Origin of the sequence: Streptomyces sp. ALB3 (assembly GCF_044385685.1) — a bacterium.
In the GTDB taxonomy this organism is placed as follows: domain Bacteria; phylum Actinomycetota; class Actinomycetes; order Streptomycetales; family Streptomycetaceae; genus Streptomyces.
Map to the genome: position 1 here is coordinate 57672 of NZ_JBISCE010000040.1, position 57384 is coordinate 115055.

Here is a 57384-nt window from a genome sequence, read left to right on the forward strand (position 1 = left end):
ACGGCCGCCGCCTCCAGGGACGTGGCACCGCTGGCCACGGCCATCGCGACGGCGGTCTGCAGTGCGCTGAGCCTCAGCGAGTCCAGCGCCACGGTGCCGGCGGCGTACGTGCGTCCCGTCTCGTCCCGCACGGCCGCGCCCTCGGGCACTCCGTTGCGGGCGCGGACGCTGCGCGCCAGTGTGACGATCTTGCGGTCCTCGGCGCCGGGGCCGGTGCTGTCGGTCATGTGCTGAGCATACGAACACGGCGGGCACCCGCCTGTCGACGGGGTCCCCCCGGTCATGGAACCGGGTACACCGAGCCGCGGCGGCCCTCGGGCGGGTCACGCGCACGCGGGGCTCCCTGTCCGAGTGCGTACGCCTGGTGGTCGCGGTCGCGGCTGCAACGTGATCATGACGGGCCGGGCGGCGGGCGCCGGTCCGCGGCGTGCCTGACGGCGCTCGCTTCCGCGGGCCGCTAGGGCCGGTCCAGGCGCAGCCGTTCCGCCTTGGGGAGCCCGGCCACCACCAGGTCGTAGCTGTCCTCCACGAGCTCCCGGACCATCCGGTCCGGCAGCCCGGACACCGTGACGGTGTTCCAGTGCCGCTTGTTCAGGTGCCAGCCGGGGACGATCGCGGCGTGCTCCTTGCGGAGCCGCAGCGCCTCGTCCGGGTCGCACTTGAGGCTGACCGTCAGGGGCCGTCCGTCGAGCGCGCTGAGGGCGAACATCTTCCCCAGGACCTTGAAGACCGAGGCCTCCGGCCCGAAGGGGAACTCCTCCGTGCTCGCGTCGAACTCCAGGCAGAACGCGCGCAGTTCCTGGGGAGTCATGCCGCTTCCGTCCCCTCCGGTTCCACCAGCACCGTGACGATCTTGTTCCTGCGTCCCGCCGGGGACTCCGCGGTGAGGCGGAGCTTGCGGCCGTCGGGGAGGTCGACGAGCGAGGAGGCTCCGGAGATCGGGACCCGCCCGAGCGCCTTCGCCAGCAGACCGCCGACCGTTTCCACGTCCTCGTCGTCGTAGGCGTCGAGGCCGAACAGCTCCCCGAGGTCGCCGATGTCGAGCCTGGCAGTCACCCGGAAGCAGCCGTTCTCCAGCTCCTCGACGGGCGGGAGTTCGCGGTCGTACTCGTCGGTGATCTCGCCGACGATCTCCTCGAGGATGTCCTCGATGGTGACGATGCCGGCGGTGCCGCCGTACTCGTCGATGACGACGGCGACGTGGCTGCGGTCCTGCTGCATCTCACGCAGCAGGTCACCGGCGTTCTTCGTGTCGGGGACGAACGCCGCGGGGCGCATCGCCGTGGACACCAGGTCCGCCTCCGCGTCCCGGTTGATGTGCGTCTTGCGCACCAGGTCCTTGAGGTACACGATCCCGACGATGTCGTCCTCGTTCTCCCCGGTGACCGGGATCCGCGAGAAGCCGGAGCGCAGCGCGAGGGTCAGCGCCTGACGGACCGTCTTGTAGCGCTCGATGCAGACCAGGTCGGTGCGGGGCACCATGACCTCGCGCACGAGGGTGTCGCCGAGCTCGAAGACCGAGTGCACCATGCGGCGCTCCTCGTCCTCGATGAGCGACTCCTGCTCGGCGAGGTCGACCATCGCACGCAGTTCCGCCTCGCTCGCGAAGGGGCCCTTGCGGAAGCCCTTGCCCGGGGTCAACGCGTTACCCAGGAGGATCAGCAACTGCGGGACCGGGCCCATGATCCTGGCCAGCGGCAGCAGCACGTACGCCGCGGCCGTCGCCGTGTTCAGCGGGTGCTGGCGTCCGATGGTGCGCGGCGAGACGCCGATGGCGACGTAGCTGACGAGGACCATCACACCCATGGCGACGGCCAGCGCCTCCCAGGTCTCCGGGAACTCCTTCAGGCAGGCGTACGTGACGAGCACGCCGGCCGACATCTCACAGGCAACCCGGACGAGCAGCGCGACGTTGAGGTAGCGGGTCGGGTCGGCGGCGACCTGCTCCAGCTTGGCGCTGCCGCGGCGCCCCGCGCGCACGGCCTCGGCCGCGCGGAAGCTCGACGTACGCGCGATGCCGGCCTCGGCACAGGCCGCGAGCCAGCCGACGACGATCAGCAGGACGGCGCCGGAGATGAGGGGGGCGCTCACGAGACGGTGGGGGCGGGGGACGGCCCGGTCAGCCCGTGCTCACCGCGCCAGCCGTCGACGATGGCCGCCTGGAGCCCGAACATCTCGGCCTTCTCGTCCGGCTCCTCGTGGTCGTAGCCGAGGAGGTGCAGCACTCCGTGGACCGTGAGCAACTGCAGCTCCTCGTCCATGGAGTGCTGGGTCTCCGCGTCCTCGCCCTGCTTCTTCGCGACCTCCGGACAGAGCACGATGTCACCGAGGAGCCCCTGCGGGGGCTCCTCGTCGTCCTTCGCCGGGGGACGGAGCTCGTCCATCGGGAAGGACATGACGTCCGTGGGGCCCGGGAGGTCCATCCACTGGATGTGGAGCTGCTCCATGGCGGCGGTGTCCACCACGATCACCGACAGCTCGGAGAGCGGGTGGATCCGCATCCGGGCGAGGGCGTAGCGGGCGATGTCGAGGATCGCCTGCTCGTCGACCTCGGTTCCGGACTCGTTGTTGACGTCGATCGACATGGTGCGCTGCGACTACTTCCCGTTGCGGCTGTTGCGGCCGTCTGCGTTGTCGTACTTCTCGTACGCGTCGACGATACGGCCGACGAGCTTGTGCCGGACGACATCCTGGGAGGTGAGCTTGGAGAAGTGCACGTCCTTGACGTCGTCCAGGATCTCCTGGACCTGGCGCAGGCCGCTCCTGGTGCCGTTCGGCAGGTCCACCTGGGTGACGTCGCCGGTGACGACGATCTTCGAGTCGAAGCCCAGGCGGGTGAGGAACATCTTCATCTGCTCGGCGCTGGTGTTCTGCGCCTCGTCGAGGATGATGAACGCGTCGTTCAGGGTCCGGCCGCGCATGTACGCCAGCGGCGCGACCTCGATCGTGCCCGCCGCCATCAGCCGGGGGATCGTGTCGGGGTCGAGCATGTCGTGCAGGGCGTCGTAGAGCGGCCGCAGGTAGGGGTCGATCTTGTCGAAGAGCGTGCCGGGCAGGAAGCCCAGCCGCTCCCCCGCCTCGACGGCCGGCCTGGTGAGGATGATGCGGCTGACCTGCTTGGACTGCAGCGCCTGCACCGCCTTGGCCATGGCGAGGTAGGTCTTGCCGGTGCCCGCCGGGCCGATGCCGAAGACGATGGTGTGCTTGTCGATCGCGTCGACGTACCGCTTCTGGTTGAGCGTCTTGGGGCGGATCGTGCGACCACGGCTGGAGAGGATGTTCTGGGTGAGCACCTCGGCGGGGGTCTCTGCGGCCTCCCCGTCGCCGTTGCCGTTCGCCCTGAGCATGGCGATCGAGCGTTCCACAGCGTCCTCCGTCATCGGCAGACCGGTGCGGAGCACCAGCACCATCTCGTCGAACAGGCGCTGGATCAGGGCGACGTCGGCCGCACTTCCAGTCGCGCTTATCTCGTTGCCCCGGACATGGATGTCGACGGCCGGGAACGCCGTTTCGATGACGCGCAGCAGCGAGTCGCCCGATCCGAGGAGCATCACCATCGGGTGTGCGGCCGGGATGCTGATGTGGGCGCGCGCCTGCGGCTGTGTAGGTGACTGAGTCATGGGCCGGCCCTCGGGCCTGCGCATACCTCCCGTTGCAGGGCCGTCGCTGCTCGACTGCCTCTGGACTACAAGCGTACGACTCCCCGCCGACAACGCCGAGAGGTTTTACCCGGTGATCATCCGCTCCTCACTGCCGGAAGCCGATGGTGGGGACGGCACGGCGCAGGGGCCAGGCCCTGCTCGTGGCGGGCAGGAGGTCCTCCAGGAAGGCGTAGCGCCCCAAGGCCACGGGGTCCTGGTCCGCGTACGTGCGGACCTGCTGCCACCAGCCGCCGATCTCCGCCCATCCGGGTGCGGACAGTGATCCCCCGAACTCCTGCACCGAGAGGGCCGCCGTCAGCCCGGCGAAGGCGAGGCGGTCGGCCAGCGGCCAGCCGGCCAGTGTCCCCGTGACGAACCCGGCGACGAAGACGTCGCCCGCCCCGGTGGGGTCCAGTGCCTCGACCTCGATGGCGGGCACCTCGGCTGCGGTCCCGGTCTCCCGGTCCACCGCGTAGGCACCCTCCGCGCCGAGGGTGACCACGGCGAGGGGCACCCGTTCGGCCAGGGCGTGGGCGGCCGCGCGCGGGCAGTCGGTGCGGGTGTAGCGCATGGCCTCCTCCGCGTTGGGCAGGAAGGCCAGGCAGTGCCCGAGGTCGGGCAGGGCGTCCAGGTCCCAGCGGCCGGTCTCGTCCCAGCCGACGTCGGCGAAGACCATGGCACCGTTCCGGGCCGCCGCGGCCACCCAGGGTTCGCTGCGGCCGGGGGTCAGCGAGGCGATGGCGGCGCGTGCGCGCGGCGGGCAGTGCGGGAAAGCGGGCCCGTGCCCCGGGGGCGCGGCGGGGGCCGGCGCCTCGTGGCCGTGCGAGACCATGGTGCGCTCCCCCTCGTACGCCATGGAGACGGTGACGGGTGAGTGCCAGCCGGGAACCGTGCGCGACATGGTCAGGTCGATGCCCTCGCCCTGCTGGAGGGCGTCCCAGCAGTACTCGCCGTAGTGGTCGTCACCGAACGCGGCGGCCAGCGAGGTGTGCAGGCCGAGGCGGGCGAGCGCGGTGGCCATGTTGGCGACGCCCCCGGGGCTCGAACCCATCCCCCGGGCCCACGACTCGGTCCCGCGCACCGGGGCGCTGTCCAGGCCGGTGAAGACGATGTCCAGGAAGACCGTGCCGGTCAGGAACACGTCGCAGGCCGGATCCTGCGGGACACGCAGCCCGAGCAGCGGGTCGATTCCTGGATCAGCTGTGCTCACCGTGCGCTCCCCGGCCGTGGCGGATCTGAACAGTAGGAGATCCGGCCAGTCTGCCGGATGCGCCCGCCCCTCCGCAGCGCCCACGCCGCCTGGTGCGCACTGACCCCGACCTGCATAAACATGCGTTGCTACCCGGCTCGGAGACGCATAAACCAAGCTGTGACCCAGATCACATCGAGCCGACTTTCCGTCTTCGGTTCGCGCTTGATACAAATTGGCCCGCGAGCACCGGTCGGTCGGGACGGTTGACGACGAGTGCCGCTTCTCCCGCTTCTTCTCGCTCCACCCTCCCCTGCCTTGCCCCGCTTTCCCCTCCCCTGCCTTACCCCCGCTCTGCCCTCCCCCGCCGTACCCGCTCCACCCTCCCCTGCCTTCTCCCGCCTCTTCTGGCATGTCCTCAGGAACGCCCATGTCCTCGCGCCCTCGCGCCGCGTGGCCCCTGGTCGCCGTGTTCACCGCCGGTTACCTCGCCGCCTATCTCCTCCCCACCATCGTCGGCCGCCTCGGCACCTATCTGGGGCTGAGCTCCGCCCAGGCCGGTCTGGTCGGCAGCGCCCTGCTGCTCAGTTCGGCCTCGGCCGGCTTCGCGCTTGCGGGTCGCGTCGAGAGATACGGGTCGCGGAGACCGGCACGTGCGGGGCTGCTGCTGGCGGCGGTCGGCTACGGCTGCGCGGCGGTGACCACCTCGGTGCCGCTGGTGGTCCTGGGCGTCGTGGTGGGCGGTTTCGGGTCCGGTACGGCGACCGCCGTCGCGGCGTCCGGCATCGCCGCGCAGCGCGATCCGCACCGGACCTCGTCGCTCGGGCTGCTCAGCGTCTCGGCGACGGCGGGTGCCCTCTACCTGACGATCCCTCACCTGGGTGGTGGCCACCGGCTGCCGTTCGCCTCCATCGCGGTGGTCGCGCTCCTGGTGTGGCCCGCCACCGCCCGGCTGGGCGGCGCCACGCCCGTCGCGGGGACGTCGCCGGTCCAGGGGCGGCTGCCGCACCGGCGGTCGGGGCTCGTACTGGCCGGCGGAATGCTCGTCTGGTCCATGGCGCAGAACGCCCTGTGGGGCGTGAGCAGCCGTATCGGCGCCGATCAGGTGGGCCTCTCCGAGGTGACCGTGGGAGCCGTGTTCGCCGCCGCGCTGGGCGCGGGACTGCTGGGCGTCATGGGTGCCGGCGTGCTGGGCGCCCGGCTCGGGCGCGCGGTGCCGATCGGCCTCGGCACCATGATCATCGCGGGGAGCATCGTGCTCAGCTCCTCGGCCGACGACCTGGGGTCGTTCGCGACCGGTGAGATCGCGTGGAACACCTTCTACCCGGTGGTCCTGTCGTACCTGATCGGTCTGGCGGCGTCCCTGGACGTGCGCGGCCGCTGGGCGGTTCTCGCGGGCTCGGCCTCGTCCGTCGGTACGGCCTGCGGCCCGCTCCTCGGCAGCGTGCTCTCCGCGCAGGCGGGCTACGCGGTGATGGGCCTCATCCTGGGGGCCGCCACGCTCCTTGTCGCGGCCCCGGTCACCGCCGTGGCGCTGCACACCGGCGGGCGCCCGCTGGTGCCCGGTTCCGTCCGCCGCAGGGGCGGCGCCCCGGCCGCACTCCTCGCCGCCACGACCAACAGCCTGTCCGGCGCGGTGCCCAAGCTGGGCGCGCCGGAGCAGGCCGTCGCGGAGATCAGCGTGCCCGCGCTGCGGCGCAGGCGGCTGGTGCGGAGCGCGTTCCGGACGGCCGGCCCGTCCGGCGGTGCCGTTCAGTCGAACGCGTACGCCTCGACCTCGCAGAGGTAGCGCGCCCTGCGCTCCTCGTCGTGGTCGAGGAAGGCCGCCTCGAAGGAGTTGCGGGCCAGCGTGCGCAGCTGCTCCCGGTCCAGGCCGAGCGCCTCGTGCACGGCGTGGAAGGTGTCTCCGACGTATCCGCCGAAGTAGGCGGGATCGTCGGAGTTCACCGTGCAGAGCAGGCCCGCGTCCATCATGGCCCGCAGCGGGTGCTGCTCCAGGACGTCGATCGCGCGGAGCCGTACGTTGGAGAGCGGGCAGAGCGTCAGCGGGATCCGCTCGGAGACCAGCCGGTCCACCAGCTCCGGGTCCTCCATGCAGCGCAGGCCGTGGTCGACGCGTTCGACTCCGAGGATGTCCAGGGCCTCCCGGATGTACTCCGGCGGGCCCTCCTCGCCGGCGTGGGCCACCTTGCGCAGGCCGAGGGCCGTGGCCGCCGCGTACACCTCGCGGAACTTCGCGGGCGGGTGGCCGACCTCCGCCGAGTCCAGGCCCACGGCGCTGATGCGGTGCAGGTGGGGCTTCGCGCTCTCCAGCGTCTCCAGCGCCGACTCGGCGGACTTGTCCCGCAGGAAGCACATGATCAGCTGGGTGGAGACGCCGTGCGTCTCCTCGCTGCGGTCCAGCGCCCTGCCGAGCCCTTCGATGACGGTGCCGATCGGCACGCCGCGGTCGGTGTGGGCCTGCGGGTCGAAGAAGATCTCCGCGTGCCGGACGCCCTGGGCGGCGGCGCGGGTGAGGTAGGCGTCGGCCAGTTCGGCGAAGTCCTCCTCGGTGCGCAGCACCGCCATGAGGGCGTAGTAGAGGTCGAGGAAGCTCTGCAGGTCCTCGAAGAGGTAGGCGGTGCGCAGCTCTTCGGTGTCCGCGTACGGCAGGTCCACGCCGTTGCGCGCGGCGAGCGCGAAGGCCAGCTCGGGTTCGAGGGTGCCTTCGATGTGGAGGTGGAGTTCGGCTTTGGGGAGGTGCACGGGGTTCTCGTTACGTGTGGCGGGTGGGTACCGGGACCCTGATCAGGTCCTGGGCGATGGTCAGTTCGCCTTCGAAGCCGGCTGCCCTGGCCTGGCGCTCGAAGACGTCGGGGTCGGTGTAGCGCTGGGAGAAGTGCGTCAGCACGAGGTGCCGTACGTCCGACTCCTTCGCCACCCGGGCCGCCTGGCCGGCGGTGAGGTGACCGTGGTCGGCGGCGAGTCCGCCGTCCTCGTCGAGGAACGTCGACTCGATGACCAGCATGTCGCATCGCTCGGCGAGGGCGAACGCGCCGTCGCACAGGCGGGTGTCCATGACGAACGCGAAGCGCTGTCCCCGGCGGGGCTCGGAGACCTCTTCCAGCGGGATGCCGCGCAGGACGCCCTCTCTCTGGATCCGTCCGACGTCGGGCCCCCCGATGCCGTGTTGGGCCAGCTTCGCGGGAAGCATGCGCACCCGGTCTGGCTCGGTGAGGCGGTACCCGTAGGACTCGACGGGGTGGGAGAGCCGACGGCCCTCGAGGGTGTACGAGGCGGTGGTGACGAGGACACCGTCGGCGGCGACCGGGGCCTCGGTCAGCTCGACCGACTCCCGGTAGGCGGTGGCGTACCGCAGCCGGTCGAAGAAACGCTGTCCGCTCGCCGGGTAGTGGGCGGTGACCGGGTGCGGGACCTGGTCGAGGTTGATCCGCTGGATCACGCCGGCCAGGCCCAGCGAGTGGTCGCCGTGGAAGTGCGTGACGCAGATCCGGTTGATGTCGTGCGCGGCGACGCCCGCCCGCAGCATCTGGCGCTGGGTCCCCTCGCCCGGGTCGAAGAGGATGCCCTCGCCGTCCCAGCGCAGCAGATAGCCGTTGTGATTGCGGTGACGGGTCGGCACCTGGCTGGCGGTGCCGAGGATCACGAGTTCTCGTACGGACACGGGTGGCGGCCTGCCTAGGGTCTTTCGTCCGGATCAGGCCGGGCTGGTCCGGGCCTGATTCAGGGAACGGCGGGGTCGTGCGTCGCACGGCGGAGGGGACACGGCCGGCGCAGCTCCCCCGTTCGCGCGGGGCCGGAACGCGGAGGACCGGTGCCGGCGGACGAGGGCGCCACCGGGGACGGCGCCAGAGGCCACGTACCGGCGTCACCCGTCGGGAGGGGCCCTATCCGGGGGGCCACTGCATCCCGCGCCCGCCCAGGACGTGGGCGTGCGCGTGGAACACGGTCTGTCCGGCGCCGGCACCGGTGTTGAGGACGATGCGGTAGCCGCTCCCGGTGAGCTTCTCGTCGGCGGCGACCAGCCCCGCCTCGCGCAGCACGTCGGCGGCTGTCTGCGGTTCGGCGGCGGCGAGCGCGGCGGCGTCCGGGTAGTGCGCCTTGGGGATGACCAGGACGTGGGTCGGGGCCTGGGGGTTTATGTCGCGGAAGGCGACGGTCGTCTCGCTCTCGCGGACGACGGTCGCCGGGATGTCGCCTGTAACGATCTTGCAGAACAGGCAGTCGGTCTGCGGCTCTCCCGCCATGGCCCGGCCTCCTCGGTCGTTCGCTCCTGTGATCCGTACACCGGCATGCTATCCGGCCGGGGCGCGGCGGACGGCTCTCAGCTCCAGCGCCCGGTGCGTCCCATCAGCAGGGCCGCCGCGGCCGTTCCCGCGGTCGAGGTGCGCAGCACGCTGGGGCCGAGCCGGTAAGGGGGCGCCCCCGCCCCGGCGAAGGCGGCCAGCTCCTGGGGCGACACCCCGCCCTCCGGACCCACGACCAGCACGATCGTGCCGTGGGTGGGGAGCTGGGCGGTGGCGAGCGGCTCGCTGCCGCTGTCGCGGTCCTCGTGCAGGACGCCCGCGAAGTCGGCCCCTGCCAGCAGGGCGGCGACCTGCCTGGTCGTCATGGCCTCGGCCACCTCGGGGAAACGCACCCGGCGCGACTGCTTTCCCGCCTCACGCGCCGTGCTGCGCCACTTGGCCAGGGACTTGAGCCCGCGGTCACCCTTCCACTGCGTGATGCAGCGGGCGGCCTGCCAGGGCACGATCACGTCGACGCCCGTCTCGGTCATCGTCTCCACGGCGAGCTCACCGCGGTCACCCTTGGGCAGGGCCTGGACGACGGTGATGCGGGGCGCGGGCGCCGGCTCCTCGTGAACGCCTGCGAGGCCGGTGACCACGAGCCGGTCCTTGCCCTCGGCCGCCCGTACGACGCCTTCCGCCCAGCGGCCCCGCCCGTCGGTCAGGACGACGTCCTCCCCCGGGTTCAGCCGCTTCACGGAGACGGCGTGCCGCCCTTCGGGACCCTCCAGGACGAACTCTGGTGCGTCGGGCAGCTGTTCCACGACGAAGACCGGTGCCGTCACCGGGCACTCCTCCCACTCACTGCCGCACGTGCGGCTTCCATTTCGGCGGCGAGCAGGCCCACGAGCTCCCCGGCGGGCATCTCGCGTGCCATCCGGTGGCCCTGGCCCGCCCAGAGGGCCATGCCCTGCGCGTCCCCCGCCAGGGCGGCGGCCCTGCGCAGCCCGCTGGTCAGGTGGTGCACCTGCGGGTAGGCGGCCGGGGCGTACGGGCCGTGCTCCCGTACGAACCGGTTGACCAGCCCGCGTGCGGGACGGCCGGAGAAGGCCCGGGTCAGGGCCGTCGTCACGAACAGCGGGTCGGTGAGGGCCTGCTTGTGCAGCGGGTGGGCTCCCGACTCGGGGCACGGCAGGAACGCCGTACCGAGCTGCGCCGCGTCGGCCCCGGCCGCCAGGACGGCCGTGATCTGCGAGCCCCGCATCAGGCCTCCGGCCGCGACGACCGGCAGGGACGAGGACTCGCGGACTTCGGCGATCAGTGTGAGCAGTCCGGTGCCGGTGAGGCCGCCCTGTGGGTCGTCGCGGTGGGTGGACTGGTGGCCGCCCGCCTCGCCGCCCTGGACGCAGAGGGCGGCGGCGCCCGCCCACTGGGCGTTCCGGGCCTCCTGGGGCGAGGTGACCGTGACGACGGTGAGCGTGCCGGCGGCGGCGAACGCGTCGAGCACCTCGCGGGTGGGACAGCCGAAGGTGAAGGAGACCAGCGGTACGGGGTCCTCCAGCAGGATCGCGACCTTGGCCTCGTAGCCGTCGTCGCCGCTGGAGTCCGGGTCTCCCAGGGGCGTCTCGTACCAGGAGGCCTCACCGGCGAGCTGGTCGCGGTAGAGATCGACCGCGCTGGGGTCGGCGACCGGCGGATGCGGCATGAAGAGGTTGACGCCGAAGGGCCGGCCGGTCAGCCTGCGGAGCTGCTTGACCTCGTTGTACATCCCGTCCGCCGTCTTGTAGCCGGCGGCGAGGAGGCCGAGTCCTCCGGCCTCGGCGACGGCGGCGACCAGCTCCGGGCGTGACACGCCGCCCGCCATGGGGGCCTGCACGACCGGGTACCGGAAGAGATCCGTCAGCGCCAAGGACATGACCGCATCGTGCCACGTCCGGCGGATCGTGCCGAATCAGCCCTTTCGGACGGCGGACCGGCCGCCACACGCACGGCACCGCCCGCCGGTGAGGAACCGGCGGGCGGTGCGGCGACGGGGATCAGCGGCCGTTGAAGGCGTCCTTCAGGCGGGAGAAGAGTCCCTGCTGGCCCGGCTGGAACTGGCCGGTGGGCCGCTCCTCGCCGCGCAGCTTCGACAGCTCCCGCAGGAGGCGCTCCTGCTCGGGGTCCATCTTCGTCGGGGTCATCACCTCGACGTGCACGATCAGGTCGCCGCGCCCGCCGCCGCGCAGGTGCGTGATGCCGCGCCCGTGCAGCGGGACCGACTGGCCGGACTGGGTGCCCGGCCTGATGTCGATCTCCTCCAGACCGTCGAGCGTCTCCAGCGGCACCTGGGTGCCGAGCGCCGCGGCGGTCATCGGGATGGTGACCGTGCAGTGCAGATCGTCGCCGCGCCGCTGGAACACGGCGTGGGAGAGCTCGTGGATCTCGACGTACAGATCGCCGGCGGGACCGCCGCCGGGGCCGACCTCGCCCTCGCCCGCCAGCTGGATCCGGGTGCCGTTGTCGACACCGGCGGGGATCTTCACGGTGAGGGTGCGCCGCGAGCGGATGCGGCCGTCACCGGCGCACTCGGGGCACGGGGTCGGTACGACCGTGCCGAAGCCCTGGCACTGCGGACAGGGCCGCGAGGTCATGACCTGGCCCAGGAAGGACCTGGTGACCTGGGAGACCTCACCGCGGCCGCGGCACATGTCACAGGTCTGCGCGGAGGTGCCGGGGGCGGCGCCCTCGCCACTGCAGGTCGTGCAGACGACCGCCGTGTCGACCTGGATGTCCTTGGTCGTACCGAAGGCGGCCTCGTTGAGGTCGATCTCCAGCCGGATCATGGCGTCCTGGCCGCGCCGGGTCCGCGAACGGGGCCCCCGCTGGGCCGCGTTGCCGAAGAACGCGTCCATGATGTCGCTGAAGTTGCCGAAGCCGCCGGCTCCGAACCCTCCCGCGCCACCGCCGCCGCCCGACTGGGACAGCGGGTCACCGCCGAGGTCGTAGACCTGCTTCTTCTGCGGGTCCGAGAGCACCTCGTAGGCGGCGTTGATCTCCTTGAACCGCTCCTGGGTCTTCGGATCCGGGTTGACATCCGGGTGCAGCTCGCGTGCGAGCCGACGGAATGCCTTCTTGATCTCGTCCTGAGATGCGTCGCGGCGCACGCCGAGTACGGCGTAGTAGTCCGTGGCCACTTACGACTCCGCCAGGATCTGTCCGACGTAACGTGCCACTGCGCGTACCGCTCCCATCGTTCCGGGGTAGTCCATGCGGGTCGGTCCGACCACGCCGAGTTTGGCGACTGCCTCGTCGCCCGAACCGTAGCCGACCGCGACGACGGACGTGGCGTTGAGGCCCTCATGGGCGTTCTCGTGCCCGATCCGTACGGTCATGCCCGAATCCGTTGCCTCACCGAGCAGCTTCAGCAGCACGACCTGCTCCTCCAATGCCTCCAGCACCGGCCGGATCATCACAGGGAAGTCGTGCCCGAAACGGGTGAGGTTGGAGGTGCCGCCGATGATCAGCCGCTCCTCCGTCTCTTCGACCAGTGTCTCGAGGAGGACGGAGAGCACCGTCGATACGGTTCCCCGGTCCTCGGTCTCGAAGGACTCCGGCAGGTCCTGCACCAGCTGCGGGACGTCCGCGAAGCGCCGCCCGACGACCCGGCTGTTGAGCCGGGCCCGCAGATCGGCCAGTGACGAGTCACCGAACGGTGCAGGACAGTCGATCATACGCTGTTCGACCCGGCCCGTGTCCGTGATCAGGACGAGCATCAGCCGGGCCGGAGCCAGCGACAGCAGCTCCACGTGCCGGACCGTCGACCGGGTCAGCGAGGGGTACTGGACGACGGCCACCTGCCTGGTCAGCTGCGCGAGCAGCCGGACCGTGCGGCCCACGACGTCGTCGAGGTCGACCGCGCCGTCGAGGAAGTTCTGGATGGCCCGGCGCTCCGGCGACGACAGGGGCTTGACGCCCGCGAGTCTGTCGACGAAGAGACGGTAGCCCTTGTCCGTCGGAATGCGTCCCGCACTCGTGTGCGGCTGGGCGATGAAGCCCTCGTCCTCCAGCACCGCCATGTCGTTGCGCACGGTGGCCGGGGAGACCCCGAGGCTGTGCCGCTCCGTGAGCGCCTTGGAGCCGACGGGCTCCTCGGTGCCGACGTAGTCCTGGACGATGGCACGCAGCACTTCGAGTCTGCGTTCGCTGAGCACCGCGCACACCTCCAGCTGTGGTTCTTCGGTTTCCGACTGGCACTCTGTGCGTTCGAGTGCCAGCATCCCCCCGGTCAGTGTACGGGGGCGAGGTGGGGCAGGGGCAAGGGCGACCGGCCACGCCCTCCCGGGACTGCGCAGGTCGTTGCCGATAGCGTCGTCGTATGGACGCCTCTTGGGAAGAGTTCGGCTGGGAGCGGTTGGGCAACGGTTCGGGGCGGCGACGCCTTCCCGTCTGGGACGCGACCGCCGCGCTGGTGGCGGGTACCGACGGTGTGCTGCTCTACGACACCGGTTCGTCGCTCCGGGAGGGCGCCGGGCTGCGGACCCAGGCCGAGGCACTGCTGGGCCGGAGGGTGACGCATATCGCACTGAGCCATCCGCACTTCGACCATGTCCTGGGCACGGCCGCGTTCTCCGGGGCGGAGGTCTACGGGGCGGTCGGCACGGCGGAGCTGCTGGGCCGGGGCGCCGAGGAGCTGCGCGCGGACGCGTTGCGGCACGGCATGAGCGAGGCGGACGCCACTGCGGCCACCGACGTGCTGGTGGCTCCGCGGCATCAGGTGAGCGGCGAGTGGACGCTCGACCTCGGCGGCGGGTTCCAGGTGCTGCTGGCCAACGTGGGCCCCGGTCACAGCGGCCACGACCTCGCCGTGCTGGTGCCGGGCTCCCCCGTCGTGGTGCTCTGCGGCGATCTGGTCGAGGAGTCCGGCGAACCGCAGGCGGGGCGGGACGCCGTCCCCTCGCGCTGGCCGGCGGCGCTGGACCGGCTGCTGGAGCTGGGCGGCGAGGACGCGCTGTACGTCCCGGGGCACGGGGCGGTGGTGGACGCGGCGTTCGTGCGGGCGCAGCGCGATCAGCTGGCGGCTCGCTTCGGCGTGTCGTGAACAGGCGCCCGTTTATCGTCGTGCCATGCGCAGCTACCAGCCGGATCTGACTCTGCCGTGGAAGAAGTCCGCCCCCGCCCCCGAGGTCCCCGCCGAGCCCGATCTGGTCGTCGAGGAGGCCGTCACCGGCTTCTGCGGGGCGGTGGTCCGGTGCGAGAAGACCGCCCAGGGGCCGACGGTCACACTGGAGGACCGCTTCGGCAAGCACCGGGTCTTCCCGATGGAACCGCGCGGCTTCCTGCTGGAGGGCAGGGTGGTCACCCTTGTGCGCCCGTCGGCCGGCGGACCCGCCCGGCCTTCCCGTACGGCCTCGGGCTCGGTGGCGGTCCCCGGTGCGCGGGCACGGGTGGCGCGCGCGGGCCGGATCTACGTGGAGGGGCGGCACGACGCCGAGCTCGTCGAGCGGGTCTGGGGTGACGACCTCCGCATCGAGGGCGTGGTGGTGGAGTACCTGGAGGGCGTCGACGACCTTCCGGCGATCGTGCGGGAGTTCGCGCCGGGCCCGGACGCCCGGCTCGGTGTCCTGGTCGACCACCTGGTGCCCGGTTCGAAGGAGTCCCGGATCGCCGCCCAGGTCACCGACGCGCACGTGCTGGTGGTGGGACACCCGTACATCGACGTCTGGGAGGCCGTGAAGCCGTCCTCCGTGGGCATTCCCGGATGGCCGGCGGTACCGCGCGGCCAGGACTGGAAGACGGGCGTCTGCCGTGCGCTGGGCTGGCCGGAGAACACGGGCGCCGCCTGGCAGCACATCCTGTCCAGGGTCGGCTCGTACAAGGACCTGGAGCCGCAGCTGCTGGGCCGGGTGGAGGAACTGATCGACTTCGTCACCCTCCCCTCCTGATGCCCCGGCCCCTCGAAGGGGATCCGGCGGAGTGGGCGTGGGAGTGCGGCGCCCGCGTGTGCGGGCAGGCCCTCAGTCCACCAGGTCGCGTACCACCGCGTCGGCCAGCAGCCGGCCCCGCAGGGTGAGGACCGCCCGGCCCTCACCGTACGGGCCGGGCTCCAGGAGCCCGTCACCCACCGCGCGGCCGGCCGCCGCGAGGCCGGCGGGGGCGAGCAGGGACAGCGGACAGCCCTCCACGAGGCGCAGCTCCAGCAGGATGCGCTCGACCCGCCGGTCCTCTTCGCCCAGCACCTCACGGCCCGCCCCGGGCGAGCGGCCCTCGGCGAGCGCCTGCGCGTAGGCCCCGGGGTGCTTGACGTTCCACCAGCGCACCCCGCCGACGTGGCTGTGGGCACCCGGCCCGGCGCCCCACCAGTCGGCCCCGCGCCAGTACAGCTCGTTGTGCAGGCAGCGGCCCTCGGGGGTGCGGGACCAGTTCGACACCTCGTACCAGGAGAAGCCCGCCGCCGCCATCGCCTCGTCCGCGATCAGATAGCGGTCGGCGTGCACGTCGTCGTCGGTCATGGGGACCTCGCCCCTGCGGATACGCCGGGCGAGCCGGGTCCCCTCCTCCACGATCAGCGCGTAGGCGGACACGTGGTCGGGGCCCGCGCCGATCGCCGCGTCCAGGGAGGCCCGCCAGTCGTCGTCGGACTCGCCGGGGGTCCCGTAGATCAGGTCGAGGTTGACGTGCTCGAAACCGGCCGCGCGGGCCTCGGCGACGCAGGCCTCGGGCCTGCCGGGGGTGTGGGTGCGGTCCAGGACCTTCAGGACGTGCTGCCGCGCGCTCTGCATGCCGAAGGAGACACGGTTGAAGCCGCCTTCCCGCAGGGCCGCCAGATACGCCGGTCCGACGGATTCCGGATTGGCCTCCGTGGAGATCTCGGCGTCCTCCGCCAGCCCGAACTCCTCACGGATCGCCGCGAGCATCCGGACGAGGTCCGCGGCGGGCAGCAGGGTCGGCGTACCGCCGCCGACGAACACCGTGCGGACCGGGCGGGGGTCGTCGCCGAGCACCTTGCGGGCCTGGCGGACCTCCTCGACCAGATGGGCCGCGTAGTTGTCCCTGGACGCCAGGGCGCCGCCGGATCCACGCAGCTCGGTCGCGGTGTAGGTGTTGAAGTCGCAGTAGCCGCAGCGGGTGGCGCAGTAGGGCACGTGCAGGTAGAAGCCGAGCGGCCGGCCGGCGGCGCCTTCCAGGGCATGGCGGGGCAGTGCCCCGTCGTCGGGCACGGGCTCACCATCGGGCAGTACGGAAGGCATACCGTCCATTGTCACTCGCCGGAGGAGCTGCCCCGCACATCCGCGTGCCCGTCGACCTGGATGACGAGCATGGCCAGGTCGTCGTCGGGCGGACGCTCGGCGAAGGCGTGGACGGCCCGCTTGATCCGGTCGGCGATCCCGGCCGCGGGAAGCCCCGCACAGCCGGCCAGGGCCCGCGCGAGGCCGTCGCCGTCGTCGAACATCTGCCTCCCCGAGCGCCGCTCCGTCACCCCGTCCGTGACACAGAGAAGGCTGTCGCCGGGTGCCAGGTCGAAGCTCTGGCTGCCGTAGGCCACATCGTCGACGACGCCGAGCAGCACCTGCGGCTCGGCGGCGGGGCGTACGGAGCCGTCGGGGCGCAGCAGCAGCGGAAGGGGATGGCCGGCGCTCGCCACGGTGCAGCGCACCCCGCCGCCCGGGAGCGGGACGAGGTCGCCGTACAGCAGGGACAGGAAGCGGGACTGGGAGCCGTCCTGCATCTGCTCACCGCCCTGGAGCTGCTGGCCGCCCGCCGCCGCGACCATGAGAGCGGCTGCCTCGGCCGCCTCCATGGCGTCGTCCAGGAGGAGCCGGTTGAGCCGGTCGAGGACCTCGCCGACCTGGAAGCCCTCGCGGGACAGCAGACGCAGCCAGGGACGGGCGAGGCCGGTGACGACGGCGGCTTCGGGGCCGCTGCCCTGGACGTCTCCGAGCACGAAGCACCAGCGGCCGCCGGGGCACGGGAAGAGGTCGTAGAAGTCGCCGCCGACCACCCCGTCGTCACCGGGCTCGTAGACGAGCGCGCTGGTGACCCCGGGGATGTCGGCGACCTTGCTGGGCAGCAGACCGCGCTGGAGGATGCGGCTGATCGTGGCCTGGCGGGTGTAGGCGCGTGCGGCGCCCACGGCGAGGCCGACCCGGCGTACGAAGTCCGCGAGGAGGGCGGCGACCGGGTCGGGGATGTGGTCGGTGCCCTCACGCCCCACCAGGACGGCGCCGAGCGTACGGCCGCCCGAGATGATGCGGTGGGCGAGTGCGGCGCCCGCCGCGTCCCCACGCGCCACCGTGGCGCCTCCGGGCCAGGGGATGGGCACGGGGCCGGTGCCGACGCTCCCGGGTAAGCGGAGTGGCTCCTTCTCCAGTGCGGGGCGCAGCAGCTCGGTCCGCGCCTCGTCGCGGTGCCACACCCCCGCGAGCCGGGGGACGGCAGCCGGGCCGCCACCCTCGCTCTCCAGCCATATCGCACACCAGTCGGCGAGCCGGGGCACCAGGAGCGGACCCGCTATCGAGGCCACCAGGTCCTCGTCGAGCTGGCCCGCGAGGAGGCCGGAGGCCTCCGCGAGGAAGGACAGCCCCCCGCGGCCGGCCCAGCCCGCGTCGTCGCGCGGGGCGTGCCCGGCCGCGGGGTCCTCACCGGGGAGCGGACCGTGCCTGCGGGGGGTGGTCCGGCCGGCCGCCGGGGCGTCAGGCAGCCCGTAGCGGTCGTCACCGGGAAGACGGGCCCACACGGTCTTGAGCCCGGTGCGGTAGGTGATGCCCCAGGACTCGGCGAGGGTGGCGACGAGCTGGAGCCCGCGGCCGTACTCGGCCGGGTCCGGACGCTCGGCATGGCCGTCGCGCACCGACCGGGCGGGATGGTGGTCGGTGATCTCCAGCACCAGCGCGGCCGGTGCGGGCCCCGCCGAGTCCTCCAGTCTGAGGAGCAGTTCGACCGTCGTGCCGGCGTGCACCACCGCGTTGGTGACCAGTTCGCTGGCCACGGTCAGTGCGTCGTCGGTGAGCCGTTCGCCGAACTCGCCGGTCGAGGGCAGTCCGAGACCGGTCCAGTCGGCGAGCGCCGCCCGGACGAACCGGCGGGCCGCGGCCGAGGCCTGCGGGATACCGGGGAGGCTCGTGCGGGCGACCGGACGCGCCTCGTCGCCCTCACCGGCGATGTCGGTGCCGGGACGCTGGACGACGTCCCGCTGCAGCGGAATGGGACCCACGGTGCGGCTCCTGACAGTCTCGCGAAACGCCGCTGACGTATCCCGACAGAGTGACAGACCGGGCGCGCCCATAAGCGTCGAGTCACGGAAGTCGCCGGAGCCGGGGACGAACGGAGCGGGACCGGCGTGCGCTCGCGCACCCACCGGTCCCGCTCCGACGTGCTCCTCGTCCATTACGCCTCGCGGGAGCCCGCGTACATGTCGTCGATGAGGTGCTTGTACTCGCGCTCGACGACGGGCCGCTTCAGCTTGAGGCTGGGGGTCAGCTCGCCGTGCTCGATGTCCAGGTCGCGCGGCAGCAGCCGGAACTTCTTGATGGTCTGCCAGCGCTGCAGGCCCTCGTTGAGCCGCTGCACGTAGCCCTGGATGAGCTCCACGGTCTGCGGCGACGCGACCACGTCGGCGTACGGCTTGCCGCCCAGCCCGTTCTCCTGCGCCCAGCCGAGGATGGTCGGCTCGTCGAGCGCGATGAGGGCGGTGCAGAAGTTGCGGTCCGCGCCGTGCACCAGGATGTTCGAGACGAACGGGCACACCGCCTTGAACTGCCCCTCGACCTCCGCGGGCGCGATGTACTTGCCGCCGGACGTCTTGATCAGGTCCTTCTTGCGGTCGGTGATGCGCAGATAACCGTCCTGGGAGAGCTCGCCGATGTCGCCGGTGTGGAACCAGCCGTCGGACTCCAGCACCTCGGCGGTCTTCTCGGGAAGCCGGTGGTAGCCCTCCATCAGGCCGGGGCCGCGCAGCAGGATCTCGCCGTCCTCCGCGATCCGGACCTCGGTGCCGGGGAGCGGCTTGCCGACGGTGCCGGTGCGGTAGGCCTCGCCCGGGTTGACGAAGGAGGCGGCACTGCTCTCCGTCAGTCCGTAGCCCTCCAGGATGTGGATGCCCGCCCCCGAGAAGAAGAGTCCGATGTCGGGTGCGAGGGCGGCGGAACCGGAGACGCAGGCACGGAGCCGCCCGCCGAAGGCCTCGCGGATCTTCGCGAAGACGAGGGTGTCGGCCACCTTGTGCTTGGCGCCGAGCGCGAACGGTACGGAGGCCTTGCCGGTGCGACGGAAGTTGTCCTGCGACACCGTGGCGTACTCGCGGGCGACGCCCGCCGCCCACTGGAAGATCTTGTACTTGGCGCCGCCGCCGGCCCGTGCCTTGGCCGCGACCCCGTTGTAGACCTTCTCGAAGATGCGGGGCACGGCCGCCATGTACGTCGGCTGGACCACCGGGAGGTTCTCGATGATCTTGTCGACACGGCCGTCGACGGCCGTGACGTGGCCGACCTCGATCTGGCCGGACGTGAGCACCTTGCCGAAGACGTGCGCGAGCGGCAGCCAGAGGTACTGGACGTCGCCCGCGGTGATCAGCCCGGTCGCCACGGTCGCCTTGGCCATGTACGACCAGTTGTCGTGGGGCAGCCGTACACCCTTGGGGCGGCCGGTGGTGCCCGACGTGTAGATGAGCGTCGCCAGCTGGTCCGGGGTGATGGCGGCGACCCGGTCGGTGACCGCGTCCGGGTTCTTCACCAGGTACTCGGCGCCCCGCGCCTCCAGGTCGGCCAGCGTGAGGACCCAGCCCTCGGGGTCGCCCTCCACGGGCTCGGCGCCGGCCGGGTCGATGACGACGACGTGCGCCAGCTCGGGCAGCCCGGCCCTGTTCTCCCGGGCCTTCGCCAGCTGGGCGGCGTCCTCCGCGATCAGGACACGGCTGTCGGAGTCGGCCAGGATGAAGGCGGACTCCTCGGTGTTGGTGGAGGGGTAGATCGTGGTGGTCGCCGCGCCCGCGCACATCACGCCCAGGTCGGCGAGGATCCACTCGACGCGGGTGGAGGAGGCGAGCGCGACACGCTCCTCCGGCTGGACCCCCAGCGCGATCAGACCGGCCGCGATGGCGTGGACCCGCTCGGCGGCCTGCGCCCAGGTGAGTGACTTCCAGTCGTCCGGGCCCTGCCCCGAGGCCGACGGCACCGGATAGCGGTACGCCTCCCCGTCCGGGGTGGCCGCCACGCGGTCGATGAAGAGAGTCGCCACGGAGGGCGGCCGGCTATCGATCAAGGTCTGTGTGTCGCTCACGACGTCCTCCGGGCCTGCGGCATTGCTACGACCGGTTCATGGGTGCTGCTGCTTGTATGTCCTGCTTCTCGTTCCCGCTCGGCCTGCTTGTTTAACTGGCGAGTAACTAACGGGTGGTGATCAGAGTAGAGCGCGCGGGACCGTCGCGTAAGGGGCAGCAGGCCGCCGCTTGATAACGAACCGGGCCCCTGTGCCGCGGACGTCCGCGGCACAGGGGCCCATGGGCTGCTCCCGGTCACGCCCGAGGGCGTACACCCGGGTGGTCCCGGGCCGGACGGGAGCCGGCGCTACTTCTTGCCCTTGCCCTCACCGGCGGACTCGTCGGTGGACAGCACGGAGATGAACGCGTCCTGCGGCACCTCCACGTTGCCGACCATCTTCATCCGCTTCTTGCCTTCCTTCTGCTTCTCCAGCAGCTTCCGCTTACGGGAGATGTCACCGCCGTAGCACTTGGCGAGCACGTCCTTGCGGATGGCGCGGACGGTCTCACGGGCGATGACCCGGGAGCCGATGGCCGCCTGGATCGGCACCTCGAAGTTCTGCCGGGGGATGAGCTTCTGCAGCTTGGCGACGAGCCGGACTCCGTACGCGTACGCCGCGTCCTTGTGGGTGACCGCGGAGAAGGCGTCGACCTTGTCGCCGTGCAGCAGGATGTCGACCTTGACGAGCTGGGCGGACTGCTCACCCGTGGGCTCGTAGTCGAGCGAGGCGTAACCGCGGGTCTTCGACTTCAGCTGGTCGAAGAAGTCGAAGACGATCTCGGCGAGCGGGAGGGTGTAGCGGATCTCCACCCGGTCCTCGGAGAGGTAGTCCATGCCGAGCAGGGTGCCCCGCCGGCTCTGGCAGAGCTCCATGATCGCGCCGATGAACTCGCTGGGCGCCAGGACCGTGGCCCTCACGACCGGCTCGTGCACCTTGTCGATCTTGCCCTCGGGGAACTCGCTCGGGTTGGTGACGGTGTGCTCGGTGCCGTCCTCCATCTCCACCCGGTAGACCACGTTGGGGGCGGTCGCGATCAGCTCCAGGCCGAACTCGCGTTCGAGGCGCTCGCGGATCACGTCGAGGTGCAGCAGACCGAGGAAGCCCACGCGGAAGCCGAAGCCGAGCGCGGCCGAGGTCTCCGGCTCGTAGACCAGGGCGGCGTCGTTGAGCTGGAGCTTGTCCAGGGCCTCGCGCAGGTTCGGGTAGTCGGAGCCGTCCAGGGGGTAGAGCCCGGAGAACACCATCGGCTTGGGGTCCTTGTAGCCGCCCAGCGCCTCGGTCGCCCCCTTGTGCAGGGAGGTGATGGTGTCACCGACCTTGGACTGCCGGACGTCCTTCACGCCGGTGATGATGTAGCCGACCTCGCCGACACCGATGCCGTCGGCCGGGGTCATCTCCGGGGAGGAGACACCGATCTCCAGCAGCTCGTGGGTGGCGCCGGTCGACATCATCCGGATGCGCTCACGCTTGTTGAGCTGGCCGTCGACGACCCTGACGTAGGTGACGACGCCGCGGTAGGGGTCGTAGACCGAGTCGAAGATCATCGCGCGGGCGGCGGAGTCCGCCTGGCCGACGGGGGCCGGCACGTCCCGGACCACGCGGTCGAGCAGGGCGTCCACCCCGACGCCGGTCTTGGCGGAGACCTTGAGGACGTCCTCGGGCTGGCAGCCGATGAGGTTGGCCAGCTCCTCGGAGAACTTCTCCGGCTGCGCGGCGGGCAGGTCGATCTTGTTGAGCACCGGGACGATGGTGAGGTCGTTCTCCATCGCCAGGTAGAGGTTGGCCAGCGTCTGGGCCTCGATGCCCTGAGCGGCGTCGACCAGGAGGATGGTGCCCTCGCACGCCGCCAGGGACCGGGAGACCTCGTAGGTGAAGTCCACGTGGCCCGGGGTGTCGATCATGTTGAGGACGTGGGTCGAGCCCTTGCCCTCTCCCTCGGTGGGCGCCCACGGCAGACGGACCGCCTGGGACTTGATGGTGATGCCGCGCTCGCGCTCGATGTCCATCCGGTCGAGGTACTGGGCGCGCATCTGCCGCTGGTCGACCACTCCCGTCAGCTGAAGCATCCGGTCGGCAAGAGTCGACTTGCCGTGGTCGATGTGCGCGATGATGCAGAAGTTGCGGATCAGCGCCGGGTCGGTACGGCTCGGCTCGGGCACGTTGGTAGGAGTCGCGGGCACGCAGGGTCCTGATTCTTGAGACGTCGGACGCCGTGTCTCGGGTCGATGTCGGGTCGGACGGATCGATACGTAGCCTCCATGCTCCCACGCCCGCGGGGCCGGGACCGGTTTGGGCCGGTCCGAGGGTGGCTGCTACCGTGGGCAGCTGTGCCTCGTGGCCCTCAGAAGCAGCGTGGCGCACATAGGAGATCCAACGAACCTGAAAAGGCTCTTTCGTGGCGAACATCAAGTCCCAGATCAAGCGGAACAAGACGAACGAGAAGGCGCGCCTGCGCAACAAGGCCGTCAAGTCCTCGCTCAAGACCTCGATCCGCAAGGCCCGTGAGGCTGCCGCTGCCGGTGACGTCGAGAAGGCCACTGTGGCCGTCCGTGACGCCTCCCGCCAGCTCGACAAGGCCGTCTCGAAGGGTGTCATCCACAAGAACGCCGCCGCCAACAAGAAGTCGGCGCTGGCGCTCAAGGTTGCCTCCCTCCAGGGCTGAACTACTGATGTGATCGCCGGAACGGACTCAGCGGGCCCTCTCTCCCGCTCCTGACCGGCACCCGCGCCGCACACCGAACCTGCGTTCGCCACGCGGGTGCGGCGCACCAGGCTTGAACCGAAGGCCCCGGCCGCGTCCTCCCCAGGACGCCGGCCGGGGCCTTCGTGCTGCGCCCGCTGCGAGCGTCGCCCCACGGGCGTCGGCTGCGGGGCGCGGGTGTGGGTACGGCGGGTGGCGGGCGTGGGGGGCGTGGGGGGCGGAGCCTGGGCGGCGGGGCGTCGCTCGGGCGCCATGCGGTGCGGGCTCCGGGGTGCGCTGCGCTACAGGGTTCCCGGTGCCGGGCCTGCCTGGTGCCGGGCCTGCCTGGGCCTACCTGCGGCCTGCCCTCCGGGGGCGGGCGCGGTGGTACCGGCCAGGTGCGAGCTCGGTGCCGCCGGCCCGAGTGCGATGCGGCTCCGTGCGGGTGCGATGCGGCTTCGTGCGGGCTCGGTGCCGCCCGGCCCGGTGGGGGCTTGGCGGTCGCAGGCGCCGCTGCGAGCCGGGGACGCAGCAGGCCGGGGGACGCAGAACGTCAGGGGCGCGGCAGGTCGCGTGGCGGGCGGGCGTGAGGCTCAGCGACCGCCGGAGCGCGCGGCGCGGGCGACGGCGACCACGGCTTTCTCGAGGGCGTACTCGGGGTCGTCCCCACCGCCCTTGACGCCCGCGTCGGCCGCCGCGACCGCGATCAGTGCGGTCGCCACTCCGTCAGGTGTCCATCCGCGCATCTGCTGACGGACCCGGTCGATCTTCCAGGGCGGCATGCCGAGCTCTCTGGCCAGGTCCGCCGGGCGCCCGCCCCGAGCCGATGAGAGCTTGCCGATCGCCCGGACTCCCTGCGCGAGGGCGCTGGTGATCAGAACGGGGGCGACGCCCGTGGACAGCGACCATCGCAGCGCCTCCAGCGCTTCCGCCGCCCGGCCCTCCACCGCACGGTCGGCGACGGTGAAGGAGGAAGCCTCCGCCCTGCCCGTGTAGTAGCGGCCGACGACCGCTTCGTCGATGGTGCCTTCGACATCTGCGGCCAGCTGGGACGCTGCGCTGGCCAGCTCCCTCAGATCAGAGCCGATCGAGTCCACGAGCGCCTGGCAGGCTTCCGGGGTCGCTGAGCGTCCGAGCGTCCGGAACTCCGACCGCACGAAGGACAGCCGCTCGGCCGGCTTGGTGGTCTTGGGGCACGCCACCTCACGCGCCCCGGCCTTGCGCACCGCGTCCAGCAGGCCCTTTCCCTTGGCCCCGCCCGCGTGCAGGAGCACGAGGGTGATCTCCTCGGCGGGCGCTCCCAGGTACGCCTTGACGTCCTTGACGGTGTCGGCGGAGAGGTCGTGCGCGTTCCGCACGATCACCACCTTGCGCTCGGCGAAGAGCGAAGGGCTGGTGAGCTCCGCCAGCGTGCCGGGCTGCAGCTGGTCCGAGGCGAGGTCGCGGACGTCCGTGTCGGCGTCGGACGCGCGGGCCGCGGCCACCACATGCTGCACGGCACGGTCCAGGAGCAGGTCCTCCTGGCCCACGGCAAGCGTGACGGGGGCGAGCGGATCGTCGGTGGGATTACGTCTGGTGGCCATCGCGGTCCAGCATCCCACGCCCCTGTGACAGCCCTGCGGCGCAGGCGTCGGCACACCGCGGTCAGGTCGTACCGGAGAATGTCCGGGTGAGCGATGTGAGACACGTACTGGTGCTGCCCGACCGCGATACCGCCGAGGAGGTCGCCGGGGAGCTGCCCGACCGGTTCGGCGTCACCGAGGAGCCGCAGCTCGTGCGGGACGCACTGGCCGGCGAGGACGACGCCGAGGACGCCCAGTGGCTGGTGGTGGTCGAGGACCCGGCCGCACGGCTGGACTCCGCGGCGCTGGACGCGTTCGCCGCGGAGTACGAGGGATGGCTGGAGGCGCCCTGACCGGAGGCGCCCGGACCGGAGGTGCCCGGACCGGAGGTGCGCCCTGACCCCGGAAGCGCACCCTGACCGGAGGCACCTCGGGGGTGCCACAGCCGTACGCCGGTTCCGGGCTCATGCGGGTAGCGGTGCACCGAGTGTGCACCGAGTGGCATCCCCCCTTCGGGATGATCTGGATGTCCGTCTCGGTCCTGATGCTCGGGCCGACCACGGCGATGCCGCGCGCCGGCATGGTCTGCCAGGTGAGCGTGAAGTCCTCACGGTGCAGGTCTGTGGTCGCCCGGCAGACGGCCGGGTCTCGCCTTGCAGGCTGTTACCCGGACCGAGGTGCTGGGTGTCCGGCGTGGCGGTCGGCTCACACCGTGCGGGGTGAGCGCGCCGGTGACCCCCCGGCGTGTGGCACCGCGATGGACGAAGCGCTCGCTGTAGCACTCGAGGGTCGGGCAGCTCTCGACGTCGAGGAAGCCGCCGGGGCGCAGACGGTCGTCGCGCATCCGGACGTTCGTGTCGATCGACGAGGCGTCGATGACCACGTGCATGTCGGTACGTCGGCGGTGCACAGGTCGCGGGTCCCTGCCGCGCAGGTCGCAGTCTCCTTCCGCACAGGTCCGGTTCCGCCCACGTCGGCCAGGCGCTCCCTGCGGTCGTCATCGGCGTCTGCCGTACCCGTCACGTGGTCAGGGCCGGCCGCTCCGTGGGCAGTCGGGTGAGCGTCAGACCGAAGTGGTCCCGGTAGGCGGCGAACACCTCGGCGTCGTCGTCCAACTCTGTCTCATCACGCTCACCTCGCTCGGTCGTGATCAGGGTCCGTCCCCGGAGCGTCACCCGGCCGTCCTCGGTTCTCCTGGAGCAGACGGGAGACCGGGCGAAGTGGGAGTCAGGTGATGTGCGGTGGTACCAGGAGCCGGCCCGGAAGTCCGCCAGCACACGTGGGCGCAGATCCAGACGGAACTGCCGCGAACCGTCGCGCAGCAGGTCCAGGTCTCCCTGTGGCGCCTCGCGGAAGCGGAACGTCCCGCAGGGATCGTCCTGTTCGGTGCCCGCGTCCAACACGAGCGGGCGCAGGGCGTGATCGCCGAATCCGACATCGGCGAGCCAGGGGCCCGTGCCGTCGTCGGTCTCCACCCGCAGTGCGACGTGGTCGAACGGGATGCCGAGGCGTCCGCCGTCGCCGAAGACCCTTGCCTGGAGCAGGGTGACGCGGAAGCCGAGTGCGCACAGCATCGCGGCGAAGGCGCCGTTGAGTTCGTAGCAGAAACCACCCCGCCGGTCCTTCACGATCTTGTTCACGAGCCTCTCCTCGTCCAGGACGATGTCCTCGCCGAGATGGATGGAGAGGTTCTCGAACGGCACGGCCGTCAGATGGCGGAACTGCAACTCGCGCAGTGCCGCAGCGTCGGCTTGGGCGGGACGGGCTGCCCCGATGCGTTCCAGATAGGCGTCCACCCAGGCGGGGACGGGCGCAGCCGACTGCCGCGATTCCTCGGTCATGCGTCAAGTCTGACCCGGTGCGCCGGGCGGCGCCACGGGCCTCTGGGCCTAGGACCGCCGACGGAGGCGGCAGGCACGGCCGGTGGCTAGCGTGTGGGCCATGACGGAGCGGGAACCGGCACGCGGCCCGGAGCAGCGCAAACAGGACGTATTCGATCGTCTGGAGAAGGACGAAGACGTATGGGTGGCCACTGCCTCCCCGGACGGCCTGCCATGCCTGGTGCCGTTGTCGTTCGTATGGGACCGGGGCACTCTGCTGCTGGCCACCCGGCGCACCAACCCGACGGCGGTCAATGTGTCTCCGTCGGGGAAGATGAGACTCACTCTCGGGCACACCCGCGATGTGGTGCTGATCGAGGGAACGGCCGAAGTCGTCGAAGGGACGGATCTCCCCGCCGAGTCGGGGGACGCCTTCGCGGCGAAGCTCCACTGGGACGTACGCGGACGGCGGGCATGGGTGTATCTGCGCATCACGCCGTACACCGTGAAGGCGTGGCGCGAGGTGAACGAGTTGGCCGGACGCGACCTGATGCTCGACGGCACCTGGCTGGTCTGACGGCGGGCGTCGCCTCGGTACCGGGGGCCACCATGACAGCGGGTGCCGGCCCGGCGGCGCCGACTGGCCTCGCAACGGGGACTGGCCGGGGAGCCGGTCCGGGACCGATGGCCAGACGGCAGGCGGAGGCGAGACCGACAAAGGCGGGCACAGGGGCGAGGCAGGTGGAGGCGGGCCCGGCGAAGTCGGGGCCGGGCTCGGCGAAGTCGGGCACGGGCTCGGCGAAGTCGGGCACGGGCTCGGCGAAGTCGGGCACGGGCTCGGCGAAGTCGGGCACGGGCTCGGCGAAGTCGGGCACGGGAACGGAGTGAGGCGCGGGAACCCAGCCGGGGACGGGGACGGGGACGGGGATGGAGTCGCCCCCGGGTACGGGGTCGCCGCCGGCCGGGAGAAGATCGGCGGCCGGAGACAGCAACGGGCGCGCCCCGGGTTCATGACCGGCCTGCCGCACGCAGCCCCGTGCCGGCACCCGCCACGGCGATCGCACCATGGACATCGGTGCGCAGGACCTTCGCTCCCGTCGCTTCCAGTGCATCGACCGTGCGGGCCGCCGGATGACCGTACGGGTTGTCACTACCGCAGCTGATCAGCGCGAACCTCGGGCGGGTGCTGCGAAGGAGCGCGGCGTCCTGGTGGGCGGAGCCGTGGTGCGCGACCTTGAGTACGTCCACCCGGGGCAGTGCCGGATGGCTGCGCAGCACCCCTCGCTGGGCAGGGGGTTCGAGATCGCCGAGAAGCAGCAGGGTGAGCGGGCCGGACCGGACGAGGAGGGTGACGCTGGAGTCGTTCGGCTCTTCGGTCACGTGGACCGGTGCCGAGCCCGGCGCGCCCGTCGTGGGCCACAGCACCTGCCAGTCGAGCGGGCCCGTTCGGCGTCGCTCCCCCGGGGTTGCCCGGATCATCGGGATACGTGCCGCCGCGGCCGTTCTTTTCACGAAGGCCGCCTGCTCCGGTGGTTCGTCGAGGCTCGTCGTCTGGATCGCACCGACCTCTCGGCCCCTCAGCACACCCGGCAGGCCGCGTACGTGATCGGCGTGGAAGTGGGTCAGCAGGAGAAGGGGCACACGAGTGATGCCGAGGTCGCGCAGACATCGGTCCGCCAGACGAGGCTCGGGGCCGGCGTCGACGACCACTCCCGTACCGTCCCCCGCGGCGAGGACCATGGCGTCTCCCTGTCCGACGTCGCACAGCGCGAAGGCCCAGCCCGGTGGAGGCCATCCCGTCACGAGCCGGGTGAGCGGTACGGGTCTCAGCACCGCGAGCACCAGCAGAAGTGCGGCCGCCGAACACACCCACGGGTGGCGGGCCAGGCGGCGGGCGGACAGCACCAGCAGGGCCGTGAGGAAGGCCAGGAGGGCCGCACCTCGCCAGCCGCCCGGCCAGTCGAGCTCCGCCCCCGGGAGCGCGGCCCCGGTACGGGCCACGGACGCGATCCATCCGACCGGCCAGCCGGCGGCCCCGGCCAGCGCTTCCGCCACCGGCATGGACACGGGTGCGACGGCGAGGGTGGCGAAGCCGAGGACCGTCGCGGGTGCCACCGCGAATTCGGCCAGCAGGTTGCAGGGGATCGCCACCAGGCTGACCCGGGACGCGAGGACCACGACCACGGGCGCGCAGACCGCCTGAGCGGCCCCCGCGGCGGCCAGCACCTCGGCGAGCCGCACCGGCACCCCGTGCCGTTGAAGGGCGGCGCTCCACCTCGGTGCGAGGGTCAGCAGCGCTCCTGTGGCGAGTACGGACAGCAGAAACCCGAAGCTTCGGGCCAGCCAGGGGTCGTACAGCACCAGCAGCAGGACGGCGGCGGCCAGAGCCGGGATCAGTGATCTGCGACGGCCCGTCCCGATGGCGAGGAGCGTGATCAAGCCGCAGGCAGCCGCACGCAGGACGCTCGGCTCCGGACGGCAGACGATCACGAAAGCGAGCGTTACCCCGCCACCGGTGAGGGCGGTCATGCGCAGCGAGATGCCCAGGCGGGGCGCCAGGCCGCGGCGTTCGCTGCGCAGCGCCGTACCCGGTGGGCCGATGAGGAGGAAGAGCAGGATCGACAGGTTGGCTCCCGACACGGCCAGCAGGTGGGTGAGGTCGGTGGCTTTGAAGGCGTCGTGCAGATCGGGCGGTACCCGCGAGGTGTCGCCGACCACCAGGCCCGGCAGGAGCGCCCGCGCATCCGCGTCGAGCCCGTCGGTGGCCTCTCTCAGGCCGGACCGCAGGCGCCCTGCGGCACGTTGGAGAACGGTGGGCTCCTCGGTGACCCGCGGTGGGTCGTCCGCGTCGGTGCGCAGGACGGCAGCGGCACGCTCCCCCTCATGACGCGGTGGTGCGAGCCGCCCGCCGATGCGGAGGCCTGTCGAGGGCAGGAGGCGCTGCCACTGCTCTGCCTCGTCCCCCGGAGCGACCATGAGGAGGACCGGAGTGCGGAGCTCGGTGACCGTACCGTCGTGGGCGGTCAGTTGGTCGATCTCCGCGTCCAGCAGAAGGGACACGGGTGTGCTGTGATCGCCCTGCACCCGTGGCCGGGTCTGCCGGGCGTCGGACGTGACGGTGACCTCCACGTCGACCCTCGCGTACGACTCCGCCAGTCCGGGAACAGGGCCGCTGCGGGAGTCCGCGCCATGGAACCCGGCCGCCGCCGCCCCGGCCGCCGCGCACAGCAGCACGCCGGCCACGGCGGTGACGCGTGTCCCCGATCGCCGGGGCGGCCCCGCTCCCCCTGGGACTCCGTCCACCTGCCCTGCGTGCCCTGAACGCCCTGCCGGTCTCACCGAACCCGGACGTCCCTCCTGACCGGCCGGCCCCCGGGCTACTGCTCGCGCCATGATGCGGGGTGCGGCGAGAAGGCAGAGGCCGGCACATGCGCAGAAGACGGCCACGGCCGTCACCCACCGGCCCGACGCTCCCAGCGCCAGGACGGCTGCCGCCCACGCCGCCAGAGCGGGCGGGACCAGCCGCAGATCAGCCGGAGCCTCCTGTCGCGGGTCGGCGGCCCCCAGCCGCCCCACGTGCACATGGACGCCGGGACCGTGCGCCGCGTCGCTGTCCGGACCGTTCATGGCGTGACCAGCGGCCGGAGGTCCGCGAACCGGCGGTCCCCGATGCCGTTGACCTCGCGGAGCTCGTCGACGGAGCGGTAACCGCCGTGCTCGGTCCGGTAGTCGACGATGTGCTGGGCGAGCACCGGCCCGACGCCCGGCAGGGTCTCGAGCTGCTCGACGGTGGCCGTGCCCAGGCTCACCGTCGCGGCCGGCCCGGTCTGTCCGGCCGTGGCACCGCCTGCTCCTGTTCCGCCCACGGGTGGCGGTGCGGCGGGCACGCCCACCGCCACCTGCTCGCCATCCGTCAGTACACGTGCGCGGTTGAGCCCGGTGGTGTCGGCGCCCGCGCGGACTCCGCCCGCTGCCCGCAGGGCATCCGCGACGCGGGAGCCGGCCGGCAGATGCTGGATTCCCGGTCGGCGCACCTTGCCGCTCACATCGACGACGATCTGACCGTGAGGGGAGGCACCGGTCCGTGGCCCTGTGGCCGGTACGGGGGCGGGGCCGCCGGGCAACTGAGCGCTCGACGCCCCCGGCCCGCCCGCCTGGGCCGCGGCCTCCGCGACCCGGTCGGGAGCACGCACCTCCTGGGGTCGGGCCGACCAGAAATGCGCTGCCGCGAGTACCGCCGCCCCGACCAGGACGACGGCGAGAGCGGCGAGAGCGCGTGTCTCCAGTCCGCAGCGCAGCTGCAACCACAGGGGCAAGCGGTCCCGGAGGGCGGGGCCGGCTTCCCGCCACCAGGCCGGCCGGTCGGCGGGTCCATGGGGCGCACCAGAGCCCGGTGGGAGTGGCGGCCCGTCCGGCGGGGCCGCTACGGAGCTCCTCCCGGGCTCCGTGCGCGGCGGCGGAGCCGCTGCCCAGGACGGAGCCGCCCGGGCGCGTCCTGGCTCGTCGGCCGGCATAGCCGCAGTGCCCGCAACCGCCTCGGTCGCAGTGGACACCATCACCGCAGTCACCGACCGGTCGGCAGCCATGAGCGCGTCCGCCCGGAGCCGGGATGCCGCCGCGATCTCGGCGTCCGGCCCTCGCGGGGTCCGGCGTCGGCGCCCGTGCCGGGCACCGGAGGCTGCCCCGGGGGATGTGCCGGCCGCTCCGCCGGGGCGGACACCGGCCCTGCGCCCGGCACGTTCCGTCGGGCGGTCCGTGCGGGGCATCCTGTGGGAGGGACGGTGTGCGGGATGAGGGACACGGTGTACGGGCGGACGTACCGGCGGATCCGGGGCTGCCCTCGCCGGCACCTCTCCCAGCCGGTGCGCGGGCGGATCCGGGGCTGCCCACGCCGGCGGATCGACCGCCCGGTGCGTGGGCTGATGGGTCCGTGGATCAAGGGACGGGTGCGTGGGCTGGTCCACCGACCCGTACGCAAGTGCGGTCGTGGTGTCGTCGGCCGTGCTCTGGCGGTCGGCGCCGGGGCTGGATGCGGGGAACGTCCGGAAGGTCATGGCCCAAGACGCTAGGCACTTCTCCCGGATTTCGCCGCACTGCCCGAATTACGGTGGATAAGTCATCAGTTGTGGATAACTTCATCATCCGCCGGAGTGGGTCAGCGGGGTGCGACCACCGCTGCGAGCAGCCCCGGCCCGGTATGCGCACCGATCACCGCCCCCACCTCGCTCACATGCAGATCGACAAGCCCCGGCACCCGCCTGCGCAGCCGCTCCGCCAGCCGTTCGGCCCTGTCAGGAGCGGCCAGGTGGTGGACGGCGAGGTCGACGGCACCCGTGCCTGCCCGTGCGGCGACGATCTCCTCCAGGCGTGCGATCGCCCTGGAGGCCGTCCGCACCTTCTCCAACATCTCGATACGCCCGTCGTCGAGTTGGAGCAGCGGTTTGACGGCCAGCGCCGACCCCAGCATCGCCTGGGCGGCACCGATGCGACCGCCTCGTCGCAGGTAGTCCAGCGTGTCCACGTAGAAGAACGCCGATGTACCCGCCGCCCGCTTCTGCGCCGCCGCCACCGCCTCGTCCAGGTCGCCACCCGCGTCGGCGACCTCGGCCGCGGCGAGCGCGCAGAAGCCCAGTGCCATGGCGACCATGCCGGTGTCGACCACGCGCACCGGCACAGGCGCGTCCTTGGCGGCGAGGACGGCGGCGTCGTACGTGCCCGAGAACTCGGCCGACAGGTGGAGGGAGACGATGCCGGTGGCCCCCGCGTCCGCCACCGCGCGGTACGCGGCGGCGAAGACTTCAGGGCCGGGCCGCGACGTGGTCACGGAGCGGCGCTTCTGCAGAGCAAGCGCCAGCGACCGGGCAGAGATCTCCGTGCCCTCCTCCAGGGCCTGGTCACCCAGGACGACGGTCAGCGGCACCGCGGTGATGCCGTGCCGTTCCATCGTCTGTGGCGGCAGGTAGGCCGTTGAATCGGTGACGATCGCGACATGGCGGGACATGAGCCGGAGGTTACCTTCCGGGGCGGGGGCACGGCAGCCCGGGACCGCCCTGCTGATGGATACCGGTCCGTCCCGGGTTCTGTCCTTGACACGTCTGAGGTGTCAGGCGCATCCGGAGCACGGCCGGACGGCGCACGCGACCGCTGGACCCGCCTGGCCGGGTCCGTGTCGCCGCTGCCGTCAGTTCGTGGTCTCCGGCCTTGCGGACTTCTGCCACGGATAATCCGTACGCAGCCGCGGGTCAGGAGGGGTGAGGGAGGGCGGCGTCTCCGCTTCCGCCGGTCCGCTCCAGCTGTGCCCGGCCGCCTGCTCCTGTGCCGCCCGCCCTGGCGCCGACGGCTCCTCGGTCGTCCAGTGCCGCAGGGCTCCGGCCTCCAGGTCGATCTGTGCGTTGAGCGCGGCCAGATCGTCGTCGGCGAACTGCCTGGCCCGGTCACGCGCCGCCCAGCGCAGCGACTCCGCCGAGTGTGTGATGCGCTCCGTACGCTCCTTCAGGCCCGGCAGCAGGGTGGCCACCGTCGCCCGGTCCGGCTCGCGTTCTAGCCGCTTGAGCTCGTTGTCGAGCTCGCGTCCGTGCGCGCTCAGACGCTCGAAGAGTCCCAGCGACTCGGAGAGGGACGCGTCGTCCGCCGCTCCGGCCTCCAGCGCTTCCTGGGTGGCCCTCATGGAGGTGCGCAGCGACAGCCGCAACTGCGCGAGCTCTCCCGGCACGCCCGGCTGTCCGTAGCTCTTGGCCCGCAGGGTGGTGTCCTCCACCGAGCGGCGCGCCTGTGTGATCGTCCGGTCCACTCCGCGCTTGGCCGCGCGCACCGTCTTCACACCGGCGTACACCCCGAGTGCCATGAACGCCACGAACAACAGCGTCAGGATCAGGATCACGGCTTCCATGAACGCCCCTCGGTTGTCGAAACGGCTGCCGGTGTGCGGTCGCCCTTCTACCGTAAACGGAACGGGCAGGTCGAGGGTTCCGCAGGAACCCTCGACCTGCCCGTAGGGGAAAGCCCTGGCACGTCCGCGAGGCCGGCCCGGAGCCACCGGGTGGACGCTCGGGGACCACCCGCGCCGTTACGCGGGGACGATGTTGACCAGCTTCGGCGCGCGCACGATGACCTTGCGGATACCGGCTCCGCCCAGTGCGGCCACGACGTTGTCGTCGGCCAGGGCCAGCGCTTCCAGTTCCTCGTCCGAGATCGACGGGGAGATCTCCAGGCGCGCCTTCACCTTGCCCTTGACCTGCACCACACAGGTCACGGTCTCGTCGACGACGTACGCCGGGTCGGCGACCGGGAAGTCGTGGTGCACGACCGAGTCGGTGTGACCCAGTCGACGCCACAGCTCCTCAGCCACGTGCGGCGCCAGCGGGGCGACCAGCAGCACCAGCCGCTCTGCGACGGACCGCGGCAGCGGCCCGCCCGCCTTCGTCAGGTGGTTGTTCAGCTCGGTGACCTTGGCGATGGCCGTGTTGAACCGCATGCCTGCCATGTCCTGGCCGACGCCGTCGATGGCCTTGTGCAGCGCACGCAGCATGTCCTCGGCCGGCTCGGTGTCCACGACCGTGACCTCGCCGGTCCCCTCGTCCACGATGTTGCGCCACAGCCGCTGCAACAGCCGGAACTGGCCGACCACGGCCCGGGTGTCCCACGGGCGCGAGACGTCCAGGGGGCCCATGGCCATCTCGTACAGCCGCAGGGTGTCCGCCCCGTACTCCCCACAGATCTCGTCGGGTGTCACGGCGTTCTTCAGGGACTTGCCCATTTTGCCCAGGACGCGGCTGACCTTCTCGCCGGCGTGGTAGTACGCCCCGTCGCGCTCCTCGACCTCGGCGGCCGGGACCGCGATGCCGCGGCTGTCCCGGTAGACGAAGGCCTGGATCATCCCCTGGTTGTACAGCTTGTGGAACGGCTCGGCGGACGAGATGTGCCCCAGGTCGTGCAGCACCTTCGACCAGAAGCGGGCGTACAGCAGGTGCAGAACCGCGTGCTCCGCGCCGCCGACGTACAGGTCGACACCACCGGTCGGCTGCCCCTCGCGCGGCCCCATCCAGTACTGCTCGATCGCCGGGTCGACCAGTCGCCGGTCGTTGTGCGGGTCCAGGTAGCGCAGCTCGTACCAGCAGGAACCCGCCCAGTTCGGCATGGTGTTGGTCTCGCGGCGGTACTTCCGCGGGCCGGCACCGTCTCCCAGGTCCAGGGTGACGTTGACCCAGTCGGCGTTCCGTGACAGCGGCGTCTCGGGCTGGGTGTCGGCGTCCTCCGGGTCGAAGGTGCGCGGCGAGTAGTCCTCGACCTCGGGCAGTTCCAGCGGCAGCATCGACTCGGGCAGCGGGTGGGCGATGCCTTCCTCGTCGTACACGATCGGGAAGGGCTCTCCCCAGTAGCGCTGGCGGCTGAACAGCCAGTCGCGCAGCCGGAAGTTGACAGTGCCTTCGCCGACCCCGCGCTCCTGCAGCCATTCGGTGATCCTCGCCTTGGCCTCCACGACGCCCAGGCCGTCCAACGAGATCTCCTCGTTGGCGGAGTTGACCAGTTTCGCGTCGTAGGAGGCGAAGGCGTCCTCCCAGGTGGAGGCGTCCGTGCCCCGGTCGTCCGACGGCTCGACGACACAGCGCATCGGCAGCTCGAAGGCGCGCGCGAAGGCGAAGTCGCGCGCGTCGTGCGCCGGTACGGCCATGATCGCGCCGGTGCCGTAGCCCATCAGGACGTAGTCCGCGATGAAGACGGGTACCTGCTCGCCACTGACCGGGTTGGTCGCGTAGGCACCGGTGAAGACGCCGGTCTTGTCCTTGGCCTCCGCCTGGCGTTCCACATCGGACTTGGCCGCGGCCTGCTTGCGGTACGCGGTGACGGCCTCGGCCGGGTTCGGGTGGCCGCCGGTCCACACCGGGTGGGTGCCCTCGGGCCAGGCCGCGGGGATGATCCGCTCGACCAGCTCGTGCTCGGGTGCCAGCACCATGTAGGTCGCACCGAACAGGGTGTCCTGACGGGTGGTGAAGACGGTGATGTCGCCGGCTCCGTCGACGGGGAAGTCGACGCGCGCGCCTTCGGACCGGCCGATCCAGTTGCGCTGCTGCAGTTTGATGGCCTCGGGCCAGTCCAGCCCGTCCAGGTCGTTCAGCAGCCGGTCCGCGTAGGCGGTGATACGCATGTTCCACTGGCGCAGCTTGGCCTTGAAGACCGGGAAGTTGCCGCGCTCGGAGCGTCCGTCTGCCGTCACCTCTTCGTTGGCCAGCACGGTGCCCAGCCCGGGTGACCAGTTGACGGGCGCGTCCGAGGCGTACGCCAGGCGGTACTGGCCCAGGACGTCGGCGCGGTCGGCGGCGTTCAGCGCGCTCCACTCACGGCCGCCGGGGACCGGACGCTCACCGCTCTCGAACTGGGCGACCAGTTCGGCGATCGGGCGGGCCCGGTCGGCCTCGGTGTCGTACCAGGAGTTGAAGATCTGCAGGAAGATCCACTGGGTCCACTTGTAGTAGTCCGCGTCGATCGTCGCGAACGAGCGGCGCTTGTCATGGCCCAGACCCAGCCGGCGCAGCTGGACCTTCATGTTCTCCATGTTGGCCTCGGTGGAGACCCGCGGGTGCGTGCCCGTCTGCACGGCGTACTGCTCGGCCGGCAGCCCGAACGCGTCGAAGCCCAGGGTGTGCAGGACGTTGTGCCCGGTCATGCGCTGATAGCGGGCGTAGACGTCGGTGGCGATGTAGCCCAGCGGGTGGCCGACGTGCAGACCGGCCCCGGAGGGGTACGGGAACATGTCCATGATGAACTTCTTGGGCCTGGCGGCCAGCTCCGGATCGCCCGCCAGATCACCGGTCGGGTTGGGGGCCTCGTACGTCCCCTCGGCGTCCCAGAAGTCCTGCCAGCGTGCCTCGATGTCGGCGGCCATCGCTGCCGTGTAGCGGTGCGGCGCGGCCACCTCGGCCGCGGTATTCGTCTCGCTCATGATCCTCAAAGCTCCATCGATCGTCATCTGCCGGCGCCCACGTCTACGGACACACGTCTACGGAAACGAAAAATCCCCTCGCACAGGAGGGGACGCCGCGCCGAGTCCGACCAGGCATTCTCACCGGTCGGGAGTGATCAGCGCGGCTCGCTAAGCAGAAGGCGTACGGCACGCATGGCGTCAGGGTACCGCACGGGCCCGGCCACCGGCCCGGCACTCACGCGCGGGGGGCAGCCGTACCGGCTCCCTCACCCCGGAGCCGACAGTCACGCTATCCGTGCGAAGCTTCCACACGACCCACACACTCCGGAGGTTACTCCGCGTACTGCCTCCTATCGGGGCAACACTTCAAACCGCGTACCGGCCGGTATCCGGCGACCTAGCATGCGGCAACGGGACCGCTTTGCCGAGCCGTTCGGAGTCGCCCCCCATGAAGCCTCATCGCAGGATCCGCTCCTCCCCCTCCCCCAGTCCCGGTCAAGGAATGAGCCGCCCGGTGCAGGGCGGACTGACCGTAGCGGCGCTGGTACTCATCCCTCTGCTCGCCGTCGCGGGGAGCGACGGCATGCGCGCCGCGTTCGACTTCACCACCGGCGTCCTGACGCTGGTCTCCCTCACCGCGGCTGTGGCCTGGGGTCTGCTGGCCACCGACCGGATGTTCCTCTCGACACGTCAGCGGCTCATCTGCCAGGGCATCCACCGGGCCGCCGCCGTCACCTCGCTCGGCTTCCTCCTGCTGCACGGCACCGTGAAGGTCGCCCTCGGACACGTCGGACTGCTCGGCGCCCTCATACCGTTCGGCACGGGCGTGAGTGGCACCGCGGGTCTCATCGGCTTCGGCTCCCTGGCCGGGTTGCTGATGATCACCGCGGCGGCGACCGGTGCCATGCGGAGCGCCTTCGCGACTCCGGGCAGGATCGCCGGCCGGTGGCGTGCGCTGCACGCGCTGGCCTATCCGGCGTGGTGCTCCGCACTGGTGCACGGACTGTACGCGGGCAGGCAGCCCGCTACCTGGGTCGTCGTGATGTACATGCTCTGCCTGACGGCAGTGGCCGCCGCACTCGCCCTGCGTCTGCTTCCCGGACCGGCGAAGCGGCTGCTCACCGAACTCGTCATCGGCCTGACCGGCCCCGTCGCCCCTCCGTCCGCATCCGACCCGGTCCTACGCGCCGCTCCACTCCCGGGCTCGGAACACGGGCCGCCGTCCGGCCGCGGCCTGCCACCCGACGCGCCGGGCTGGGGCGAGGACGACCGCGGGGCACGCGGCACCCCGGTCCGCCCCAGGACGCTCGCCGCCCCGGCTCCCGGAGCCGCCGCCTACGGACCGGGGGACGCGCTCCCGCAGTACGGGCAGGAGCAGTACGGGCAAGAACAGCACGGGCGGGAACCGTACGGGCACCAGCAGTACGGGCAGGGTCTGCATGATCATCAGCAGTACGAACCTCCTCCGCGCGGCTCCGAGCGCCTCACCCCCGGCCCCGTCCCCGCCCCGGCGCCGCCCACCGGCCCCCGGCCCGGCATCTCCGCGGCGTACCGGGCCGTCTCCCGGCCTCCCGGCCTCCCACCGGAGCGGGCGGACGACCGCTGGCCCGCACCGTCCCCCCCGCCCCCCGCACAGGCCCTCAGGCCCGCGTACGCCCCGCCTCCGGTCCCCACCCCGGAGACCGGTCAGCTGCCGGGCCCGCTCTATCCGCCCTCGGCGGGAGAGCCCTGGCACGCACCAGCAGGAGACCGTCCTTGAACGTCCCCCTCCCCGATGTGCCCGAGGTCCGCGTCGTCGGTCTCCCCCAGCTGACCACCGGCTTCGACCTGGTGGAACGCCTCGACCTTGCCATGCACCTGAAAGTGCACGGCCCGCTCGAACCCATGACCGGTGAGCGGCTGGCCGAACTGACGGAGTCCGTCTCGCTGCGTGGCCGGGGTGGCGCGGGTTTCCCCTTCGGGAAGAAGCTGCGCGCGGTCGCGAAGGCCTCCATACGGCGCGGAGTGCGGCCCGTCGTCGTGGTCAACGGCAGCGAGGGGGAGCCCGCCTGCCGCAAGGACACGGTGCTGCTCAACCGCGCCCCGCACCTCATCCTTGACGGCGCCCTGCTCGCGGCCGAGGCACTCGGCGCGCGCACGCTGGTCGTGGCCGTCACACGCAACTCCACGGAGATCTCCGTCCGTACCGCCCTGGCCGAACGCGGGCTGTCCGACCGGCGCGGGCAGCATCTGCGCGCCCGGGTGGTGCGTACCCCGGAGCGCATGGTCTCCGGAGAGGCCTCAGCGGTCATCCGGGCGGTGAACGGCGGCCCCGCCCTGCCGCCCGGCCGCCGCGAGCGCGCCGCGGAGTCCGGCGTGGCCGGCGCCCCGACCCTCCTCTCCAACGCGGAGACCTACGCACAGCTCGCGGTCGCCGCCCGGCTGGGTGCACACCGCTACGGGCACACCGGCCTGGCCGACGAGCCCGGCACGGTCCTGCTCACCGTGTCGGGCGCGGTGGCGCGCCCGATGGTGATCGAGGTGCCCACAGGGGTGCCTCTGCGCTACGTCCTGCAACTGGCCGGCGCGCCGCCCCTGCCCCAGGGAGTGCTCACCGGCGGCTACCACGGCAACTGGATCGATGCGATCGCCTCGCACGACGCCATGGTCTCCAGAGCCTCTCTGGCCGCGGCGGGCGGCGCGCTGGGTGCCGGCGCCATCCTGCCGATCGGGCCGGAGACCTGCCCGCTCGGGGAGTCGCTGAGGATCGCGAACTGGCTGGCCGCCGAGACCGCCGGCCAGTGCGGCCCCTGCAGGCTGGGGCTGCCCGCCGCCGCGGGCGGCCTCTCCGACGTACTGAACGGGGGTGGTCCCGCGGCCCTGGAGGCCCTCCGCGAGGTGACTCAGGCCGTCAAGGGGCGCGGGGCGTGCAAGCACCCCGACGGTTCCGCCCGGTTCCTGGCGTCCACGCTCTCCGCGTTCACGGACGACCTCGCCGCGCACGTGCTGGACGGCGGCTGCGGACGGGAGACCATGGGAGTTCTGCCGTTGCCCGCCCCCGGGTACGAGGAGCTTGAGGAGTCCGTCCCGAGCGGCGAGAAACTGACGGTGGACTGGACGCTCTGCCAGGGGCACGGTCTGTGCGCGGACATCGTCCCGGAGCTCATCAGGCTGGGACCCGACGGCTATCCGGCGCTCGCGGACGCCGCCGTTCCGATGCACCTGCGAGGCCGGGCACAGCGTGCTGTGCGGCGGTGTCCGGCCCTGGCTCTGCGCATCGAGCAGGCGCCGGCCGACCGGCCCGCGCTGCCGAGCGCCCAGCGCAGGGCCCTGGGCAGCGGACGCGGCTGACCCCCCTTCCCGGTGACGCGCGGAGACAGGCACGACGAGAAGCGGGCCATCCGATGTCGGATGACCCGCTTCTCTCCTGTGGAGCTAAGGAGAATTGAACTCCTGACCTCCTGCATGCCATGCAGGCGCTCTACCAACTGAGCTATAGCCCCGTGCTTTCACCGCCCGGTTCCCCTGGCGACATCGAGAACATTACACGGTCCCCCCGGCCCATCAAAAATCGTTTCCACCACGCCCGCACATTCCGGGTCGGCGACGCCCTGACCAGCGGTCGCTTCCACGACGAGCAGCGTGCCGGGAGGTCCTGGGTCAGGCGGTGGCGAAGGAGTAGAACCGCTTGAGGGTGCAGTGCTCCTCCAGGAGACGGCCGTAGATCGGCTCGCCTTCCAGCTCACGGTACGTCTCGATGGGGTCCCCTTTTATGATCAGTGCCCGCGCGCATTCCTCGCACCAGTACTGGAACTCCGCGTTCACGGGGTCCATGTCCCTCACGATGGGCGTACCACTGCCGCACCAGTCGCACTTCCGCCTGTGTGCACCCATCCGCTCAGCTCCGGGGGTGGCCGCAGGCCGTGCACGCGAAGGAGTGGTGTTCCGGCACACCGAGGAGGCGGAGCGCTACGGAATCGCGGGTGGCGGTGGAGCGGTCGGTCGCGGTGGGGGCAAGGGGCGGACCCGGGGCCCGTACGCGGCTCGCAGGCATCGCGCTCCCTCCCGATCGGTCCGTCGCCCCCTCCGGCGCTCCGATTCTGCCATGGCCCCGCAAGGGGGTCAGCCCGACGACCGCCCCGCTGCCCCGGCTTTGTCCTGAAGCACGGGCACCGGAGCAGCCGGCTCACCCGCGAAGCGGACACCGCGCTTCCCTGTCGGCCCTTGTCCCAGGCGGGCCAGGGCAGTTGAGGCACGAGCGGCGGCACCCACCGCGCCGGATCCGCACGACCGGCAAAAAAAGATCCCGCCCCCTGCCGGGGACGGGATCTTGACTGTGGAGCTAAGGAGAATTGAACTCCTGACCTCCTGCATGCCATGCAGGCGCTCTACCAACTGAGCTATAGCCCCGCTGTCCGCTGTGTTTCCCTGCGTTTCCGCGCTGCGAACAAGAAGAACTTTAGCCTGCGACAAGCCTGAAAGTGAAATCCGGCCCCTGCCGCCCGGAGAGGACCTCCGGGCGCCTGCTAGTCGTCGTCCCCGAGCACCGGCTCCGGGAGCGTCCCGGCGTTGTGTTCGAGCAGACGCCAGCCGCGCGCGCCTTCGCCCAGCACGGACCAGCAGCAGTTGGAGAGCCCGCCGAGCCCCTCCCAGTGGTGGGACTCGAGCCCGAGGAGACGGCCGATGGTCGTCCGGATCGTGCCGCCGTGGCTCGCGACGACGAGCGTGCCCGCGTCGGGAAGCTTGTCGGCATGTTCGAGGACCACGGGGGCGGCCCTGTCCGCGACCTCGGTCTCCAGCTCGCCCCCGCCCCTGCGGACCGGCTCACCGCGCTTCCACGCGGCGTACTGCTCGCCGTACTGCCCGACGATCTCCTCGTGGGTGAGGCCCTGCCAGGCGCCCGCGTACGTCTCGCGCAGTGCGGAGTCGTGTGCGACGTCGAGGCCGGTGACCACGGCGAGCTCATGAGCCGTGGCAGCCGCCCGCCGCAGGTCGGACGCGACGATCGCGTCCGGCTGCAGCGACGCGAGCAGCCGTGCGGCGCGGCGTGCCTGACCGACGCCGGTCTCGGTCAGCTCGATGTCCGTGGAGCCCTGGAAACGGCGCTCCAGATTCCATGCCGTCTGGCCGTGCCGCCAGAGGACGATCTTGCGGCCCCTGCCGCTGCTGCTGCCGTTCAGCTCTGGTCACCTTCCGTGCCGCCGTTGAGCTGGGCGTGCTCCTCGGCCTTGCCCCGGGTCCTGACCGCGTCCTCGGGGAGGGCGATCTCGGGGCAGTCCTTCCACAGGCGCTCGAGCGCGTAGAACACGCGCTCCTCGCTGTGCTGGACGTGGATCACGATGTCGACGTAGTCGAGAAGGATCCAGCGTGCGTCGCGGTCGCCTTCGCGGCGTACCGGCTTGGCACCGAGCTCCTTCTGCAGCCGCTCCTCGATCTCGTCGACGATCGACTTGACCTGGCGGTCGTTGGGAGCCGAGGCCAGCAGGAAGGCGTCGGTGATCGACAGCACGTCGCTGACGTCGTAGGCGATGATGTCGTGCGCGAGCCGGTCGGCCGCCGCCTGGGCGGCGGCGTTGATGAGCTCGATGGAGCGGTCCGTGGCGGTCACATGCAGGCTTTCGTCGGCGGTCAGATCAACCTCTAGGGTCTCACGGACCGCCGACAGCCCTTACGACGTCCGCTCGGCGATCTTGTAGTCCTCGCCGAGGGCGACGGACACGTCGGCGTTGGCGGCGGGCTCGCCCTTCTTCACCGAGTTCTCCGGCAGGCCCAGGGTCTTGGCGACCTCGACCGCCTTCGCCTTGTCCTCGGCCGCGCCGTAGACCACCTCGGACGACGCCACGGCGTCCGTCCTGCCACTGTCGACGAAGGCGTAGCCACCGTTGACGAGCTGGATCCTGGCGTACTCCGTGCCCTTCGTGTTCCCGGTGGCGTTCTTGATGCCGACACGTACGGCGGCACCCTGCTCCGGGGCCTTCACCTTGCCGCCCAGGACGTCCTTGACGACGCTCTCGGTGGCCTTCTCGGTCAGGGTCCCGTCGTCCTGGACCGGGAGCAGCTCCGTCTTGTAGTCGCCCACCTTGGCGTGTCCCGCGAGCTTCGCCAGGGAGGCGCCGAGGTCCTGTTCGGGCAGGGACGGGTCGAGGATCTGCGCGAGCGTCTCGATCGTCACGGTCGCGGCCTTCGGGTCCTCCGACAGCTTGCGCAGCACACTGCGCATCACCTGCCCGAAGCGGGTCAGCTGTTTCGCCTCCGGCTCACCCGGCCCCCGGTAGGTCGCGTACGCCACGGCCATGGGGCCGCTCAGCGTCTGCGCCTCGCCCTTGCTCACGAGCGGGGAGGCGCCCTTCTTGGAGTCCGGCACGTCCGTGTCGGTGTCCACCTCGATGTTGCCCACCAGTTCGACGAGGTTCTCGAGGTACGGGGTGTCGAGCCGCCAGGTGCCGCTGATCCTGGTGCCGAGCAGGGTGTCGATCGCCTCGCGGGTGCCGGTGGACCCGTCGTCGTCGACGGACTTGCCGAGCGTCGTGGTCGAGCCGTCGTCCGCGGCCACCGCGAGCGAGTTGGGGAGCAGGACGGTGGTGCCCTGCCCGGTGGTGACGTTGTCGACGAGCAGCGCCGTGGAGGTGCCGCCCTTCTTGGTGTTGTGCAGATGGACGACGATGACGTCCCGCTTCTGCGGGCCCGTCGCCGTGGTGCTCCGCCCGTCGTCGCCGGAGACTCCCGGGACCTTCCCCGCGAACCAGAGGTAGCCCGCTCCGCCGACGACCACGAGAGCCACGACGACGATCAGCGCGACCATCCGGTTGTGTCCGCGCCTGCGGGCCTCCTCGCGCCGCTCGCTGCGGCTCTCGGTGAATTTCAGCCAGTCGATGACGTCTTCGGAGTCCTCGTCGGGCTCCTCGATGAAGGAGAACTGCTCCGCGCCGTCGTCCCGGTCGCGGTCGCCACGACGCTGTCCGGGAACGGCGGCGCCGACTGCCGGCTCGGCGTCGCGACGCTGTTCCGGTACGGGCGGTGGCGGTGGCGCGCTCGCCGGAGCTACGGGCGTGGCCTGGGACGCGTTCCACTGCTGGGTGGAGTCGTCCGCGACGGGCTGCCGGCCCGTGTCGTAGCCGTACCCGCCGTAGCCGCCCTCGTCGTACCCGTACTCCTGCTGGGTCGGCTGCGCCTGCTGCTGGGCGTGCGGGGCGGCGTACGGGTCGTACTGCTGCTGCGATCCGGCATACGGGTCGTAGCCGTAATCCTGCTGCGGCTGCGGCGGCTGCTGGTACGGGTCGTACTGCTGCTGCTCCTGCTGCTGCCCCTGCTGCTGATAGACCGGCTGCCCGTACTCGTCGTAGCCGATGATCTGCGGCTGCTGCTGGTACGGGTCGTACGGGTCGTGTCGGTCGTTCACAGGTGCCCCTCTCCGTGGCTCATTCGCCGCGGTACAGCTGGCGCTTGTCGATGTAACGCACGACACCGTCCGGCACCAGATACCAGACCGGCTCCCCCTGCGCGACCCTGGCACGGCAGTCCGTGGACGAGATCGCCAGCGCGGGCACCTCCACGAGCGAGACGCCCCCCTTCGGCAGCCCGTCGTCCGTCAGCAGGTGCCCCGGCCGGGTCACGCCGATGAAGTGGGAGAGCGAGAACAGCTCCTCGGCGTCCCGCCAGGTCAGGATCTGGGAGAGGGCGTCGGCGCCGGTGATGAAGAAGAGGTCCGCGTCGCCGTGGACCGTGCGCAGGTCCCTCAGCGTGTCGATCGTGTACGTCGGTCCGCCCCGGTCGATGTCGCTGCGGCTGACCGAGAACTGCGGGTTGGACGCCGTCGCGATGACCGTCATCAGGTAGCGGTCCTCGGCCGGGGACACCTGCTTGTGGCTCTTCTGCCACGGCTGCCCGGTCGGGACGAAGATGACCTCGTCGAGGTGGAAATGGGCGGCCACTTCGCTGGCCGCCACCAGGTGTCCGTGATGGATCGGGTCAAAAGTCCCGCCCATCACGCCGAGTCGGCGCTTGCCGCGGCCGGTAGGCACTTCCTGCTCTCCCATGCGTGCAGACCCTACTGGCACAGCTGTTCGCCTCTGCCTCAGCGGTCTCGGTTGAAACGAGTGGTGATCCACAGCAGGAGCATCAGCGCGACGAACGCGCCGATGCCGGTGAGGTACGGGCTGAGGCTTTCGTGGTTACCACCCTGCTCGCCTTCGGAGGCGAGGGTGACCAGCTGGTGCGCGGTGCTCGAGAGGCTCATCTTCTGCAGGACCTATCCATCGGGAATGAGGAGGGAGACGTCGCGCACATCGTATGCGTGCGCCACGGGCACGCTCACGCCGACTCAGTCGTTGTTGTCGTCGTTGCGGTATCCACGCAGCAGGAACCAGGCGAGCAGGGCAGCTCCGACGAGTGCGACGAGCAGCACGACGCGCAGTGTGTCGCCCGGCCCCTGCTCCTCGGACACGGCGGCGAGCATGACGGCGGTATGCGGCATTCCGGGCGCTCCTCAAAGTTATCCACAGCCCCCCGCACACCGTAGCGCCAGCACATACGCTGGCTTTTGTCAGGGGGACGAGCACCGTCTCGTACGAACAGGGGGCATCCATGACCGACACCAGTCACGAGAGCGTGCCGAGCAGGCACCGCAAGCGATTCCCGGACATCTCCTCGCGGGCCTACGAACACCCGGCGGACCGCTCGGCCCTGGTGGCCCTGCGCAAGCTGAGCGGTTTCGACACCGTGTTCAAGGCGCTGAGCGGCCTGCTGCCCGAGCGCAGTCTGCGGCTGCTCTTCCTGTCGGACTCCGTCCGGGTGAGCGACGCCCAGTTCGCGCATCTCAACGACATGCTGCGGGACGCCTGTTACATCCTGGACCTGAAGAAGGTCCCGCCGATGTACGTCAACCAGGACCCGCAGCCCAACGCCATGTGCATCGGCCTGGACGAGCCGATCATCGTGGTGACCACCGGGCTGGTGGAGCTGCTCGACGAGGAGGAGATGCGGGCCGTCGTCGGCCACGAGGTGGGCCACGCCCTCTCGGGGCACGCGGTGTACCGCACGATATTGCTCTTCCTCACCAATCTCGCGCTCAAGGTGGCGTGGATCCCACTCGGCAATGTGGCGATCATGGCGATCGTTACCGCGCTGCGCGAGTGGTTCCGCAAGTCGGAGCTGTCCGCCGACCGGGCCGGTCTGCTCGTCGGGCAGGATCTGCGGGCGTCGATGCGCGGGCTGATGAAGATCGCCGGTGGCAATCATCTGCACGAGATGAACGTGGACGCGTTTCTCGCCCAGGCCGACGAGTACGAGAAGGGCGGCGACCTCCGCGACTCCGTACTCAAGATCCTCAACGTACTGCCCCGGACGCATCCGTTCACCACGGTCCGAGCGGCGGAGCTGAAGAAGTGGTCGGAGACCCGGGACTTCCAGCGCATCATGGACGGCCACTACCCCAAGCGTGACGGGGACAAGGACACGTCGGTGACGGACTCCTTCCGTGAGTCCGCGGCGCACTACGCCGACACCGTGCGCACCAGCAAGGACCCTCTGATGAAGCTCGTCGGTGACATCGCGGGGGGTGCGGGAGACCTGGGGGGCAAGCTCCGGGACAAGTTCACCGGTGCGGGGAGCGGAAGCGCGAGCGGTGGCGGCAGGGGCGGCGCACCGGCCTCGGACGCTACGGACGGCTCCGAGGGGACCTGGCGGCGCCCGGGGCCGGAGGAGGAGGGGGGCCCTGCGTCGGGGAGCTGATGGCTGCCAGCCTTCCGCAGACTCCCGCCGTAGGCACGCCCTTGGCATACGGGTCGGTGCCGGCCGGCCCCCCGGTGTCCGCCCGCTCGCCCGCGAGCAGCGGGCGCAGCGCTCCGGTCGTCTGCGCGGAGCACGACTGCGGGCCGGCCTGGACGTAGGCGCTGCGGACCTCCAGCCGGTGCAGTCGGATGTCTTCCCGGTCGAGCAGGTAGTGCAGGACGCGGCGCACGGTGAAGAGCGAGGCTCCGCCGGCCCGGTGGGGGCCGGACACGGCGGGCCTCAGCGCGTACGTGAAGGTGTGGTCGGACACCACCTCCAGGGTGTCCGTCCCCGCCTCCATGTAGGCGAGGGTGCCCTGCACCCGGATGTCGGGGTCTGCCAGTTCCACTTCGGCCGGGTCGAAGCGCACCAGCCAGCCGGTCGCGCTGTGCCGGCCGTCGTCGGCCGGTGAGTCCACGCTCCGGTCGAACTGCGCTGTCTGGTCCGGGTCGAGCAGGCGTCCGACCGGCCGGACGACCCCGCCCGTGAGTACGTCAGGGTCGAGCGAGGAGCCCACCAGGTAGTCCTTGACCGTTGACAGGGCGGTGGTCACGTCGCTGTCCGAGAAGTTGTCCGTCCGCCGGACCGACGGGAAGTTGATGCCTGAGGCGCCGGAGCGGTGCCCCGACGCGGGGCCGCGGGCGAGGAGCGACTCGGCGACCCCTCCTGGCACGGGGCCTTGGGGGGCGAGAGGGATCACCGTGGTCCGGAGCGGTTCGGCCCGCCGGCCGGCGGGTGTCGGGTAGGGGTTGCGGAAGCCGATGTAGACGGCGGTCGCGAACGCCAGCGCGATCAGCACCACGAGGGCGATACCGGCCCTGGAGCGGTGCCGACGGGTGCCGCGGCCGGGGAGGGAGCGTACGGCGCGCGCGTGCTCACCCATGCGCTCCTGGGCTGAGAATTCCTGTAGCCGGGCAGCTTGGATGAACGATTCGTCGAAGACGAGTGAGCGGTACTCGTCCTCCCCGCCCGAGGGGTTCTCGGACGGCCCTTCCGGCGGTTCTCGGCGGCCTGTCATGACTTCTCCCGATCTCCGCGCCACCGGCGGGGGCTGGCGCTGGGATCCGCCTCAGCCGCGGCGTCGGGCGGACCTGTCCGTCACGGGTTCGGTACGTGGACAAGTGGCTGGCCCTCCCTCCGGGGACGGGAGGAGGGGTCACAGGGTCGTACCTTCAGATTGGGTCGATCGACATCAAGGTAAACGCCTTGCAGGTAGGAGCGCAGGTGGAGCGCGGCCGGGAGAGCAGCCGGGAAGCAGTCACCAGGACCACGGCCCACCACCGTCTGTCACGGTTTTCCCGCTCTCCCCGCTCTCCCGGCGTTCCCCCGTGTCCCGGGCCGGTGTCCCCGGTTTTCGGCCTTCGGCCCTCGGCACGCGGTAGCCCGGCGGGAACCCGCCTCCCGTCGGCGCCTGCGCGGGCAGGTCGGCCTTCATGGGCACCGACGCCGGCACGCCTGGGCGCCCCCGGGGGCGCGGTACGTCCCGGCGTCCCGGGACCGGCTTCCCGCCCCCGGACTGGCTCTCCGGCCCCGGCGAACCGCGCTCGGAGGCGGGCAAGGCCGGGCGGAGCCGTACCTCAGGGCGGCTCCTTCCGCGCGCAACCACGCATCCGGCCGCTCACGTAGCGCACCACCGCGTGTCAGGCCGCGCGACCACCGTGACAGCGCACACCGGACCGTCACTGCGGGAAGGCGCCACCAGTCCGTGCAACCCGGGACGGGAACTGAGGACGCCGCTGGACAGGGGCACTCCGCCGACCGGGCCATGACCCCCAGCACGGCTCGGAGCACGAGCCTGCCCGTGCTCCGAGCGCGCCCGGCTCAGGGCGTACGCGGTTCAGTGCGAGGCTCGCGGTTCAGGGTGCGCCCGGCTCAAGGCGTGCGCGGGACCGCGGACACCGCGGGGCGGGAGTGGTCGACCGAGGCGGAGGGGCCCACGCCCGGCTTGTCGACGCCGCTGGTCACCGGCTGCGGTACCCGGTTCTGCCGATCACGTTCAGCGCCGCGATACACGGCGCTGAAAGCCAGCGCCACCATCCCGATCCCCATCAGCACGGCCAGCAGCCAGGCAACCGGACGGTGCCAGCGGGCCGAGCCCCGGTAAGGGCGCAGCGAGCCCCCATGGCGACCGTAGGGGCCGTCCTCGTCCTCGTAGGCGCCGTCGGGATCGTCAGCGTCGCCGAAGTCCCCGAAGGCCCTCTCGCGGCTGTACGCGCCGTCCGGACCGTAGCCGTCGTCGTAGTGGTCGTCGTCCAGGGCTCCGCCGCCCGAGCGCGCTCTGCTCGCTTCGGCTTCGGCGCGGGCCTGTGCGGCGGCCAGCAGACGCTCGACCGCCGTCGGCTCGTGGATCTCGGCGGACCGGACGAAGTCCTCGTCGAACACCACGGAGGCGAAGGTCTCGTCCGCGCCCCCGCGGTCGTCGTCGGGCTCCCCGCCGTCCGGGAACGGCCTGCCCCCCACGTCGTCCGGCACAGCTCCAGCGTAGCCGCGGCGGGGCGTTTTGGGCAGGGAGCGCACACATTCACCGGCCCGCCGCGGGTCTGCCGGCTAACGGATGTGACCGTCGCCGGTGACGATGTACTTGGTCGACGTCAGCTCCGGCAGGCCCATCGGCCCACGGGCGTGCAGCTTCTGGGTGGAGATGCCGATCTCGGCGCCGAAGCCGAACTGGCCGCCGTCCGTGAAGCGCGTCGACGCGTTCACGGCGACGGTCGTGGAATCGACCAACTGGGTGAACCGGCGGGCCGCCGCCTGCGAGGTGGTGACGATCGCCTCGGTGTGGCCGGAGGACCAGAGCCGGATGTGCGCCACAGCGGATTCCAGCGATTCCACGACCGCGGCCGCGATGTCGTACGACAGGTACTCGGTCTCCCAGTCCTCCGGCGTCGCCGCCACGACGGTGGCCTTGGATCCTTCTGCGTGTGCGAGCACCCGCTCGTCCCCGTGCACCGTCACCCCGGCCTCGGCCAGCGCGTCCAGGGCCAGGGGCAGGAAGTCCGCGGCGACGTCCTTGTGGACCAGGAGGGTCTCGGCCGCGTTGCACACGCTCGGGCGCTGTGCCTTGGAGTTGACCAGGATCTCGACGGCCATACCGAGATCGGTCTGCGCGTCGACGTACACGTGGCAGTTGCCGGTGCCGGTCTCGATCACGGGGACCGTGGACTCCTCCACGACCGTGCGGATCAGCGAGGCGCCACCTCGCGGGATCAGTACGTCGACGAGGCCGCGCGCCCGCATCAGCTCGCGCACCGAATCGCGGTTCTCACCCGGCACGAGCTGCACCGCGTCAGCGGGAAGACCGGAGCCGCCCACGGCGTCCCGGAGCACCCGCACGAGTGCGGTGTTCGAGGCGTACGCCGACGAGGACCCGCGCAGCAGCACCGCGTTGCCCGACTTCAGGCAGAGTGCGGCGGCGTCGACCGTCACATTGGGCCGGGCCTCGTAGATGATGCCGACCACTCCGAGCGGCACCCGCACCTGGCGCAGGTCGATGCCGTTGGGGAGGGTGGAGCCCCGGACGACTTCGCCGACCGGATCGGGCAGCGCCGCCACGTCACGCGCGTCCGCGGCGATCGCGCGGATCCTCTCCGGGGTGAGCGTGAGCCGGTCGACGATCGACTCGCTGGTCCCGGCCTCCCTGGCCCGGGCGACGTCCTCCGCGTTGGCCTCGACGATCTCGCTGGTGCGTACTTCGAGCGCGTCCGCGATCGCCAGAATGGCGTCGTCCTTCGCCGCGCGCGGGAGTGGCGCGATGTCGTCGGCGGCAGCGCGGGCCCGGTAGGCGGCCTGGGCGACCGGGGACATGTTGTCGTACGGCGAAAGCGTGGTCATGCCCGCAGGGTAATGCGCACGCTGCGGGCATCCGTCACGTATCCCGTGATGCGAGACAGCCGTCTCGGCTGTTGTGCACCCGCCCAGCGGGACCGGGTTCCTCGGTGCGTGCACCGATCGGGATGACCGGTCCGCCGACCGTTCCCTTTTCGGGCCGCTCGGCCGGCGCGAAGGCGCCCCAGCCGAAGTCCCCGCCTGAGCCCCGCTCGCAGGCCCGGTCCTCAGAGGGACGCCCCTTCGCAGGCCCCGGGGACGCCCCCCGCCCGAAGGCCCACTCCCGAAGGACCCCGTCCCACAGGCGCCCGGTCCCGAGGTGGCTCCCCGTCCCGGAGGCGGCCCGTGGTCGCGGGACGGTCAGTACGGGTGCACTCCGACGGGTGCGGCCGGGGGCGGGCCGTAGCCCTCGGCGATCCGCAGGTGGTAGGTCTCCCGGTCGATGACCTCGAGGCCGACGATCTCCCACGGCGGGAGCTGGGCGCTGGAACGGTGCTCGCCCCACAGCCTCAGCGCCACAGCCGCGGCGTCGTGCAGGTCCCGGGCCTCTTCCCAGTAGCGGATCTCCGCGTGGTCGTTGGCATACCGGCTGGTCAGCAGGAAGGGGTGGTCGTGCGCCAGCTGCTCCAGCCCGCGCCTGACCTCCTTAAGCGGCGTCTCGCTCCCGGAGACACTGAGGGTGATGTGCCACAGCTTGGAGCGGGTCAGTTCCTCCTTCGTCACCACCGGATCCTGCTCGAGGGTCTGGTCGGGAGGTGCGCCGACGTAGTCGGCTCCCGCCCCGACACTGGTCAGGGCACGGCTGCCCGTTCCGTGGGGCAGCGCCCCCGGGCGCGCTCGTCTCACCGGCGGCCTCCTGTGAATGCGTAGCTGTGCTGACCCCTTTGTATCTCCGTGACAAAGTTGACCAGCCCGGGGCGGGGTGTGGGGCGGTTTTGGTGAAGGTCTCCGCCCGAAGGCTGGACTTTCAGCCGTTTCAGGGGGCCGCCCGCGGCTCGAGGACGACGAGATCGTCCCTGTGTACGACTTCGCGCTCGTAGGCGGGGCCCAGTTCTCGGGCGAGGTCGCGGGTGGACCTGCCGAGCAGCTGGGGGATCTCCTTGGCGTCGAAGTTGACGAGGCCGCGGGCGACGGCCCGGCCGGCGGGGTCCCGCAGCTCGACGGGGTCCCCGGCGGAGAACTCCCCCTCGACCCCGGAGATACCGGCCGGCAGCAAGGACGTGCGGCGCTCGACGACGGCGCGTACGGCTCCGTCGTCGAGCGTCAGGGCGCCCAACGGGGTCGAGGCATGGGCCAGCCAGAGCAGCCGGTCGGCCGAGCGGCGTCCCGTGCGGTGGAAGTACGTGCCGGTGTCGCGCCCTGCGAGGGCGTCGGCCACCTGGCTCGCCGAGGTGAGGACCACCGGGATTCCGGCCGCGGTGGCGATCCGGGCGGCCTCGACCTTGGTGACCATGCCTCCGGTGCCGACACCGGCCTTCCCGGCGCTGCCGATGGTGACGCCCTCCAGGTCTGCCGGACCGCTCACCTCGGCGATACGGGAGGTGCCGGGAGTACTGGGGTCTCCGTCGTAGAGGCCGTCCACATCGGACAGCAGCACGAGCAGGTCGGCGTGGACCAGATGGGCGACGAGCGCGGCGAGCCGGTCGTTGTCCCCGAACCGGATCTCGTCCGTGGCCACCGTGTCGTTCTCGTTGACGACGGGGAACGCGCCCATCTCGAGGAGCTGGTCGAGCGTGCGGTAGGCATTGCGGTAATGGGCACGCCGACTGGTGTCGTCGGAGGTGAGGAGCACCTGCCCCACCCGTACGCCGTAGCGGGCGAAGGACGCCGTGTAGCGGGCGACGAGCAGCCCCTGGCCGACACTTGCCGCTGCTTGCTGCCGGGCCAGGTCCTTGGGTCTGCGTACGAGCCCGAGGGGAGCCAGGCCGGCCGCGATGGCACCGCTGGAGACGAGGACGATCTCGCGCTCCCCGCCGCTCCTGACCTTGGCGAGCACGTCGACCAGCGCGTCGACCCGGTCGGCGTCGAGCCCTCCTGCCGCCGTGGTGAGTGAGGAGGATCCGACCTTCACGACGATCCGCCGGGCCTCGGTCACGCCCGGCCTGCGCCCCGCACCGCCCCCGGAGGGTGTGCGAAGCGCACCGTCGGTCTCCCTTGCCGCGCGTGCGGTTTCCCTTGCCCCTGACACGTACGCCCGTCCCCATCACGTCGTCCTGCTCGGTTCTCCTCAATCTACGCGAGCGGCGGGTTCCCCACCGTGTCGTCTCAGCTGCTGTCGGAGGGGGTCGGCACCACACGCACCGGCCCCTCCGGACCGCTGTGCGGCATGCCCCCGAATGGAGTCATTTACGTAATCTCCACCGGCCATTCATCGGGCTACCCTCTATTGCGTGACAGATGAACCGACCCGCCAGAGGCGCATTCTCCTCAGATCGGGCAAAAGCCCCTTCGATGTGGCTTCGCTCGAACAATCCCTCGACAGAGACGTCTTCGCGACCAACGCGGGCAATCTGATCTTCAGCGACGCGGCCCACAAGCTGCTGACGACGCCGCGCGCGGAGGTCTTCTCCAACGGCATCCGCACCGATCCGTCGGCCGCCGCACGCATCAACGAGGAGTTCGACGTGTTCGTCGTGCCCCTGGCGAACGCGTTCCGTCCGACCTTCGAGCGGCCCTTGAAGCGGATGACACAGCTGATCAAGAAGCTGCGCATCCCCGTCGTCGTCCTGGGTGTGGGCGCGCAGGCCGACCTCAAGTACGACGCGGCCCGGCTGAAGCCGATGGAGCCGACGGTCAGGGAATTCGTCACAGAGGTCCTCAACCGCAGCGCGTCCATCGGCGTGCGGGGCGAGTTCACCGAGCAGTACCTCAAGAACATGGGCTTCCGTGACGTCGAGGTCATCGGCTGTCCCTCGATGTTCATGAACGGCGAGACGTTCACGCTCGAGAAGAAGTCGGAGTCGCTCACCAGGGATTCCATGATCTCGGTGAACGGCTCGCACAGCGCCGTACGTTCACACGGTCTCGACGCCATAATCCGGCAGGCGCACGAGCGCTACCCGAATCTGCGGTTCATCGGGCAGAACCTTCTCGAGGCCCAGCTGCTCCACTGGCGCGAGACGTCGAACCCGATCGGCGCCCAGACCTCGATGCCCACCCATCCGTCCCACCCGATGTACCGGGAGGGCAAGGTCCGGCTCTACGTCGATCCGGCCACGTGGATCGACGAACTGCGCGCGTTCGACTTCTCCTTCGGCTCGCGTATCCACGGGAACATCGCGGCCCTGCTGGCAGGTGTCCCGAGCACCGTGCTCTGCAGCGACTCACGGACCCTGGAGCTCTGCCGGTACTTCGGCATCCCGCACCGCAAGATCTCCGAGACGCCCAAGAACACCGATCCCGCCGAGCTGTACGAGGCGGCGGACTTCGGCGAGCTGGTGAACGGCCACAAGGAACGCTTCCTCCGTTTCACCGGCTTCATGGAGAGGAACGGCCTGGAGAACACGTTCCACCACGGCGACAGCGGAAAGGCCTTCGACGCCCAGGTGTCCAGGCTCGCCCTTCCGCCTGCCGTCCGCCCGTGGACCGACTCCGACCCCGACACGCTGAGCAGCCGCTTCAGCTGGATGCAGAGCCGGATGGAGGAGCTGACCGCGCAGAACGCCCTGTTGCGCAGCCAGCTCGAGAAGAAGGCCGGCGCGGTCAGCATCAAGGTGCAGGCGGGTGAGGGGGCCGCGGCCTGGCCGTCCGCCTACCGGCGCGCCCGGCGTGTCGTGGGGCGCCCGGTCCGGAGGCTGCTGCGCCCCGAGCAGTAGGGACCGGCTCACGGTCGCTGCCGTCGCGCCCGTGCTCCAGGCGGGAGGAACCGGCCCAGGGCCGATGCCGCCGCGCCCGCCTCAGACCTTGTGGGCGCGGCGCGGCACGTGAAGTCCGGCGGCCCGGGCCGTCCTGCGCGCCTTGCCCGCCAGCCGCCGCAGGAAGACCGCGGTGGACTGCCGGCCCGGCACGTCGATCCGCTTCCGGCCGATCCATTCGGGGACGGTCACCTCGTAGGCCGGCAGGGGCAGCCCCGCGTCCTCCCCGAAGTGGGGGTAGGTCAGGTACAGCCGGCCTCGGAGCCCCTTGCGGACGGCCTTGGGCTGCTTCTTCTCGCTCATGAAGCGGAGGATGTCCAGGAGCAGGTCGAGCCTGCCCTTCGAGACGCAGATCAGCCGGAGCCGTTCGTTGACCTTGAGGCGACGGGCCAGGCCCGGTGACCAGTAGGCCTCCAGCAGCGGTGCCGCCAGTTCCATCTTCTTCTGGCGCACCTCGTCGGACTGCCGGAGCAGGGCGGGTCCGAACTGCGGGAGCAGGGTGATGACGAAGGGCCTGACCATGAGCACGTCCCGCTTCGGCCCCGGCGGTACATGGGCGGCGATGAGCCCTGCCAGCGCCCGGGCGGAATCGAAGCGGAGCAGGTAACTGCCGCTCTTCGTCACGTGCTTGCCGTCGTCCCGGCCCACCAGGTAGTAGCAGGTGTAGTCGGCCACGACGGAGACGCCGTTGCCGCGCAGGTACGCCTCCATGGTGAAGAGCGCGTCCTCACCCGTCCTGAGGTTCTCGTCGAAGGTCATGCCGAGCCGGACCAGGAGGTCCCGCCGGAACAGCTTCTGGGCGCTCAGGGTGAACTTGATGTTGGAGTTGTACAGATCGGCGCGCTCGACCGTCTGCTTCCACATCGACTTCGCCGCGCCCCTGTTGACGCCGACGACCTTTCCGAGCACCACGTCCGTGCCCGCGCGGTCGCCCATGGCGACCATGCGCTCCAGCGCTTCCTCACCGAAGTAGTCGTCCGCGTCGAGGAAGAAGACGTACCTGCCACGGGCGAGGCCGAGACCGCGGTTGCGCGGGCCGCTGGGACCGCCGGAGTTCTCCTGGCGGACGACGCGCATGTCGATGGCGGTCCGGGCCGCGAACTCCTCCAGGTACTCCCCCGTACCGTCGGTCGACCCGTCGTCTATCGCCACGATCTCCATGCGCCCGGCCGGAAGCGTCTGCGCTTCGACGGACTCCAGGCAGCGGATCAGGTAGGGCATCGCTTCGTAGGCGCCGATGATGACGGTCACGTCTGGTGCGCTGCTGCTCATCTCTCCCCGGTTCACACTTATCCGCATCAATCAGGAGAAACGATAGAACGACGACACCTGACGTGCTCCATGCACGGACACGCCGAACGGTCCGTACGTTCCCCTCCCTGAGGAGGAGACGGACGGACCGTTGCGCGGGTTGCGTCGTGAACCGGACATTCTTCGAACAACTGAATGACAGCCGGAGCACATCTGCCCGACAGCTCCGCATCCGGCCGGTGGCGCGCCTCGCGCCGCCGGCCGGACACGCGTCGGTCAGCGGACCGCCGAAGGGCCCGCGCCGATGCCGGCGTCGGGTGCGGCCGAGGCGTCGGGATCGACTGCGGCCTCGACCTCGGCGACGATCTCCGCCACGCCGTCCCCGGCACCGCTGGACGCGGCCTCCGGGTCGGGCAGAGGGGCGGACAGCTGCTCGCCCACACGCTGCGCGACACGGGCGTTGCGGGCCTCCGCCTTGGCCGCGAGGGCGTGGACGGCGGCGTTGAACTGCTCCATGGAGGTGGGCTCGTCCGGTCCCAGCAGGTAGCTCTTCAGCTCGTGCCTGGCCCCTGCGAGCGAGTCCGCCGCCGGGTCGGCGACGGCGCGCAGCAGTTCGTCGATCTCCTCAGCACTGTTGGACAGGATGACGGCTGCCCGCACAGCGGTGTTCTGACGCTTGAACTCGTCCCGGCCGACCTCGGCCGAGTCGGTCACCGCGTACGGCTTGCCGCTCGCGATGAAGTCGGACACCACGCTGGAGATGTCCGAGACCATGGCGTCGGACTCGTTGAAGCAGTCGTACAGCTTCGGCTGGGCGCCGGTCACCGTCCTGTGCTCCCACCAGCCGAAGGAACGCCAGTAGGCGTCGTTCCACTCGGCACGCAGGCCGGCGATCTCCGCCTGGCGGGCCGGGTCGGCGAGTGCGACCCGCGACTCCTCCGACTCGTCGCCCCCGGCACGTCCGGGCTGCGCGAGCTCCGCCAGGCGGGCCTCGATGCGGGCGAGTTCCGCCTTCGCGGCCTTCTGCCCGGCCGCCGCGGCAGAAGCCTCCTTCGCCCAGCGGGGGTCGGCGGCGCGCTGCTGGACGGACTTGGCGACCAGTGCCTTGATCCGGGCGTCGACGGCCCTCGCCTTGGCACTGCGGATACCGGTGAAGGGGTGCGGCTTGTATATGACCCGGACCGGGCTGTCGGCCGTCAGCAGCCGGCGGACGATGTTCTCGCCGGCCAGCAGCAGCGAGGTGTTGCCCGGGTTGTCGTCCCAGCCCTCCCAGGTGGGGGCGTACAGCACCGTCGGAACGGGGTTCTTGGTGGTACCGGTCCAGCTCTCGATGGGCGCCAGCTGCGGCCGCCCGACCTCGACGATGTCCTCGTCGCGGACGCCGACGTCGGCCAGCGCGTAGCGGTCACGGCCCGCACGGCCGGCCGTCCACACCTCGTCGTACACCTTGGAGTACGGGTTGACGCTGGCCAGCTTGTCGCTGTCACCGTGCCCGATGAACACGTGCTTCATGGTCGGGACCCGCAGCATGTGGATGTTCTTCCCGACGTTGGCCGGATACAGACACACACGGACGGTCGAGAGGTTCATGTTCATGAGGTGGGTGCCGGCGGGCACACAGACCACCGGCACGGAGGTGTCCGCGAGCTGGGAGACCAGATTGCGCTCGCGCATGACGATCAGCGGGCGCCCCTCGACGGCCGCCATGGTGTCCAGCCACATGTTGCCCTGGTAGGCGGACTCGTTGGAGCCGGAGAAGTAGAGCACGACGGTCGGCTGGTACTCGCCCAGCCAGGTGTCCAGGGCCTTCAGCACCGCGGGGGCGGACGGCGCCCGCCGGCTGCGGCGCAGGTACGGGACGAGCAGGACGTTGTAGCCGGCCGCCAGCACCAGCGTCACACCGGCACCGATGAACCCGAGGATGTCCTCGCCCGTGCCGGCGGCCACGAGGACGCCTGCCACCGCGGGGAGGTCGAGGTGGAGCATCTTCTCGCTGGACCGGTGCAGCAGCGCGCGCGGGGGGGCGTCGGGGATACGGACCGCGTGCAGGTCCACGTTGCGGGTGACGATCGGGAGGCTGCGGCGCAGCCGGATCAGGGTCGTCAGCGCGCCGTGCGGGGCCTGAAGACCGTAGAAGAGGAGGAAGCAGGCGACCGCCGCGTAGAAGAGCGGTTCCTCCGCGAGGTCCAGCCGGGCCAGCAGCAGAATGATCATCAAGTGGCGGAGCAGGAAGCGGATGGGCAGCCCCGCACGCACCTTGCCGAGCCGGTTGATCAGATAACTGCCGCGCTGGTGCAGATACCAGTCCGCGAGGTACGTGACAGCCGTGGCCGCCGCGAAGAACCAGATGTCGGGGAGGAGAGCGGCGACCATGACGCACGGGTATCCCAGCGTCATCAGTACGGCTGCCAGCAGTTCTGACCGACTGC

49 protein-coding genes, 2 tRNA genes and 1 pseudogene (2 of these 52 running past the window's edge) are annotated in these 57384 nt (G+C 71.3%); 11 read left to right on the plus strand and 41 right to left on the minus strand.

Annotated elements, in window-relative coordinates; genetic code table 11:
• The 6 genes from ACHFIV_RS26015 to ACHFIV_RS26040 all read right to left on the minus strand — a co-directional run.
• On the minus strand, positions 1 to 227 hold the 5' portion of the coding sequence (locus ACHFIV_RS26015; RefSeq protein WP_398973688.1) for a cytidine deaminase. It extends 127 nt beyond the left edge of the window; 227 of the gene's 354 nt are visible here — the first part of the coding sequence; it begins with the start codon at positions 225 to 227; the stop codon falls past the left edge of the window.
• Between the two features lie 230 nt (positions 228 to 457).
• Positions 458 to 811 carry an MmcQ/YjbR family DNA-binding protein gene (locus ACHFIV_RS26020; RefSeq protein WP_398973690.1) on the minus strand — a complete coding sequence of 118 codons (354 nt, stop codon included), beginning with the start codon at positions 809 to 811 and terminating at the stop codon, positions 458 to 460.
• Positions 808 to 2091 carry a hemolysin family protein gene (locus ACHFIV_RS26025; protein ID WP_398973692.1) on the minus strand — a complete coding sequence of 428 codons (1284 nt, stop codon included), beginning with the start codon at positions 2089 to 2091 and terminating at the stop codon, positions 808 to 810. The genes ACHFIV_RS26020 and ACHFIV_RS26025 overlap by 4 nt, the downstream gene beginning before the upstream one ends.
• Positions 2088 to 2585: an rRNA maturation RNase YbeY gene (ybeY, locus tag ACHFIV_RS26030; RefSeq protein WP_148018624.1), complete on the minus strand. Its 498-nt coding sequence runs from the start codon at positions 2583 to 2585 to the stop codon at positions 2088 to 2090. The genes ACHFIV_RS26025 and ybeY overlap by 4 nt, the downstream gene beginning before the upstream one ends.
• Positions 2586 to 2597: 12 nt before the next feature.
• Positions 2598 to 3620 (minus strand): PhoH family protein, encoded by a 1023-nt coding sequence (locus ACHFIV_RS26035; protein ID WP_398973695.1) that lies wholly within the window; start codon positions 3618 to 3620, stop codon positions 2598 to 2600.
• Positions 3621 to 3747: 127 nt separating this feature from the next.
• Complete coding sequence (locus ACHFIV_RS26040) at positions 3748 to 4851, minus strand: carbohydrate kinase family protein (RefSeq protein ID WP_398973697.1); 1104 nt, start codon at positions 4849 to 4851, stop codon at positions 3748 to 3750.
• Positions 4852 to 5260: 409 nt separating this feature from the next.
• Between ACHFIV_RS26040 and ACHFIV_RS26045 the strand changes: the two genes are divergently transcribed.
• Positions 5261 to 6619 (plus strand): MFS transporter, encoded by a 1359-nt coding sequence (locus ACHFIV_RS26045; protein ID WP_398973700.1) that lies wholly within the window; start codon positions 5261 to 5263, stop codon positions 6617 to 6619.
• Here ACHFIV_RS26045 and ACHFIV_RS26050 read toward each other — a convergent pair.
• The 7 genes from ACHFIV_RS26050 to hrcA form a co-directional block, all read right to left on the minus strand.
• Positions 6583 to 7575, minus strand: a complete 993-nt coding sequence (locus ACHFIV_RS26050; RefSeq protein ID WP_398973702.1) for an adenosine deaminase — start codon at positions 7573 to 7575, stop codon at positions 6583 to 6585. The two genes, ACHFIV_RS26045 and ACHFIV_RS26050, sit on opposite strands and share 37 nt — an antisense overlap.
• 10 nt (positions 7576 to 7585) lie before the next feature.
• Positions 7586 to 8494, minus strand: a complete 909-nt coding sequence (locus ACHFIV_RS26055; RefSeq protein WP_398973705.1) for a ribonuclease Z — start codon at positions 8492 to 8494, stop codon at positions 7586 to 7588.
• Positions 8495 to 8717: 223 nt separating this feature from the next.
• The gene (locus tag ACHFIV_RS26060) at positions 8718 to 9077 is read right to left on the minus strand and encodes a histidine triad nucleotide-binding protein (RefSeq protein ID WP_398973707.1); all 360 of its coding nucleotides are present in this window, start codon (positions 9075 to 9077) and stop codon (positions 8718 to 8720) included.
• Between the two features lie 77 nt (positions 9078 to 9154).
• Complete coding sequence (locus tag ACHFIV_RS26065; RefSeq protein WP_398973710.1) at positions 9155 to 9901, minus strand: 16S rRNA (uracil(1498)-N(3))-methyltransferase; 747 nt, start codon at positions 9899 to 9901, stop codon at positions 9155 to 9157.
• A complete protein-coding gene (locus tag ACHFIV_RS26070; RefSeq protein ID WP_398973712.1) occupies positions 9898 to 10971 on the minus strand; it encodes a nitronate monooxygenase in 1074 nt (357 codons plus the stop codon). Before ACHFIV_RS26070 ends, ACHFIV_RS26065 begins: the two co-directional genes overlap by 4 nt.
• A gap of 121 nt (positions 10972 to 11092) precedes the next feature.
• Positions 11093 to 12232, minus strand: coding sequence for a molecular chaperone DnaJ (dnaJ, locus tag ACHFIV_RS26075; protein WP_398973715.1), 1140 nt, complete (start codon positions 12230 to 12232; stop codon positions 11093 to 11095).
• The gene (gene hrcA, locus ACHFIV_RS26080; RefSeq protein ID WP_398973951.1) at positions 12233 to 13249 is read right to left on the minus strand and encodes a heat-inducible transcriptional repressor HrcA; all 1017 of its coding nucleotides are present in this window, start codon (positions 13247 to 13249) and stop codon (positions 12233 to 12235) included. It abuts the gene before it with no gap.
• Positions 13250 to 13413: 164 nt separating this feature from the next.
• Between hrcA and ACHFIV_RS26085 the strand changes: the two genes are divergently transcribed.
• Together ACHFIV_RS26085 and ACHFIV_RS26090 are read left to right on the plus strand one after the other, a co-directional pair.
• Positions 13414 to 14136: an MBL fold metallo-hydrolase gene (locus tag ACHFIV_RS26085; RefSeq protein WP_398973717.1), complete on the plus strand. Its 723-nt coding sequence runs from the start codon at positions 13414 to 13416 to the stop codon at positions 14134 to 14136.
• 25 nt (positions 14137 to 14161) lie between these two features.
• On the plus strand, positions 14162 to 14980 hold the full coding sequence (locus ACHFIV_RS26090) for a DUF3097 domain-containing protein (protein WP_398973720.1): 819 nt from the start codon (positions 14162 to 14164) through the stop codon (positions 14978 to 14980).
• 72 nt (positions 14981 to 15052) lie between these two features.
• Here the strand turns inward: ACHFIV_RS26090 and hemW are convergent, their stop codons facing one another.
• From hemW to lepA, 4 genes are all read right to left on the minus strand, one after another.
• On the minus strand, positions 15053 to 16294 hold the full coding sequence (gene hemW, locus ACHFIV_RS26095; RefSeq protein WP_398973723.1) for a radical SAM family heme chaperone HemW: 1242 nt from the start codon (positions 16292 to 16294) through the stop codon (positions 15053 to 15055).
• Between the two features lie 2 nt (positions 16295 to 16296).
• Positions 16297 to 18249, minus strand: a complete 1953-nt coding sequence (locus tag ACHFIV_RS26100) for a SpoIIE family protein phosphatase (RefSeq protein WP_398973725.1) — start codon at positions 18247 to 18249, stop codon at positions 16297 to 16299.
• Positions 18250 to 18422: 173 nt separating this feature from the next.
• On the minus strand, positions 18423 to 20312 hold the full coding sequence (locus ACHFIV_RS26105; protein WP_398973728.1) for an AMP-dependent synthetase/ligase: 1890 nt from the start codon (positions 20310 to 20312) through the stop codon (positions 18423 to 18425).
• Positions 20313 to 20599: 287 nt separating this feature from the next.
• Complete coding sequence (gene lepA, locus ACHFIV_RS26110; protein WP_398973731.1) at positions 20600 to 22474, minus strand: translation elongation factor 4; 1875 nt, start codon at positions 22472 to 22474, stop codon at positions 20600 to 20602.
• A gap of 215 nt (positions 22475 to 22689) precedes the next feature.
• Between lepA and rpsT the strand changes: the two genes are divergently transcribed.
• On the plus strand, positions 22690 to 22956 hold the full coding sequence (gene rpsT / locus ACHFIV_RS26115) for a 30S ribosomal protein S20 (protein WP_203186183.1): 267 nt from the start codon (positions 22690 to 22692) through the stop codon (positions 22954 to 22956).
• Positions 22957 to 23567: 611 nt separating this feature from the next.
• Here rpsT and holA read toward each other — a convergent pair.
• Positions 23568 to 24557: a DNA polymerase III subunit delta gene (holA, locus tag ACHFIV_RS26120; protein ID WP_398973735.1), complete on the minus strand. Its 990-nt coding sequence runs from the start codon at positions 24555 to 24557 to the stop codon at positions 23568 to 23570.
• Between the two features lie 86 nt (positions 24558 to 24643).
• Between holA and ACHFIV_RS26125 the strand changes: the two genes are divergently transcribed.
• Positions 24644 to 24889 (plus strand): hypothetical protein, encoded by a 246-nt coding sequence (locus ACHFIV_RS26125; RefSeq protein WP_208861126.1) that lies wholly within the window; start codon positions 24644 to 24646, stop codon positions 24887 to 24889.
• Between the two features lie 154 nt (positions 24890 to 25043).
• Here the strand turns inward: ACHFIV_RS26125 and ACHFIV_RS26130 are convergent.
• Together ACHFIV_RS26130 and ACHFIV_RS26135 are read right to left on the minus strand one after the other, a co-directional pair.
• A pseudogene (locus ACHFIV_RS26130) lies at positions 25044 to 25425 on the minus strand (YceI family protein); the annotation flags it as partial.
• A gap of 130 nt (positions 25426 to 25555) precedes the next feature.
• Positions 25556 to 26377 (minus strand): arylamine N-acetyltransferase, encoded by an 822-nt coding sequence (locus tag ACHFIV_RS26135; RefSeq protein WP_398973739.1) that lies wholly within the window; start codon positions 26375 to 26377, stop codon positions 25556 to 25558.
• A 100-nt stretch (positions 26378 to 26477) separates the two neighbouring features.
• Here ACHFIV_RS26135 and ACHFIV_RS26140 point away from each other — a divergent pair, with 100 nt between their 5' ends.
• Positions 26478 to 26933, plus strand: coding sequence for a pyridoxamine 5'-phosphate oxidase family protein (locus tag ACHFIV_RS26140; protein ID WP_398973742.1), 456 nt, complete (start codon positions 26478 to 26480; stop codon positions 26931 to 26933).
• A gap of 107 nt (positions 26934 to 27040) precedes the next feature.
• Positions 27041 to 27244 (plus strand): hypothetical protein, encoded by a 204-nt coding sequence (locus tag ACHFIV_RS26145; RefSeq protein WP_398973745.1) that lies wholly within the window; start codon positions 27041 to 27043, stop codon positions 27242 to 27244.
• A gap of 120 nt (positions 27245 to 27364) precedes the next feature.
• Here ACHFIV_RS26145 and ACHFIV_RS26150 read toward each other — a convergent pair whose 3' ends face one another.
• From ACHFIV_RS26150 to leuS, 5 genes are all read right to left on the minus strand, one after another.
• Positions 27365 to 29983, minus strand: a complete 2619-nt coding sequence (locus ACHFIV_RS26150) for a ComEC/Rec2 family competence protein (protein ID WP_398973748.1) — start codon at positions 29981 to 29983, stop codon at positions 27365 to 27367.
• On the minus strand, positions 29980 to 30672 hold the full coding sequence (locus ACHFIV_RS26155) for a helix-hairpin-helix domain-containing protein (RefSeq protein WP_398973751.1): 693 nt from the start codon (positions 30670 to 30672) through the stop codon (positions 29980 to 29982). The genes ACHFIV_RS26150 and ACHFIV_RS26155 overlap by 4 nt, the downstream gene beginning before the upstream one ends.
• 839 nt (positions 30673 to 31511) lie before the next feature.
• Positions 31512 to 32357, minus strand: a complete 846-nt coding sequence (locus ACHFIV_RS26160) for a DegV family protein (protein ID WP_398973753.1) — start codon at positions 32355 to 32357, stop codon at positions 31512 to 31514.
• Positions 32358 to 32537: 180 nt separating this feature from the next.
• On the minus strand, positions 32538 to 33245 hold the full coding sequence (locus ACHFIV_RS26165; RefSeq protein ID WP_398973756.1) for a hypothetical protein: 708 nt from the start codon (positions 33243 to 33245) through the stop codon (positions 32538 to 32540).
• Between the two features lie 177 nt (positions 33246 to 33422).
• Entirely contained in the window at positions 33423 to 36296 is a 2874-nt protein-coding gene (leuS, locus tag ACHFIV_RS26170) for a leucine--tRNA ligase (RefSeq protein ID WP_398973759.1), read from the minus strand.
• A 484-nt stretch (positions 36297 to 36780) separates the two neighbouring features.
• Between leuS and ACHFIV_RS26175 the strand changes: the two genes are divergently transcribed.
• Both ACHFIV_RS26175 and ACHFIV_RS26180 read left to right on the plus strand, forming a co-directional pair.
• Positions 36781 to 38037 (plus strand): hypothetical protein, encoded by a 1257-nt coding sequence (locus ACHFIV_RS26175; protein WP_398973761.1) that lies wholly within the window; start codon positions 36781 to 36783, stop codon positions 38035 to 38037.
• Positions 38034 to 39608, plus strand: a complete 1575-nt coding sequence (locus tag ACHFIV_RS26180; protein ID WP_398973764.1) for an NADH-ubiquinone oxidoreductase-F iron-sulfur binding region domain-containing protein — start codon at positions 38034 to 38036, stop codon at positions 39606 to 39608. Before ACHFIV_RS26175 ends, ACHFIV_RS26180 begins: the two co-directional genes overlap by 4 nt.
• A gap of 79 nt (positions 39609 to 39687) precedes the next feature.
• On the opposite strand, the gene ACHFIV_RS26185 is transcribed toward ACHFIV_RS26180, so the two are convergent.
• The 9 genes from ACHFIV_RS26185 to ACHFIV_RS26225 form a co-directional block, all read right to left on the minus strand.
• Positions 39688 to 39760 (minus strand) — tRNA-Ala (locus ACHFIV_RS26185).
• Positions 39761 to 39917: 157 nt separating this feature from the next.
• The gene (locus tag ACHFIV_RS26190; RefSeq protein ID WP_033305681.1) at positions 39918 to 40151 is read right to left on the minus strand and encodes a hypothetical protein; all 234 of its coding nucleotides are present in this window, start codon (positions 40149 to 40151) and stop codon (positions 39918 to 39920) included.
• Positions 40152 to 40594: 443 nt separating this feature from the next.
• Positions 40595 to 40667, minus strand: a tRNA-Ala gene (locus ACHFIV_RS26195).
• 116 nt (positions 40668 to 40783) lie between these two features.
• A complete protein-coding gene (locus tag ACHFIV_RS26200; RefSeq protein WP_398973954.1) occupies positions 40784 to 41437 on the minus strand; it encodes a histidine phosphatase family protein in 654 nt (217 codons plus the stop codon).
• Positions 41434 to 41865: a ribosome silencing factor gene (rsfS, locus tag ACHFIV_RS26205; protein WP_398973768.1), complete on the minus strand. Its 432-nt coding sequence runs from the start codon at positions 41863 to 41865 to the stop codon at positions 41434 to 41436. The genes ACHFIV_RS26200 and rsfS overlap by 4 nt, the downstream gene beginning before the upstream one ends.
• 60 nt (positions 41866 to 41925) lie before the next feature.
• Positions 41926 to 43656, minus strand: a complete 1731-nt coding sequence (locus ACHFIV_RS26210; protein ID WP_398973771.1) for an LCP family protein — start codon at positions 43654 to 43656, stop codon at positions 41926 to 41928.
• A gap of 19 nt (positions 43657 to 43675) precedes the next feature.
• Positions 43676 to 44293, minus strand: coding sequence for a nicotinate-nucleotide adenylyltransferase (gene nadD, locus ACHFIV_RS26215; protein WP_203186197.1), 618 nt, complete (start codon positions 44291 to 44293; stop codon positions 43676 to 43678).
• Positions 44294 to 44331: 38 nt separating this feature from the next.
• Positions 44332 to 44493: a hypothetical protein gene (locus ACHFIV_RS26220; protein WP_359472215.1), complete on the minus strand. Its 162-nt coding sequence runs from the start codon at positions 44491 to 44493 to the stop codon at positions 44332 to 44334.
• Between the two features lie 84 nt (positions 44494 to 44577).
• Positions 44578 to 44730 (minus strand): hypothetical protein, encoded by a 153-nt coding sequence (locus tag ACHFIV_RS26225; protein ID WP_398973776.1) that lies wholly within the window; start codon positions 44728 to 44730, stop codon positions 44578 to 44580.
• 110 nt (positions 44731 to 44840) lie between these two features.
• On the opposite strand from ACHFIV_RS26225, the gene ACHFIV_RS26230 reads away from it, so the two are divergent.
• Positions 44841 to 45986 carry a M48 family metallopeptidase gene (locus tag ACHFIV_RS26230; protein ID WP_398973779.1) on the plus strand — a complete coding sequence of 382 codons (1146 nt, stop codon included), beginning with the start codon at positions 44841 to 44843 and terminating at the stop codon, positions 45984 to 45986.
• On the opposite strand, the gene ACHFIV_RS26235 is transcribed toward ACHFIV_RS26230, so the two are convergent.
• From ACHFIV_RS26235 to proB, 5 genes are all read right to left on the minus strand, one after another.
• The gene (locus tag ACHFIV_RS26235; protein ID WP_398973782.1) at positions 45913 to 47043 is read right to left on the minus strand and encodes an SCO2583 family membrane protein; all 1131 of its coding nucleotides are present in this window, start codon (positions 47041 to 47043) and stop codon (positions 45913 to 45915) included. The genes ACHFIV_RS26230 and ACHFIV_RS26235 overlap by 74 nt on opposite strands.
• An 854-nt stretch (positions 47044 to 47897) precedes the next feature.
• Positions 47898 to 48497: an SCO2584 family spore wall biosynthesis protein gene (locus tag ACHFIV_RS26240; protein WP_398973784.1), complete on the minus strand. Its 600-nt coding sequence runs from the start codon at positions 48495 to 48497 to the stop codon at positions 47898 to 47900.
• 75 nt (positions 48498 to 48572) lie between these two features.
• A complete protein-coding gene (locus tag ACHFIV_RS26245; protein WP_398973786.1) occupies positions 48573 to 49856 on the minus strand; it encodes a glutamate-5-semialdehyde dehydrogenase in 1284 nt (427 codons plus the stop codon).
• A gap of 354 nt (positions 49857 to 50210) precedes the next feature.
• The gene (locus ACHFIV_RS26250) at positions 50211 to 50696 is read right to left on the minus strand and encodes a hypothetical protein (RefSeq protein WP_398973789.1); all 486 of its coding nucleotides are present in this window, start codon (positions 50694 to 50696) and stop codon (positions 50211 to 50213) included.
• A 130-nt stretch (positions 50697 to 50826) separates the two neighbouring features.
• Positions 50827 to 51945 carry a glutamate 5-kinase gene (proB, locus tag ACHFIV_RS26255; protein ID WP_398973791.1) on the minus strand — a complete coding sequence of 373 codons (1119 nt, stop codon included), beginning with the start codon at positions 51943 to 51945 and terminating at the stop codon, positions 50827 to 50829.
• Between the two features lie 295 nt (positions 51946 to 52240).
• Between proB and ACHFIV_RS26260 the strand changes: the two genes are divergently transcribed.
• On the plus strand, positions 52241 to 53665 hold the full coding sequence (locus ACHFIV_RS26260; protein ID WP_398973794.1) for a polysaccharide pyruvyl transferase family protein: 1425 nt from the start codon (positions 52241 to 52243) through the stop codon (positions 53663 to 53665).
• Between the two features lie 81 nt (positions 53666 to 53746).
• On the opposite strand, the gene ACHFIV_RS26265 is transcribed toward ACHFIV_RS26260, so the two are convergent.
• Together ACHFIV_RS26265 and ACHFIV_RS26270 are read right to left on the minus strand one after the other, a co-directional pair.
• Complete coding sequence (locus tag ACHFIV_RS26265) at positions 53747 to 54976, minus strand: glycosyltransferase family 2 protein (protein WP_398973797.1); 1230 nt, start codon at positions 54974 to 54976, stop codon at positions 53747 to 53749.
• Between the two features lie 255 nt (positions 54977 to 55231).
• Positions 55232 to 57384: the 3' portion of a hypothetical protein gene (locus ACHFIV_RS26270; protein WP_398973800.1), read on the minus strand. Its footprint extends 34 nt past the window's final position; 2153 of the gene's 2187 nt are visible here — the last part of the coding sequence; the start codon falls outside the window, past its right edge — the gene reads right to left on this strand; it ends in the stop codon at positions 55232 to 55234.

What these genes read in the sequence shown, in the direction of transcription:
- ACHFIV_RS26020 (WP_398973690.1), bottom strand. Translation starts at nt 811, where the DNA reads ATGACTCCCCAGGAACTGCGCGCGTTCTGCCTGGAGTTCGACGCGAGC.
- ybeY (WP_148018624.1), bottom strand. Translation starts at nt 2,585, where the DNA reads ATGTCGATCGACGTCAACAACGAGTCCGGAACCGAGGTCGACGAGCAG.
- ACHFIV_RS26035 (WP_398973695.1), bottom strand. Translation starts at nt 3,620, where the DNA reads ATGACTCAGTCACCTACACAGCCGCAGGCGCGCGCCCACATCAGCATC.
- ACHFIV_RS26045 (WP_398973700.1), top strand. Translation starts at nt 5,261, where the DNA reads ATGTCCTCGCGCCCTCGCGCCGCGTGGCCCCTGGTCGCCGTGTTCACC.
- ACHFIV_RS26060 (WP_398973707.1), bottom strand. Translation starts at nt 9,077, where the DNA reads ATGGCGGGAGAGCCGCAGACCGACTGCCTGTTCTGCAAGATCGTTACA.
- ACHFIV_RS26070 (WP_398973712.1), bottom strand. Translation starts at nt 10,971, where the DNA reads ATGTCCTTGGCGCTGACGGATCTCTTCCGGTACCCGGTCGTGCAGGCC.
- ACHFIV_RS26085 (WP_398973717.1), top strand. Translation starts at nt 13,414, where the DNA reads ATGGACGCCTCTTGGGAAGAGTTCGGCTGGGAGCGGTTGGGCAACGGT.
- ACHFIV_RS26090 (WP_398973720.1), top strand. Translation starts at nt 14,162, where the DNA reads ATGCGCAGCTACCAGCCGGATCTGACTCTGCCGTGGAAGAAGTCCGCC.
- hemW (WP_398973723.1), bottom strand. Translation starts at nt 16,294, where the DNA reads ATGGACGGTATGCCTTCCGTACTGCCCGATGGTGAGCCCGTGCCCGAC.
- holA (WP_398973735.1), bottom strand. Translation starts at nt 24,557, where the DNA reads ATGGCCACCAGACGTAATCCCACCGACGATCCGCTCGCCCCCGTCACG.
- ACHFIV_RS26135 (WP_398973739.1), bottom strand. Translation starts at nt 26,377, where the DNA reads ATGACCGAGGAATCGCGGCAGTCGGCTGCGCCCGTCCCCGCCTGGGTG.
- ACHFIV_RS26140 (WP_398973742.1), top strand. Translation starts at nt 26,478, where the DNA reads ATGACGGAGCGGGAACCGGCACGCGGCCCGGAGCAGCGCAAACAGGAC.
- ACHFIV_RS26145 (WP_398973745.1), top strand. Translation starts at nt 27,041, where the DNA reads ATGGCCAGACGGCAGGCGGAGGCGAGACCGACAAAGGCGGGCACAGGG.
- ACHFIV_RS26150 (WP_398973748.1), bottom strand. Translation starts at nt 29,983, where the DNA reads ATGAACGGTCCGGACAGCGACGCGGCGCACGGTCCCGGCGTCCATGTG.
- ACHFIV_RS26160 (WP_398973753.1), bottom strand. Translation starts at nt 32,357, where the DNA reads ATGTCCCGCCATGTCGCGATCGTCACCGATTCAACGGCCTACCTGCCG.
- ACHFIV_RS26165 (WP_398973756.1), bottom strand. Translation starts at nt 33,245, where the DNA reads ATGGAAGCCGTGATCCTGATCCTGACGCTGTTGTTCGTGGCGTTCATG.
- leuS (WP_398973759.1), bottom strand. Translation starts at nt 36,296, where the DNA reads ATGAGCGAGACGAATACCGCGGCCGAGGTGGCCGCGCCGCACCGCTAC.
- ACHFIV_RS26175 (WP_398973761.1), top strand. Translation starts at nt 36,781, where the DNA reads ATGAGCCGCCCGGTGCAGGGCGGACTGACCGTAGCGGCGCTGGTACTC.
- ACHFIV_RS26190 (WP_033305681.1), bottom strand. Translation starts at nt 40,151, where the DNA reads ATGGGTGCACACAGGCGGAAGTGCGACTGGTGCGGCAGTGGTACGCCC.
- nadD (WP_203186197.1), bottom strand. Translation starts at nt 44,293, where the DNA reads ATGGGAGAGCAGGAAGTGCCTACCGGCCGCGGCAAGCGCCGACTCGGC.
- ACHFIV_RS26220 (WP_359472215.1), bottom strand. Translation starts at nt 44,493, where the DNA reads ATGAGCCTCTCGAGCACCGCGCACCAGCTGGTCACCCTCGCCTCCGAA.
- ACHFIV_RS26225 (WP_398973776.1), bottom strand. Translation starts at nt 44,730, where the DNA reads ATGCCGCATACCGCCGTCATGCTCGCCGCCGTGTCCGAGGAGCAGGGG.
- ACHFIV_RS26230 (WP_398973779.1), top strand. Translation starts at nt 44,841, where the DNA reads ATGACCGACACCAGTCACGAGAGCGTGCCGAGCAGGCACCGCAAGCGA.
- ACHFIV_RS26235 (WP_398973782.1), bottom strand. Translation starts at nt 47,043, where the DNA reads ATGACAGGCCGCCGAGAACCGCCGGAAGGGCCGTCCGAGAACCCCTCG.
- ACHFIV_RS26245 (WP_398973786.1), bottom strand. Translation starts at nt 49,856, where the DNA reads ATGACCACGCTTTCGCCGTACGACAACATGTCCCCGGTCGCCCAGGCC.
- ACHFIV_RS26265 (WP_398973797.1), bottom strand. Translation starts at nt 54,976, where the DNA reads ATGAGCAGCAGCGCACCAGACGTGACCGTCATCATCGGCGCCTACGAA.